At 55.2% G+C, this 40910-nt stretch carries 49 protein-coding genes and 4 tRNA genes; 51 read left to right on the top strand and 2 right to left on the bottom strand.

Features of this window, described 5'->3' with window-relative positions:
* Nucleotides 1-82: 82 nt before the first annotated feature.
* From birA to bfr, 49 genes are all read left to right on the top strand, one after another.
* Entirely contained in the window at nt 83-1042 is a 960-nt protein-coding gene (birA, locus tag A7D21_RS28360; RefSeq protein WP_069553227.1) for a bifunctional biotin--[acetyl-CoA-carboxylase] ligase/biotin operon repressor BirA, read from the top strand.
* Entirely contained in the window at nt 1032-1781 is a 750-nt protein-coding gene (locus tag A7D21_RS28355) for a pantothenate kinase (protein ID WP_053258277.1), read from the top strand. The genes birA and A7D21_RS28355 overlap by 11 nt, the downstream gene beginning before the upstream one ends.
* A gap of 7 nt (nt 1782-1788) precedes the next feature.
* Nucleotides 1789-2235 (top strand): hypothetical protein, encoded by a 447-nt coding sequence (locus A7D21_RS28350; RefSeq protein ID WP_053258276.1) that lies wholly within the window; start codon nt 1789-1791, stop codon nt 2233-2235.
* A 142-nt stretch (nt 2236-2377) separates the two neighbouring features.
* Nucleotides 2378-2462, top strand: a tRNA-Tyr gene (locus A7D21_RS28345).
* A gap of 24 nt (nt 2463-2486) precedes the next feature.
* A tRNA-Gly gene (locus A7D21_RS28340) sits at nt 2487-2560 on the top strand.
* A gap of 26 nt (nt 2561-2586) precedes the next feature.
* Nucleotides 2587-2662: transfer RNA gene (locus A7D21_RS28335), tRNA-Thr, on the top strand.
* 161 nt (nt 2663-2823) lie between these two features.
* Nucleotides 2824-2899: transfer RNA gene (locus A7D21_RS28330), tRNA-Trp, on the top strand.
* A gap of 45 nt (nt 2900-2944) precedes the next feature.
* Nucleotides 2945-3313, top strand: coding sequence for a preprotein translocase subunit SecE (gene secE / locus A7D21_RS28325; RefSeq protein ID WP_003194658.1), 369 nt, complete (start codon nt 2945-2947; stop codon nt 3311-3313).
* Between the two features lie 9 nt (nt 3314-3322).
* Nucleotides 3323-3856: a transcription termination/antitermination protein NusG gene (gene nusG, locus A7D21_RS28320; protein WP_069553226.1), complete on the top strand. Its 534-nt coding sequence runs from the start codon at nt 3323-3325 to the stop codon at nt 3854-3856.
* A gap of 117 nt (nt 3857-3973) precedes the next feature.
* Nucleotides 3974-4405 carry a 50S ribosomal protein L11 gene (gene rplK / locus A7D21_RS28315; protein ID WP_003176435.1) on the top strand — a complete coding sequence of 144 codons (432 nt, stop codon included), beginning with the start codon at nt 3974-3976 and terminating at the stop codon, nt 4403-4405.
* On the top strand, nt 4405-5100 hold the full coding sequence (gene rplA, locus A7D21_RS28310) for a 50S ribosomal protein L1 (RefSeq protein ID WP_003232403.1): 696 nt from the start codon (nt 4405-4407) through the stop codon (nt 5098-5100). Before rplK ends, rplA begins: the two co-directional genes overlap by 1 nt.
* Before the next feature lie 199 nt (nt 5101-5299).
* Nucleotides 5300-5800 carry a 50S ribosomal protein L10 gene (gene rplJ / locus A7D21_RS28305; RefSeq protein ID WP_010174464.1) on the top strand — a complete coding sequence of 167 codons (501 nt, stop codon included), beginning with the start codon at nt 5300-5302 and terminating at the stop codon, nt 5798-5800.
* Nucleotides 5801-5878: 78 nt separating this feature from the next.
* Nucleotides 5879-6244 carry a 50S ribosomal protein L7/L12 gene (gene rplL / locus A7D21_RS28300; protein WP_010566858.1) on the top strand — a complete coding sequence of 122 codons (366 nt, stop codon included), beginning with the start codon at nt 5879-5881 and terminating at the stop codon, nt 6242-6244.
* A 220-nt stretch (nt 6245-6464) separates the two neighbouring features.
* Nucleotides 6465-10538 carry a DNA-directed RNA polymerase subunit beta gene (gene rpoB, locus A7D21_RS28295; RefSeq protein ID WP_053258275.1) on the top strand — a complete coding sequence of 1358 codons (4074 nt, stop codon included), beginning with the start codon at nt 6465-6467 and terminating at the stop codon, nt 10536-10538.
* Nucleotides 10539-10602: 64 nt separating this feature from the next.
* Entirely contained in the window at nt 10603-14802 is a 4200-nt protein-coding gene (gene rpoC / locus A7D21_RS28290) for a DNA-directed RNA polymerase subunit beta' (protein WP_053258274.1), read from the top strand.
* 217 nt (nt 14803-15019) lie between these two features.
* Nucleotides 15020-15391: a 30S ribosomal protein S12 gene (rpsL, locus tag A7D21_RS28285; protein WP_002555494.1), complete on the top strand. Its 372-nt coding sequence runs from the start codon at nt 15020-15022 to the stop codon at nt 15389-15391.
* Nucleotides 15392-15509: 118 nt separating this feature from the next.
* Complete coding sequence (rpsG, locus tag A7D21_RS28280; protein WP_002555493.1) at nt 15510-15980, top strand: 30S ribosomal protein S7; 471 nt, start codon at nt 15510-15512, stop codon at nt 15978-15980.
* Between the two features lie 30 nt (nt 15981-16010).
* Nucleotides 16011-18116 carry an elongation factor G gene (gene fusA / locus A7D21_RS28275; RefSeq protein ID WP_010206921.1) on the top strand — a complete coding sequence of 702 codons (2106 nt, stop codon included), beginning with the start codon at nt 16011-16013 and terminating at the stop codon, nt 18114-18116.
* 30 nt (nt 18117-18146) lie between these two features.
* The gene (gene tuf, locus A7D21_RS28270) at nt 18147-19340 is read left to right on the top strand and encodes an elongation factor Tu (protein ID WP_003176426.1); all 1194 of its coding nucleotides are present in this window, start codon (nt 18147-18149) and stop codon (nt 19338-19340) included.
* A 159-nt stretch (nt 19341-19499) separates the two neighbouring features.
* Entirely contained in the window at nt 19500-19811 is a 312-nt protein-coding gene (rpsJ, locus tag A7D21_RS28265) for a 30S ribosomal protein S10 (RefSeq protein WP_003186070.1), read from the top strand.
* A gap of 81 nt (nt 19812-19892) precedes the next feature.
* Nucleotides 19893-20528: a 50S ribosomal protein L3 gene (rplC, locus tag A7D21_RS28260; protein ID WP_003194649.1), complete on the top strand. Its 636-nt coding sequence runs from the start codon at nt 19893-19895 to the stop codon at nt 20526-20528.
* Nucleotides 20529-20540: 12 nt separating this feature from the next.
* On the top strand, nt 20541-21143 hold the full coding sequence (gene rplD / locus A7D21_RS28255) for a 50S ribosomal protein L4 (protein WP_017135963.1): 603 nt from the start codon (nt 20541-20543) through the stop codon (nt 21141-21143).
* The gene (gene rplW / locus A7D21_RS28250) at nt 21140-21439 is read left to right on the top strand and encodes a 50S ribosomal protein L23 (protein ID WP_002555488.1); all 300 of its coding nucleotides are present in this window, start codon (nt 21140-21142) and stop codon (nt 21437-21439) included. The genes rplD and rplW overlap by 4 nt, the downstream gene beginning before the upstream one ends.
* Before the next feature lie 14 nt (nt 21440-21453).
* The gene (rplB, locus tag A7D21_RS28245) at nt 21454-22278 is read left to right on the top strand and encodes a 50S ribosomal protein L2 (RefSeq protein WP_003210080.1); all 825 of its coding nucleotides are present in this window, start codon (nt 21454-21456) and stop codon (nt 22276-22278) included.
* Nucleotides 22279-22294: 16 nt separating this feature from the next.
* On the top strand, nt 22295-22570 hold the full coding sequence (gene rpsS, locus A7D21_RS28240; protein ID WP_002555486.1) for a 30S ribosomal protein S19: 276 nt from the start codon (nt 22295-22297) through the stop codon (nt 22568-22570).
* An 11-nt stretch (nt 22571-22581) separates the two neighbouring features.
* Nucleotides 22582-22914, top strand: a complete 333-nt coding sequence (rplV, locus tag A7D21_RS28235) for a 50S ribosomal protein L22 (protein ID WP_003103908.1) — start codon at nt 22582-22584, stop codon at nt 22912-22914.
* A gap of 13 nt (nt 22915-22927) precedes the next feature.
* Nucleotides 22928-23614, top strand: coding sequence for a 30S ribosomal protein S3 (rpsC, locus tag A7D21_RS28230; RefSeq protein ID WP_003176422.1), 687 nt, complete (start codon nt 22928-22930; stop codon nt 23612-23614).
* A gap of 12 nt (nt 23615-23626) precedes the next feature.
* Nucleotides 23627-24040, top strand: coding sequence for a 50S ribosomal protein L16 (rplP, locus tag A7D21_RS28225; protein ID WP_003232424.1), 414 nt, complete (start codon nt 23627-23629; stop codon nt 24038-24040).
* Complete coding sequence (gene rpmC, locus A7D21_RS28220; RefSeq protein ID WP_002555481.1) at nt 24040-24231, top strand: 50S ribosomal protein L29; 192 nt, start codon at nt 24040-24042, stop codon at nt 24229-24231. The genes rplP and rpmC overlap by 1 nt, the downstream gene beginning before the upstream one ends.
* A gap of 2 nt (nt 24232-24233) precedes the next feature.
* Nucleotides 24234-24500: a 30S ribosomal protein S17 gene (gene rpsQ / locus A7D21_RS28215; protein WP_003176419.1), complete on the top strand. Its 267-nt coding sequence runs from the start codon at nt 24234-24236 to the stop codon at nt 24498-24500.
* A gap of 23 nt (nt 24501-24523) precedes the next feature.
* Nucleotides 24524-24892 (top strand): 50S ribosomal protein L14, encoded by a 369-nt coding sequence (rplN, locus tag A7D21_RS28210; protein ID WP_002555479.1) that lies wholly within the window; start codon nt 24524-24526, stop codon nt 24890-24892.
* An 11-nt stretch (nt 24893-24903) separates the two neighbouring features.
* Nucleotides 24904-25218 carry a 50S ribosomal protein L24 gene (rplX, locus tag A7D21_RS28205; RefSeq protein ID WP_003176416.1) on the top strand — a complete coding sequence of 105 codons (315 nt, stop codon included), beginning with the start codon at nt 24904-24906 and terminating at the stop codon, nt 25216-25218.
* Nucleotides 25219-25238: 20 nt separating this feature from the next.
* The gene (gene rplE, locus A7D21_RS28200) at nt 25239-25778 is read left to right on the top strand and encodes a 50S ribosomal protein L5 (RefSeq protein ID WP_003176415.1); all 540 of its coding nucleotides are present in this window, start codon (nt 25239-25241) and stop codon (nt 25776-25778) included.
* 13 nt (nt 25779-25791) lie between these two features.
* Nucleotides 25792-26097, top strand: a complete 306-nt coding sequence (gene rpsN, locus A7D21_RS28195) for a 30S ribosomal protein S14 (protein ID WP_003176414.1) — start codon at nt 25792-25794, stop codon at nt 26095-26097.
* Between the two features lie 207 nt (nt 26098-26304).
* Nucleotides 26305-26697 (top strand): 30S ribosomal protein S8, encoded by a 393-nt coding sequence (gene rpsH, locus A7D21_RS28190; protein ID WP_010566853.1) that lies wholly within the window; start codon nt 26305-26307, stop codon nt 26695-26697.
* Nucleotides 26698-26709: 12 nt separating this feature from the next.
* A complete protein-coding gene (rplF, locus tag A7D21_RS28185) occupies nt 26710-27243 on the top strand; it encodes a 50S ribosomal protein L6 (protein WP_003176412.1) in 534 nt (177 codons plus the stop codon).
* A 10-nt stretch (nt 27244-27253) separates the two neighbouring features.
* Complete coding sequence (gene rplR / locus A7D21_RS28180) at nt 27254-27604, top strand: 50S ribosomal protein L18 (protein ID WP_017135964.1); 351 nt, start codon at nt 27254-27256, stop codon at nt 27602-27604.
* Nucleotides 27605-27607: 3 nt separating this feature from the next.
* Nucleotides 27608-28108: a 30S ribosomal protein S5 gene (rpsE, locus tag A7D21_RS28175; protein WP_003176409.1), complete on the top strand. Its 501-nt coding sequence runs from the start codon at nt 27608-27610 to the stop codon at nt 28106-28108.
* 2 nt (nt 28109-28110) lie between these two features.
* A complete protein-coding gene (gene rpmD, locus A7D21_RS28170; protein WP_003176408.1) occupies nt 28111-28287 on the top strand; it encodes a 50S ribosomal protein L30 in 177 nt (58 codons plus the stop codon).
* 3 nt (nt 28288-28290) lie between these two features.
* On the top strand, nt 28291-28728 hold the full coding sequence (gene rplO, locus A7D21_RS28165; RefSeq protein WP_003176407.1) for a 50S ribosomal protein L15: 438 nt from the start codon (nt 28291-28293) through the stop codon (nt 28726-28728).
* A complete protein-coding gene (gene secY / locus A7D21_RS28160; protein WP_016969470.1) occupies nt 28729-30057 on the top strand; it encodes a preprotein translocase subunit SecY in 1329 nt (442 codons plus the stop codon).
* A 28-nt stretch (nt 30058-30085) separates the two neighbouring features.
* Nucleotides 30086-30202 (top strand): 50S ribosomal protein L36, encoded by a 117-nt coding sequence (gene rpmJ / locus A7D21_RS34790; RefSeq protein WP_002555468.1) that lies wholly within the window; start codon nt 30086-30088, stop codon nt 30200-30202.
* Nucleotides 30203-30331: 129 nt separating this feature from the next.
* The gene (gene rpsM, locus A7D21_RS28155) at nt 30332-30688 is read left to right on the top strand and encodes a 30S ribosomal protein S13 (protein WP_003210063.1); all 357 of its coding nucleotides are present in this window, start codon (nt 30332-30334) and stop codon (nt 30686-30688) included.
* A 30-nt stretch (nt 30689-30718) separates the two neighbouring features.
* Nucleotides 30719-31108: a 30S ribosomal protein S11 gene (rpsK, locus tag A7D21_RS28150; RefSeq protein WP_002555466.1), complete on the top strand. Its 390-nt coding sequence runs from the start codon at nt 30719-30721 to the stop codon at nt 31106-31108.
* An 18-nt stretch (nt 31109-31126) separates the two neighbouring features.
* Complete coding sequence (gene rpsD, locus A7D21_RS28145) at nt 31127-31747, top strand: 30S ribosomal protein S4 (RefSeq protein WP_003210056.1); 621 nt, start codon at nt 31127-31129, stop codon at nt 31745-31747.
* A gap of 22 nt (nt 31748-31769) precedes the next feature.
* On the top strand, nt 31770-32771 hold the full coding sequence (rpoA, locus tag A7D21_RS28140; protein WP_003176403.1) for a DNA-directed RNA polymerase subunit alpha: 1002 nt from the start codon (nt 31770-31772) through the stop codon (nt 32769-32771).
* A gap of 41 nt (nt 32772-32812) precedes the next feature.
* Entirely contained in the window at nt 32813-33199 is a 387-nt protein-coding gene (rplQ, locus tag A7D21_RS28135; protein ID WP_003176402.1) for a 50S ribosomal protein L17, read from the top strand.
* A gap of 249 nt (nt 33200-33448) precedes the next feature.
* Nucleotides 33449-34888 carry a catalase gene (locus tag A7D21_RS28130; protein WP_211264821.1) on the top strand — a complete coding sequence of 480 codons (1440 nt, stop codon included), beginning with the start codon at nt 33449-33451 and terminating at the stop codon, nt 34886-34888.
* Nucleotides 34889-35043: 155 nt separating this feature from the next.
* Nucleotides 35044-35508, top strand: coding sequence for a bacterioferritin (gene bfr, locus A7D21_RS28125; RefSeq protein WP_015886133.1), 465 nt, complete (start codon nt 35044-35046; stop codon nt 35506-35508).
* A gap of 64 nt (nt 35509-35572) precedes the next feature.
* On the opposite strand, the gene uvrA is transcribed toward bfr, so the two are convergent.
* Nucleotides 35573-38407 carry an excinuclease ABC subunit UvrA gene (gene uvrA / locus A7D21_RS28120; RefSeq protein WP_069553225.1) on the bottom strand — a complete coding sequence of 945 codons (2835 nt, stop codon included), beginning with the start codon at nt 38405-38407 and terminating at the stop codon, nt 35573-35575.
* Between the two features lie 178 nt (nt 38408-38585).
* On the opposite strand from uvrA, the gene A7D21_RS28115 reads away from it, so the two are divergent.
* Complete coding sequence (locus tag A7D21_RS28115) at nt 38586-39980, top strand: MFS transporter (protein ID WP_053258269.1); 1395 nt, start codon at nt 38586-38588, stop codon at nt 39978-39980.
* A 9-nt stretch (nt 39981-39989) separates the two neighbouring features.
* On the top strand, nt 39990-40517 hold the full coding sequence (locus A7D21_RS28110; protein WP_010467282.1) for a single-stranded DNA-binding protein: 528 nt from the start codon (nt 39990-39992) through the stop codon (nt 40515-40517).
* A gap of 179 nt (nt 40518-40696) precedes the next feature.
* On the opposite strand, the gene A7D21_RS28105 is transcribed toward A7D21_RS28110, so the two are convergent.
* Nucleotides 40697-40910: IS3 family transposase (locus A7D21_RS28105; RefSeq protein WP_141718280.1), on the bottom strand; the 214-nt coding region annotated here is incomplete at its 5' end.

Genomic DNA, 40910 nt, shown 5'->3' with positions numbered 1-40910 from the left:
TGACAGTGCTTAATCCCGTCCTTTCTATGCAATGGCCTTATGCATGGCTATCATGCGTGCCTCATTGTGAGGCGATACTTGCATGCTGACGTTGTTAGAACTTCTGAAAGATGGCCGATTCCACTCTGGAGAGGCGCTGGGGGCTGCCCTGGGCGTCAGTCGCAGTGCTGTTTGGAAGCAGCTCCAGCATCTTGAGTCTGAATTGAACCTGCCCATTCATAAAGTCCGTGGCAGGGGGTATCAGCTTGCGTCGCCGTTGGTTTTTCTGAACGCTAAAGAAATTGAAGCGAATGCTGCTTCTTTGGTGTGGCCCGTTTACATCTCGGATTCCATTGACTCCACCAATGCCGAAGCTTTGCGTCTTGTCGACGCTGGCCGTACCGCGCCATTTCTGGTACTTGCTGAGCAGCAAACCGCAGGAAGGGGTAGGCGAGGCCGTAAGTGGGTTAGCCCGTTTGCTCAGAATGTCTATTACAGCCTTGTCTTGCGCATTGACGGGGGCTTGCGACAGTTAGAGGGGCTTAGTCTTGTTGTCGGCTTGGCGGTCATGCGGTGCCTTCGCGAACTAGGTGTCCAGGGGGCGGCCTTGAAGTGGCCAAATGACGTCCTGGTTGGGCACAAGAAAATTGCCGGTATCTTGCTGGAGTTGGTGGGAGATCCCGCAGATATTTGCCACGTTGTGCTTGGTATAGGTATCAACGTAAACATGCAAAAGGCTGCAGAGGTCGATCAGGAGTGGACGTCAGTACAGCTGGAAACAGGATCTACTGTCGATCGCAATTACCTGGTTGCACGCCTGGGGCTTCAATTGCAAAGTCATCTGCAGCGACATGCAGCTTTCGGCTTTACTGCGCTCCAGGAGGAGTGGGAGCACAATCATTTGTGGCAGGGGCGGGCCGTATCGCTGATTGCGGGCGTTAACCAAATTGATGGGGTTGTGCTAGGGATCGACCACCAAGGCGCGTTGCGCTTGGATGTCGATGGTGTTGAGAAAATATACAGCGGTGGTGAGTTAAGCCTGAGGTTGCGTGATGATTCTTGAGCTCGACTGTGGGAATAGCTTTATCAAATGGCGTGTACTTGATTCGCACATGGCCCGGGTATCTGCCGAAGGTATTGTCGGTTCGGATCTCGCATTGATTGAGAGTCTGGTAGCAATACCCGAGCTTTCTCTGACGCGCTGCCGTTTGGTGAGTGTTCGTGCTTCGCAGGAAACTGGGCAGCTAGTTGAGGCGTTGCAGGGGGCTTTTGGTGTCGTAGTGTCCTGTGCGGCTCCAGCGCGAGAAATGGCGGGTGTTCGTAATGGCTACGAAGAGTATGAGCGCCTCGGGCTTGATCGTTGGTTGGCAATGCTGGGGGGGTTCAAATTAGCGGCAGGCGCTTGTCTGGTGCTCGATTTCGGTACGGCGGCGACTGCAGACTTTATTGCTGCTGACGGCGAGCACCTCGGCGGCTTCATATGTCCTGGGATGCCCCTTATGCGCAGTCAGCTGCGAACCCACACGCGTAAGATTCGCTACGACGACGTGGCGGCCGAGCAAGCTGTGGAGCGTCTCTCGCCGGGCCGGACGACTGTGGAGGCCGTTGAGCGGGGTTGTACGCTGATGCTCAGGGGGTTTGTATTGACCCAGCTCGAGTTGGCTCAGAGCTATTGGGGCGATAATTTTACGGTTTTTCTAACCGGAGGGGATGCTGACCTGGTCTCGGATGCTGTGCCGCAGGCTCGCCTGGTTCCTGATCTGGTTTTTGTTGGTCTGGCGATGGCGTGCCCCTTGTCCTGAGGTATTTATGCGTTGGCTGTTTTTGCTTTTGCTCGTTCTCAATGCCTTCTATTACATTTGGCATCAACAAGAAGCGCCGTTGCGCGCTAAGGATGTAACGCCCCTGAGTCTCTATAAGGGGTCTCAGCAGGATATTCGCCTGTTGAGTGAGTCTTCTGACCCTATGGTTCGGCGTGATCGAGCAAAAGCCCCTGACGCACAAAATACCTGCTTATACATAGGTGGCTTTGCTGATCAGAGGCAGGCCCAGTCAATGGAGCAGCGCCTCACCAGCCTGGATATAAAGGTCAAGGTGCAGTTGCTCAATACGGCTGAGGCCTCCGGCTATTGGCTTCGCGTAGCCCCGGAAAGCAGGCGCTTGGCTGACGATCTGCCGTTTGAAAACCTTGCTAAGGAATTCAATGAGTTAAAACATAAAATAATGTTGTGCGAAGGCGTTGCAACTGTCGAATAGTTTGCATAGAATGGCGCCCGCTTCGCAGTGAAGACCTTTACGGTCTACAGCGTGAAGCGAAGGTCAACGCAGCTAACCTCATATTTTTAATGAGAAAATGCTTGACAGAAGGCCGGCGTGATGTAGAATGCCGGCTCGCTTAGGAGGGGTTCCCGAGCGGCCAAAGGGATCAGACTGTAAATCTGACGTCTACGACTTCGAAGGTTCGAATCCTTCCCCCTCCACCATTTTTAGCGTGAGCTGCAAGCTCCGCGGGTATAGTTTAGTGGTAGAACCTCAGCCTTCCAAGCTGATGATGCGGGTTCGATTCCCGCTACCCGCTCCAAGTTTGCAGGTTGTGCACGGTGTTTTGCTCTTGTAGCTCAGTTGGTAGAGCACACCCTTGGTAAGGGTGAGGTCAGCGGTTCAAATCCGCTCAAGAGCTCCATATAACAAGGCAGATATGAAAATATCTGCCTTTGTTTTAACAGCTGCCTCGGCTTGATGGTGTTGTATCTGGTTTTGTCGCCAGGTGATTTCAAGTCTGTTGGGGTTGGTTGTTGTAATGTCTTTTTCAGGCCTGCATAATGGTCGGCCTGATTTTGTTTTAGGTCAGTAGCTCAATTGGCAGAGCGACGGTCTCCAAAACCGTAGGTTGGGGGTTCGATTCCCTCCTGACCTGCCAGATTCACGTGGTGTATCTGGCTTTCTTTTCACAGGATCTTCATAGATGACTCCTAAGGCTGAAGCTCAAAGCTCTCGTTTCGATCTCGTCAAGTGGCTCGCCGTAGTCGCGTTGGTGGTCGTAGGCGTTGTCGGCAATCAGTATTATTCTGCTTCGCCGATCCTGTACCGTGTCCTCGCTTTGCTGGCCCTTGCTGCTGTAGCTGCCTTTGTAGGCCTGCAGACTGCCAAAGGCAAGTCTTTCGCGGTCCTGGTAAAGGAAGCTCGCACCGAAATCCGTAAAGTCGTTTGGCCGACTCGCCAAGAAACCACGCAGACCACGTTGATCGTTGTGGCTGTTGTTCTGGTTATGGCGTTGCTGTTGTGGGGGCTTGATTCCCTGCTCGGCTGGCTTGTTTCCTTGATTGTTGGCTAAGGGTGTCCCGTGGCTAAGCGTTGGTACGTTGTGCATGCTTACTCGGGTTACGAGAAGCATGTTATGCGCTCTTTGCTGGAGCGCGTAAAGCTGGCAGGCATGGAAGATGGCTTCGGCGAAATTCTGGTTCCCACTGAAGAAGTGGTTGAAATGCGGAATGGTCAGAAGCGCAAGAGCGAACGCAAGTTCTTCCCTGGCTACGTGCTGGTTCAGATGGACATGAATGAAGGTACTTGGCACTTAGTCAAGGATACCCCTCGTGTCATGGGCTTCATTGGCGGTATTGCCGATAAGCCTGCTCCTATCACTGACAAAGAGGCGGAAGCAATTCTGCGTCGTGTTGCTGATGGTAGCGACAAGCCTAAGCCGAAGACGTTGTTCGAGCCAGGTGAGGTTGTTCGTGTCACAGATGGTCCGTTTGCTGATTTCAACGGTACCGTCGAAGAAGTTAACTACGAAAAGAGCCGGATCCAAGTGGCAGTGCTCATTTTCGGTCGCTCTACTCCGGTAGAGTTGGAGTTCAGCCAGGTCGAGAAGGTCTAGCTGAGCAAGCATCCCAACCCCGCAGCCTTAGGCTGTGGGGTTTTGTCGTCACTGGGATAAACGCGCAAGTAACCGGGGAGCCTTTCGAGGCGTTTGAACCCGTAATTGGAGTGCCTCATGGCCAAGAAGATTACCGCTTACATCAAGCTGCAAGTGAAGGCCGCTCAGGCCAACCCAAGTCCACCTGTCGGCCCGGCTCTGGGTCAGCACGGCGTGAACATCATGGAATTCTGCAAGGCCTTCAACGCCCGTACTCAGGGTCTTGAGCCAGGTCTGCCGACTCCAGTGATCATCACTGTATACAGCGACCGTAGCTTCACTTTCGAAACCAAGTCGACCCCGGCTTCGGTTTTGCTGAAGAAGGCTGCAGGTCTGACTAGCGGTTCCGCTCGTCCTAACACCGTTAAGGTTGGCACCGTAACTCGTGCTCAGCTGGAAGAAATCGCGAAAACCAAAAACGCGGATCTGACTGCAGCTGATATGGATGCAGCCGTGCGTACCATCGCCGGTTCTGCTCGTAGCATGGGCCTTAACGTGGAGGGTGTGTAATGGCTAAGCTGACCAAGCGCCAAAAGGCTATCGCTGGCAAAATCGAAGCAGGCAAGGCCTACAACTTTGTAGACGCTGCTGCCCTGCTGACCGAGCTGTCGACTGTCAAGTTCAGCGAGTCCGTTGACGTTGCTGTAAACCTGGGTGTTGACCCACGTAAATCCGACCAGGTCGTTCGTAGCGCTACTGTGCTGCCACACGGTACTGGCAAGACTGTACGTGTTGCTGTCTTCACCCAAGGCCCAGCAGCTGAAGCTGCTCTGGCCGCCGGCGCCGACCGCGTTGGTATGGACGACCTGGCTGCCGAAATGAAAGGCGGCGACCTGAACTATGACGTAGTTATTGCTTCCCCGGATGCAATGCGCGTTGTAGGTCAGTTGGGTCAGATCCTCGGTCCACGTGGTCTGATGCCTAACCCTAAAGTCGGCACCGTAACGCCAGACGTAGCTACCGCGGTTAAAAACGCCAAGGCTGGTCAGGTTCGTTATCGCACCGACAAAAACGGCATCATTCACACTTCCGTTGGCAAAGTCGGCTTCGACGCCGTCAAGCTGAAGGAAAACGTTGAAGCCCTGATCGCTGATCTGAAGCGTATCAAGCCAGCTTCCTCGAAAGGTATCTACGTCAAGCGCGTTACCCTGAGCACCACTATGGGCCCAGGTCTGGTCATCGACCAAGGCTCGCTGGACGTATAAGACACAAGTTGTCGCGAGAGATCGCGACAATTGAAAAAATTGGGGTCCCTGCCTGGCGGGGGCTATCCAAGACCGTAGGCGGCGCAAGTCTTAAACCACAAGCCTACGCAGATGGTGCTCCCGGTTCCTTACCGAATCAGACACCAAAACGACATCCGGCTTCGGCCAGATGAAACGGTAACAAGCAGGAGTTAAACCCGTGGCAATTAATCTCGAAGACAAGAAGGCCATCGTCGCTGAAGTCAACGAGGCTGCCAAAGCTGCTCTGTCCGCTGTCGTGGCTGATGCCCGTGGTGTGACAGTAGGCGCTATGACCGGACTCCGTAAAGAGGCTCGTGAAGCTGGCGTATACGTACGTGTAGTACGTAACACCCTGCTCAAGCGCGCTGTTGCTGACACTGAATACAGTGTCCTCAACGACGTGTTCACCGGCCCGACTCTGATCGCGTTCTCCAAAGAACATCCAGGCGCTGCTGCCCGTTTGTTCAAAGAATTCGCCAAGAGTCAGGATAAGTTCGAGATCAAGGCAGCTGCGTTCGAGGGCAAGTTCCTCGCAGCTAACCAAATCGACGTACTGGCAACACTGCCGACCCGTAACGAAGCTATTTCTCAGCTGATGAGCGTGATTCAAGGCGCTACCAGCAAGTTGGCTCGTACTCTGGCTGCAGTTCGCGAGCAAAAAGAAGCTGCCGCAGCCTAAGGCTGAGCATCTCCTTTCGCGTATTTTTGTTTATTTCGATGGCCGCGTAGGCCGTCCCCCAATTCAGGAAATACAGTAATGTCTATCTCCCAAGAAGATATCCTCAACGCCGTAGCTGAAATGTCGGTTCTGCAGGTTGTTGAGCTGATCAAAGCTTTCGAAGAAAAATTCGGCGTTTCCGCTGCTGCTGCTTCCGCTGGCCCAGCTGTTGCTGCTGTTGCTGCTGAAGAGCAAACCGAATTCAACGTCATGCTGCTGGAAGCTGGCGAGAAGAAAGTAAACGTGATCAAGGCAGTTCGTGAACTGACCGGTCTGGGCCTGAAAGAAGCCAAGGCTGTAGTTGACGGCGCTCCTGCCCAGGTTCTGGAAGCAGTGTCGAAAGACGCAGCTGACAAAGCCAAAGCAGTGCTGGAAGAAGCAGGCGCTAAAGTCGAGCTGAAGTAAGCATCGACCTTGCGTCTCCAGCCCAAGCGTTAAGCTGAAGGCTGATGGCTGGTGGCTCATGCCACCGGCCTTTTTCCGTTCTTGGCTGTCGACTCGGTCGCCGCCATTAACGCGCTGTAGCCACCCGATGCGGTGGTGCAAACCATGGGGTTTGCGAGATTTTCTGGCTGCTCCCGTCGGGAGGGGCCAAACAAGCAGGTGACCAAGCTGGGGAACGCTGATGGCTTACTCATATACTGAGAAAAAACGTATCCGCAAGGACTTTAGCAAGTTGCCGGACGTCATGGATGTCCCGTACCTTCTGGCTATCCAGCTGGATTCGTATCGTGAATTCTTGCAAGCGGGAGCGACTAAAGATCAGTTCCGCGACGTGGGCCTGCATGCGGCCTTCAAATCCGTTTTCCCGATCATCAGCTACTCCGGCAATGCTGCGCTGGAGTACGTGGGTTATCGCCTGGGCGAACCGGCATTTGATGTCAAAGAATGCGTGTTGCGCGGTGTTACGTACGCCGTACCTTTGCGGGTAAAAGTCCGTCTGATCATTTTCGACAAAGAATCGTCGAACAAAGCGATCAAGGACATCAAAGAGCAAGAAGTCTACATGGGCGAAATCCCATTGATGACTGAAAACGGTACCTTCGTTATCAACGGTACCGAGCGCGTTATCGTTTCCCAGCTGCACCGTTCCCCGGGCGTGTTCTTCGACCACGACCGCGGCAAGACGCACAGCTCCGGTAAGCTCCTGTACTCCGCGCGGATCATTCCGTACCGCGGCTCGTGGTTGGACTTCGAGTTCGACCCGAAAGACTGCGTGTTCGTGCGTATCGACCGTCGTCGTAAGCTGCCGGCCTCGGTACTGCTGCGCGCGCTCGGCTATACCACTGAGCAAGTGCTTGATGCTTTCTACACCACCAACGTATTCAGCCTGAAGGATGAAACCCTCAGCCTGGAACTGATTGCTTCGCGTCTGCGTGGTGAAATTGCCGTCCTGGATATCCAGGATGAAAACGGCAAGGTCATCGTTGAAGCTGGCCGCCGTATTACCGCGCGCCACATCAACCAGATCGAAAAAGCCGGTATCAAGTCGCTGGACGTGCCGCTGGACTACGTCCTGGGTCGCACCACTGCCAAGGTCATCGTTCACCCGGCTACAGGCGAAATCCTGGCTGAGTGCAACACCGAGCTGAACACCGAGATCCTGGCAAAAATCGCCAAGGCCCAGGTTGTTCGCATCGAGACCCTGTACACCAACGACATCGACTGCGGTCCGTTCATCTCCGACACGCTGAAGATCGACTCCACCAGCAACCAATTGGAAGCGCTGGTTGAGATCTATCGCATGATGCGTCCTGGTGAGCCACCGACCAAAGACGCTGCCGAGACCCTGTTCAACAACCTGTTCTTCAGCCCTGAGCGCTATGACCTGTCTGCGGTCGGCCGGATGAAGTTCAACCGTCGTATCGGTCGTACCGAGATCGAAGGTTCGGGCGTGCTGTGCAAGGAAGACATCGTCGCGGTACTGAAGACCTTGGTCGACATCCGTAACGGTAAAGGCATCGTCGATGACATCGACCACTTGGGTAACCGTCGTGTTCGCTGCGTAGGCGAAATGGCCGAGAACCAGTTCCGCGTTGGCCTGGTACGTGTTGAGCGTGCGGTCAAAGAGCGTCTGTCGATGGCTGAAAGCGAAGGCCTGATGCCGCAAGATCTGATCAACGCCAAGCCAGTGGCTGCGGCGGTGAAAGAGTTCTTCGGTTCCAGCCAGCTCTCGCAGTTCATGGACCAGAACAACCCGCTCTCCGAGATCACCCACAAGCGCCGTGTTTCCGCACTGGGCCCGGGCGGTCTGACCCGTGAGCGTGCAGGCTTTGAAGTTCGTGACGTACACCCAACGCACTACGGTCGTGTTTGCCCGATCGAAACGCCGGAAGGTCCGAACATCGGTCTGATCAACTCCCTGGCCGCTTATGCACGCACTAACCAGTACGGCTTCCTCGAGAGCCCGTACCGTGTAGTGAAAGATGCACTGGTCACCGACGAGATCGTGTTCCTGTCCGCCATCGAAGAAGCCGATCACGTGATCGCTCAGGCTTCGGCCACGATGAACGACAAGAAAGTCCTGATCGACGAGCTGGTAGCTGTTCGTCACTTGAACGAGTTCACCGTTAAGGCGCCGGAAGACGTCACCTTGATGGACGTTTCGCCGAAGCAGGTAGTTTCGGTTGCAGCGTCGCTGATCCCGTTCCTGGAGCACGATGACGCCAACCGTGCGTTGATGGGTTCCAACATGCAGCGTCAAGCTGTACCCACCCTGCGTGCCGACAAGCCGCTGGTAGGTACCGGCATGGAGCGTAACGTAGCCCGTGACTCCGGCGTTTGCGTCGTGGCTCGTCGTGGCGGCGTGATCGACTCTGTTGATGCCAGCCGTATCGTGGTTCGTGTTGCCGATGACGAAGTTGAGACTGGCGAAGCCGGTGTCGACATCTACAACCTGACCAAATACACCCGCTCGAACCAGAACACCTGCATCAACCAGCGCCCGCTGGTGAGCAAGGGTGATCGCGTTCAGCGTAGCGACATCATGGCCGACGGCCCGTCCACCGATATGGGTGAGCTGGCACTGGGTCAGAACATGCGCATCGCGTTCATGGCATGGAACGGCTTCAACTTCGAAGACTCCATCTGCCTGTCCGAGCGTGTTGTTCAAGAAGACCGCTTCACCACGATCCACATTCAGGAACTGACCTGTGTGGCGCGTGACACCAAGCTTGGGCCAGAGGAAATCACTGCAGACATCCCGAACGTGGGTGAAGCTGCACTGAACAAACTGGACGAAGCCGGTATCGTTTACGTAGGTGCTGAAGTTGGCGCAGGCGACATCCTGGTTGGTAAGGTCACTCCGAAAGGCGAGACCCAACTGACTCCGGAAGAGAAGCTGTTGCGTGCCATCTTCGGTGAGAAAGCCAGCGACGTTAAAGACACTTCCCTGCGCGTACCTACCGGTACCAAGGGTACTGTCATCGACGTACAGGTCTTCACCCGTGACGGCGTTGAGCGTGATGCTCGTGCACTGTCCATCGAGAAGACTCAACTCGACGAGATCCGCAAGGACCTGAACGAAGAGTTCCGTATCGTTGAAGGCGCGACCTTCGAACGTCTGCGTTCCGCTCTGGTAGGCCACAAGGCTGAAGGCGGCGCAGGTCTGAAGAAAGGTCAGGACATCACCGACGAAATCCTCGACGGTCTTGAGCACGGCCAGTGGTTCAAACTGCGCATGGCTGAAGACGCTCTGAACGAGCAGCTCGAGAAGGCCCAGGCCTATATCGTTGATCGCCGCCGTCTGCTGGACGACAAGTTCGAAGACAAGAAGCGCAAACTGCAGCAGGGCGATGACCTGGCTCCAGGCGTGCTGAAAATCGTCAAGGTTTACCTGGCAATCCGTCGCCGCATTCAGCCGGGCGACAAGATGGCCGGTCGTCACGGTAACAAGGGTGTGGTCTCTGTGATCATGCCGGTTGAAGACATGCCGCACGATGCTAATGGCACCCCGGTCGACGTCGTCCTCAACCCGTTGGGCGTACCTTCGCGTATGAACGTTGGTCAGATCCTTGAAACCCACCTGGGCCTCGCGGCCAAAGGTCTGGGCGAGAAGATCAACCGTATGATCGAAGAGCAGCGCAAGGTCGCAGACCTGCGTAAGTTCCTGCACGAGATCTACAACGAGATCGGCGGTCGCAACGAAGAGCTGGACACTTTCTCCGACCAGGAAATCCTGGATCTGGCGAAGAACCTGCGCGGCGGCGTTCCAATGGCTACCCCGGTATTCGACGGTGCCAAGGAAAGCGAAATCAAGGCCATGCTGAAACTGGCAGACCTGCCGGAAAGCGGCCAGATGCAGCTGTTCGACGGCCGTACCGGCAACAAGTTTGAGCGCCCGGTTACTGTTGGCTACATGTACATGCTGAAGCTGAACCACTTGGTAGACGACAAGATGCACGCTCGTTCTACCGGTTCGTACAGCCTGGTTACCCAGCAGCCGCTGGGTGGTAAGGCTCAGTTCGGTGGTCAGCGTTTCGGGGAGATGGAGGTCTGGGCACTGGAAGCATACGGTGCTGCTTACACTCTGCAAGAAATGCTCACAGTGAAGTCGGACGATGTGAACGGTCGGACCAAGATGTACAAAAACATCGTGGACGGCGATCACCGTATGGAGCCGGGCATGCCCGAGTCCTTCAACGTGTTGATCAAAGAAATTCGTTCCCTCGGCATCGATATCGATCTGGAAACCGAATAACACGTGACGCGAATCGAGAGCGGGGCTGTTTAGCCCGCTCTCTGCTCCGCCAGGAGGAAAGGCCTTGAAAGACCTACTGAATTTGCTGAAAAACCAGGGTCAAGTCGAAGAGTTCGACGCCATCCGTATTGGACTGGCATCGCCTGAGATGATCCGTTCGTGGTCGTTCGGTGAAGTTAAAAAGCCGGAAACCATCAACTACCGTACGTTCAAACCTGAGCGTGACGGCCTGTTCTGCGCCAAGATCTTTGGCCCTGTTAAGGATTACGAGTGCCTGTGCGGTAAGTACAAGCGCTTGAAGCACCGCGGTGTGATCTGCGAGAAGTGCGGCGTTGAAGTTGCACTGGCTAAAGTTCGTCGTGAGCGCATGGCGCACATCGAACTGGCTTCGCCGGTTGCCCACATCTGGTTCCTGAAATCGCTGCCGTCCCGTATCGGCTTGCTGATGGACATGACCCTGCGTGATATCGAACGCGTTCTCTACTTCGAGAGCTATGTCGTTATCGATCCAGGCATGACCACCCTTGAGAAAGGTCAGCTGCTGAACGACGAGCAGTACTTCGAAGCGCTGGAAGAGTTCGGCGACGATTTCGATGCCCGCATGGGTGCCGAAGCTGTCCGTGAACTGCTGCACGCTATCGACCTGGAACACGAGATTGGCCGTCTGCGTGAAGAAATTCCGCAAACCAACTCCGAAACCAAGATCAAGAAGCTGTCCAAGCGTCTGAAGTTGATGGAGGCCTTCCAGGGTTCCGGCAACTTGCCAGAGTGGATGGTGCTGACCGTTCTGCCGGTTCTGCCGCCAGATCTGCGTCCGCTGGTACCGTTGGATGGCGGTCGCTTCGCGACTTCCGACCTCAACGACCTGTACCGTCGCGTGATCAACCGTAACAACCGCTTGAAGCGTTTGCTCGATCTGTCCGCTCCGGACATCATCGTGCGCAACGAAAAGCGTATGTTGCAAGAAGCTGTCGATGCCTTGCTCGACAACGGTCGTCGTGGCCGCGCTATCACCGGTTCGAACAAGCGTCCTCTGAAATCCTTGGCTGACATGATCAAGGGTAAGCAAGGTCGTTTCCGTCAGAACTTGCTCGGTAAGCGTGTTGACTACTCCGGTCGTTCGGTAATTACCGTAGGCCCGACCCTGCGTCTGCACCAGTGCGGTCTGCCTAAGAAAATGGCGCTTGAGCTGTTCAAGCCGTTCATCTTCGGCAAGCTGGAAATGCGCGGTCTCGCGACCACCATCAAAGCGGCCAAGAAAATGGTCGAGCGCGAACTGCCAGAGGTTTGGGACGTTCTCGCTGAAGTGATTCGCGAACACCCGGTTCTCCTCAACCGTGCACCGACCCTTCACCGTCTGGGCATCCAGGCGTTTGAACCGGTACTGATCGAAGGTAAGGCTATCCAGCTGCACCCTCTGGTCTGTGCTGCGTACAACGCCGACTTCGACGGCGACCAAATGGCCGTGCACGTACCGCTGACACTGGAAGCCCAGTTGGAAGCGCGTGCGTTGATGATGTCGACCAACAACATTCTGTCGCCAGCCAACGGTGAGCCAATCATCGTTCCGTCGCAGGACGTTGTATTGGGTCTGTACTACATGACTCGTGAAGCGATCAACGCCAAGGGCGAAGGTCGTGTGTTCGCTGACCTGCAAGAAGTTGACCGTGTGTTCCGTGCCGGCGAAGCCGCACTGCATGCCAAGGTCAAAGTGCGGATCAACGAAACCGTCAACGACCGTGACGGCGGCAGCGTGACCGGTACCCGCATCGTCGACACCACTGTCGGCCGTGCGCTGCTGTATCAAGTTGTGCCAAAAGGTCTGTCGTACGATGTCGTCAACCTGCCGATGAAGAAAAAGGCGATCTCCAAGCTGATCAACCAGTGCTACCGCGTGGTTGGTTTGAAAGAGACCGTGATCTTCGCTGACCAGTTGATGTACACCGGTTTTGCTTACTCGACCATTTCTGGCGTTTCCATCGGTGTTAACGACTTCGTTATCCCGGATGAAAAAGCTCAGATCATCGGTGCTGCTACCGATGAAGTGAAAGAAATCGAGAGCCAGTACGCCTCCGGCCTGGTAACCCAGGGCGAGAAGTACAACAAAGTGATCGACCTTTGGTCCAAGGCCAACGACGAAGTATCGAAGGCGATGATGGCTAACCTCTCGAAAGAGAAGGTTATCGACCGTCACGGCGTAGAAGTCGATCAAGAGTCGTTCAACTCGATGTACATGATGGCCGACTCGGGCGCACGGGGTTCTGCTGCGCAGATCCGTCAGCTCGCCGGTATGCGTGGCCTGATGGCCAAGCCGGACGGTTCCATCATCGAAACGCCGATTACTGCGAACTTCCGTGAAGGTTTGAGCGTACTTCAGTACTTCATCTCCACTCACGGTGCTCGTAAGGGTCTTGCGGATACCGCGTTGAAAACCGCTAACTCCGGTTACCTGACTCGTCGTCTGGTAGACGTTGCGCAAGACTTGGTTGTGACTGAAGTCGACTGCGGCACCGAACACGGTCTGCTGATGACTCCGCACATCGAAGGCGGCGACGTTGTAGAGCCACTGGGTGAGCGCGTACTGGGTCGAGTAATCGCCCGCGACGTATTCAAACCAGGCACTGAGGAAATTATCGTTCCTGCCGGCACGCTGGTAGACGAGAAGTGGGTCGAGTTCATCGAACTCAACAGCATCGACGAAGTGATTGTTCGCTCGCCGATCAGCTGCGAAACCCGCTATGGCATTTGCGCCAAGTGCTACGGCCGTGACTTGGCTCGTGGTCACCAGGTGAACATCGGTGAAGCGGTTGGCGTTATCGCTGCCCAGTCCATCGGTGAGCCGGGTACCCAGCTGACCATGCGTACGTTCCACATTGGTGGTGCGGCAAGCCGGACCTCCGCAGCTGACAGCGTTCAGGTGAAGAATGGCGGTACCGTCCGTCTGCACAACCTGAAGCACGTTGAGCGAGTGGATGGTTGCCTGGTTGCTGTGTCCCGTTCCGGTGAGCTGGCAATCGCTGACGACTACGGTCGTGAGCGTGAGCGTTACAAGCTGCCGTACGGTGCTGTGATTTCGGTTAAAGAGGGTGACAAGGTCGACGCTGGCGCAATCGTGGCCAAGTGGGATCCGCACACTCACCCAATCGTTACTGAAATGAAAGGTACCGTGACCTACGTGGGCATGGAAGAAGGCATCACGATCAAGCGTCAGACTGACGAATTGACCGGTATGACCAACATTGAAGTACTCGACGCGAAAGATCGTCCAGCTGCCGGTAAAGACATCCGTCCTGCCGTTAAGATGGTCGATGACAACGGCAAGGACTTGTTGCTGCCAGGCACTGACGTAATCGCTCAGTACTTCCTGCCAGCCAACGCCCTGGTCGGTGTAGCGGATGGTGCGAAGATCGCGATCGGTGATGTTATCGCTCGTATCCCGCAAGAAACTTCGAAGACCCGCGACATCACCGGTGGTCTGCCGCGTGTTGCCGACTTGTTCGAAGCTCGTCGTCCGAAAGAAGCGTCGATTCTGGCTGAAGTCAGCGGCACCATCGCGTTCGGTAAAGAAACCAAAGGCAAGCGCCGTCTGGTCATTACCCCGAACGACGGTAGCGATCCGTACGAAGAGCTGATTCCGAAGTGGCGCCACCTGAACGTCTTCGAAGGCGAACAGGTAAATCGCGGCGAAGTTATCTCTGACGGTCCGAGCGATCCACACGACATCCTGCGTCTGCTGGGTGTGAGTGCGCTGGCCAAGTACATCGTTAACGAGATCCAGGACGTTTACCGTCTGCAAGGCGTGAAGATCAACGATAAGCACATCGAGACCATCCTGCGTCAGATGCTGCGTAAAGTTGAAATCGCTGAATCCGGCGATTCCAGTTTCATCAAGGGCGACCAGATGGAACTGACTCACGTACTGGTAGAAAACGAACGTCTGAGCGCGGATGACAAATTTGTCTCCAAGTTCACTCGTGTGTTGCTGGGTATCACCAAGGCGTCGTTGTCCACTGAGTCGTTCATCTCGGCGGCCTCCTTCCAGGAGACCACTCGCGTACTGACCGAAGCAGCGGTAACCGGCAAGCGCGATTACCTGCGCGGCCTGAAAGAAAACGTGGTCGTGGGTCGTCTGATCCCGGCTGGTACCGGTTTGGCTTACCACAGCGAGCGCAAGCGCCGCCGTGATGCTGACAAGCCGCTGCGCGTAAGCGCCAGTGAAGTGGAAGCTGCACTGACCGAAGCGCTGAACTCAAGCGGTAACTGAGTTCTGCGATAAATAAGTCTGGGCCCTGGCAGCCCCCATTCGTCGGATCGAGGCAAATTTGCCCCGGTTCGATGAGAGGGGAGGTCGGGGCCTTGCCTTGACTGGGGGCAAGATCCTCTTTAGACTCTTGTACCCCTAAATTTGGCGGGAATTCGTTCCTGCCATTTTGCTTTTCTTGCAAGACAATAGCGTCGCAAGACAACAGTGGAGCTAGTAGATGGCAACTATCAACCAGCTGGTACGTCAGCCGCGTAAGCGTATCGTCGAGAAATCCGACGTGCCTGCGCTGCAGAACTGCCCGCAACGTCGTGGCGTATGCACTCGCGTGTATACCACTACGCCGAAAAAACCTAACTCGGCACTGCGTAAAGTATGCCGTGTGCGTCTGACCAACGGTTTCGAGGTTTCCTCGTACATCGGCGGTGAAGGCCACAACCTGCAAGAGCACAGCGTGGTACTGATCCGCGGCGGTCGTGTAAAAGACTTGCCAGGTGTTCGTTACCACACCGTACGCGGCTCCTTGGATACTTCCGGCGTTAAAGGTCGTAACCAGGGTCGTTCGAAGTACGGTACCAAGAAGCCTAAGTAGTAGCGGCTTTTTGTAAAACTGAATCATCTTATTTTCTGAGTCGATAAGAGTAAGGTCGGAGGCGTCCCGAAAGGGCACTGATTCCGAGCGAACCTGAAGACCGTTTGAGGGCTTATCCATGCCAAGAAGACGCGTAGCAGCCAAGCGCGAAGTGCTTGACGATCCAAAATACGGAAGCCAAATTCTGGCCAAGTTCATGAACCACGTGATGGAAAGCGGCAAGAAAGCCGTTGCCGAGCGTATCGTTTATGGCGCGCTGGAAAAGGTTAAAGAACGCAAGAACAGCGACCCCCTGGAAATCTTCGAGAAAGCTCTCGACGCCATCGCTCCGCTGGTCGAAGTGAAGTCGCGCCGTGTAGGCGGTGCTACTTACCAGGTTCCGGTTGAAGTTCGTCCGTCCCGTCGTAACGCCCTGGCAATGCGCTGGTTGGTAGACTTCGCCCGTAAGCGTGGCGAGAAGTCTATGGCTCTGCGTTTGGCTGGCGAACTGTTGGACGCTGCTGAAGGTAAAGGTGCTGCTGTTAAGAAGCGTGAAGACGTGCACCGTATGGCTGAAGCTAACAAAGCTTTCTCGCACTACCGCTTCTAATCTTAGCTTCACTAATTTTGCGAGGGCTTTATGGCTCGTACTACTCCGATTAGCCGCTACCGTAACATCGGTATCGTTGCTCACGTGGATGCTGGTAAAACCACCACCACCGAGCGCGTACTGTTTTACACCGGCAAAAGTCACAAAATGGGCGAGGTGCATGATGGCGCCGCGACCACAGACTGGATGGTTCAGGAGCAGGAGCGTGGTATTACCATTACTTCTGCTGCTATTACCGCCTTCTGGAAAGGTTCCGAGAAGCAGTACAAAGACGAGCATCGCTTCAACGTAATCGATACCCCGGGCCACGTAGACTTCACCATTGAAGTTGAACGTTCCCTGCGCGTACTCGACGGCGCTGTCGTTGTGTTCTGCGGTACTTCGGGTGTTGAGCCTCAGTCGGAAACCGTATGGCGTCAAGCCAACAAATACGGCGTTCCACGTCTTGTTTACGTAAACAAGATGGACCGTGCTGGTGCCAACTTCCTGCGCGTGATCGGTCAGATCAAGCAGCGTCTGGGTCACACTCCGGTGCCAATCCAATTGGCAATCGGTTCCGAAGACAACTTCCAGGGTCAGATCGATCTGATCAACATGGAAGCGGTCTACTGGAATGATTCCGACAAAGGTATGGTTCCTGTTCGTAAGCCTATCCCTGCTGAACTGCAGGAGCTGGCTGACGAATGGCGCAACAACATGGTTGAGGCTGCTGCCGAAGCCAGCGAAGAGCTGATGAACAAGTACCTCGAAGGTGAAGAACTCACCAACGTGGAAATCAAGGCCGCTCTGCGTCAGCGTACTATCGCTGGTGAGATCGTCTTGGCTGTTTGCGGTTCCTCGTTCAAGAACAAGGGTGTTCCCCTGGTTCTCGATGCTGTGATCGACTACCTGCCTGCTCCAACCGACATTCCTGCTATCAAGGGTACCAACCCTGATAACGAGGAAGAGGAAATGGAGCGTCATGCAGACGACAGCGAGCCGTTCTCGGCCCTGGCGTTCAAGATCGCTACCGACCCATTCGTGGGTACCTTGACTTTCGTCCGCGTTTACTCGGGCGTGTTGGCATCCGGCGACGGCGTGATCAACTCGGTTAAAGGTAAGAAAGAGCGCGTGGGTCGTATGGTGCAAATGCACGCAAACGCCCGTGAAGAGATCAAGGAAGTACGCGCTGGTGACATCGCGGCCCTGATCGGCATGAAGGACGTCACCACTGGTGAGACTTTGTGCGACGCTGCTAAGCCAATCATCCTGGTTCGCATGGACTTCCCGGAGCCGGTTATTTCGGTTGCCGTAGAGCCTAAGACCAAGGATGACCAGGAAAAAATGGGTATCGCTCTGGGCAAACTTGCTCAGGAAGATCCATCTTTCCGCGTTAAGACTGATGAAGAGACTGGTCAAACGATCATCTCTGGCATGGGCGAGCTGCACCTGGACATCCTGGTTGACCGGATGCGCCGTGAGTTCAACGTCGAAGCCAACATCGGTAAGCCTCAGGTTTCCTATCGTGAGCGCATCACGAAGAACTGTGAAATCGAAGGCAAGTTCGTTCGTCAGTCCGGCGGTCGTGGTCAGTTCGGTCACTGCTGGATCCGTTTTGCTCCTGCTGACGAAGGTCAGGAAGGTCTGCAATTCGTGAACGAAGTAGTGGGTGGTGTTGTTCCTAAGGAATACATCCCTGCTATCCAGAAGGGTATCGAAGAGCAGATGAAGAACGGTGTTGTTGCCGGCTATCCGCTGATCGGCCTGAAAGCAACCGTTTTTGACGGTTCTTACCACGACGTCGACTCCAACGAGATGGCGTTTAAGGTGGCTGCTTCCATGGCAACCAAGCAACTGGCCCAAAAGGGCGGTGGTGAGTTGCTTGAGCCAATCATGGCGGTAGAAGTTGTTACACCTGAAGACTATATGGGTGATGTCATGGGCGACCTTAACCGTCGTCGCGGCATGATCTTGGGCATGGAAGACACGGTTTCCGGCAAAGTGATTCGCGCCGAGGTTCCGTTGGGTGAGATGTTCGGTTATGCGACCGACGTTCGCTCCATGTCTCAGGGTCGCGCAAGCTACTCTATGGAATTCAAAAAATACAACACAGCTCCGGCGCACATCGCTGAAACTGTATCCAAAAAACAAGGCTGATTCAGTCCTTTAGGCAAGGAGTTAATTGTCGTGGCTAAAGAAAAATTTGATCGTTCCCTACCGCACGTCAACGTTGGCACCATCGGTCACGTTGACCACGGTAAAACCACTCTGACTGCTGCTCTGACTCGCGTTTGCTCCGAAGTATTCGGTTCGGCAATCGTTGATTTCGATAAAATCGACAGCGCACCAGAAGAAAAAGCTCGTGGTATCACCATCAACACCGCGCACGTTGAATACAACTCGCTGATCCGTCACTACGCTCACGTTGACTGCCCAGGTCACGCTGACTATGTGAAGAACATGATCACCGGTGCTGCCCAGATGGACGGCGCAATCCTGGTTTGCTCGGCCGCTGATGGTCCGATGCCACAAACCCGTGAACACATCCTGCTGTCCCGTCAGGTTGGCGTTCCGTACATCGTGGTTTACCTGAACAAGGCTGACCTGGTAGACGACGCTGAGCTGCTGGAACTGGTTGAGATGGAAGTGCGCGATCTGCTGAGCACTTACGACTTCCCAGGCGACGACACTCCGATCATCATCGGTTCTGCTCGTATGGCTCTGGAAGGCAAAGACGACAACGAAATGGGCACCACGTCCGTTCGTAAACTGGTTGAAACTCTGGACAGCTACATCCCAGATCCAGTTCGTGTTATCGACAAGCCGTTCCTGATGCCAATCGAAGACGTGTTCTCGATCTCCGGTCGCGGTACTGTTGTGACTGGTCGTATCGAGCGCGGTATCGTTAAGGTTCAAGATCCACTGGAAATCGTTGGTCTGCGTGACACTACCGTCACCACCTGCACCGGTGTTGAAATGTTCCGTAAGCTGCTCGACGAAGGTCGTGCTGGCGAGAACTGCGGCGTTCTGCTGCGTGGTACCAAGCGTGACGACGTTGAGCGTGGCCAGGTTCTGGTTAAGCCAGGTTCGGTTAAGCCGCACACCAAGTTCGAAGCTGAAGTCTACGTACTGAGCAAAGAAGAAGGCGGTCGTCACACTCCGTTCTTCAAAGGCTACCGTCCACAGTTCTACTTCCGTACTACTGACGTGACTGGTAACTGCGAGCTGCCGGAAGGCGTTGAAATGGTTATGCCAGGCGACAACATCAAAATGGTTGTTACCCTGATCAAAACCATCGCAATGGAAGACGGTCTGCGTTTCGCTATTCGCGAAGGCGGCCGTACCGTTGGTGCTGGCGTTGTAGCTAAAATCATCGAGTAATTATCTCTTTTGAGATTGCCTTGATGTTTTGAAAAGGCCCCCGCTCAGCGGGGGCCTTTTTTATTGGGTTGACACCTATCTGGGCCGTCTATAGAATTGCGCCTCCTTTTAACGGGCGTATTGCGCTCGCTGGGAATAGCAGCCGGAGTCTGAAATCCAATGCAAAATCAGCAAATCCGTATCAGGTTGAAGGCTTTTGACCATCGCCTGATCGACCAATCCACCCAGGAAATCGTGGAAACCGCGAAACGTACTGGTGCACAAGTGCGTGGTCCAATTCCACTGCCTACCCGTAAAGAGCGGTTCACCGTTCTGGTCTCCCCGCACGTCAACAAAGACGCGCGTGACCAGTACGAGATCCGTACTCATAAGCGCGTACTGGACATCGTCCAGCCAACGGATAAAACCGTTGATGCACTTATGAAGCTTGATCTGGCGGCCGGTGTGGAAGTACAGATCAGCCTCGGCTAAGACTTGGGTCTTAGTCGTGTAACGCTCTGAAATGGGCGGCCATAGCGGGTGAAAGCCCCGTACACTCATGAGGTTTACAACATGACTATTGGTGTAGTCGGTCGTAAATGCGGTATGACCCGTATTTTCACCGAAGAAGGTGTCTCCATTCCGGTCACGGTCATTGAGATCGAACCGAATCGCGTCACCCAGTTCAAAACTGAAGAGACCGATGGCTATCGTGCAGTGCAAGTCACTGTCGGCGAGCGTCGTGCTTCGCGCGTGACTGCTGCTCAAGCAGGTCACTTCGCTAAAGCAAACGTTGCAGCTGGTCGCACTGTTATGGAGTTCCGTCTTGAAGATGGCGACTACCAGGCTGGCGATCTGATCAACGCTGAAATCTTCGCTGCTGGTCAACTGGTTGATGTAACCGGTCAGTCCAAAGGTAAAGGCTTCCAGGGTACGATCAAGCGTTGGAATTTCCGTGGCCAAGACAACACTCACGGTAACTCCGTTTCCCACCGCGTCCCGGGCTCTATTGGCCAGTGCCAGACTCCTGGTCGTGTATTCAAGGGCAAAAAAATGTCCGGTCATATGGGCGCTGAGCGCGTGACCGTGCAGTCCCTCGAAGTAGTGCGCGTCGACGCTGAACGCAATCTGTTGTTGGTCAAGGGTGCTGTTCCTGGCGCTACTGGCGGCAACCTGGTTGTACGTCCAGCGGCCAAGGCTCGCGGTTAAGGGGAAGCTGACATGCAATTAAATGTAAATGACGCTCAAGCGATCGAAGTTTCCGAACTGACGTTTGGCGGCGAGTTCAACGAGACGCTGGTTCACCAAGCAGTCGTGGCCTACATGGCCGGCGGCCGTCAAGGTAGCAAGCAGCAAAAGACCCGTTCCGACGTACGTGGTGGCGGTAAGCGCCCTTGGCGTCAGAAAGGTACTGGCCGTGCTCGTGCCGGTACTATCCGTAGCCCAATCTGGCGTGGCGGCGGTACCACTTTCGCAGCTCGTCCACAGGATCACACTCAGAAGCTCAACAAGAAGATGTATCGCGCAGCACTGCGCTCCATCCTTGCTGAACTCGTGCGTACTGATCGCCTGGTAGTGGTTCAGGACTTCGCTGTTGAAAGTCCAAAAACCAAAGATCTGCTGGGCAAACTGAACAACATGAGCCTGACCGATGTTTTGATCGTGTCTGAAGCTGTTGATCAGAACCTGTACCTGGCTGCTCGCAACCTGCCACACGTTGATGTACGTGACGTGCAAGGTTCCGATCCAGTTAGTCTGATCGCATACGACAAGGTGTTGATCACCGTGTCGGCCGTGAAGAAATTCGAGGAGCTGCTGGGATGAACCAGGAACGCGTATTTAAAGTTCTGCTTGGCCCGCACGTCTCCGAAAAGGCTACGGTTCTGGCTGACAAGAAAGGCCAGTTCGTTTTCAAGGTTGCAACTGACGCAACCAAGCTGGAAATCAAGAAGGCCGTCGAAAGCCTGTTCAGCGTGAAAGTTGAGCGTGTTACTACCCTGAATGTTCTGGGTAAGAGCAAGCGCACTGCTCGCGGTCTGGGCAAGCGTAATGACTGGAAGAAGGCAGTTATCTCCCTTCAGCCAGGCCAAGATCTCGATTTCAGCAGCAGTGCTGAGTAAGGAAGGGGTGCATCATGGCAATCGTTAAATGCAAACCGACTTCCCCTGGCCGCCGTTTTGTGGTCAAGGTGGTCAACCAGGAGCTGCATAAAGGCGCTCCTCACGCACCGCTGCTCGAGAAGAAATCGAAGACTGGTGGTCGTAACAACAATGGTCGTATTACCACTCGTCACATCGGTGGTGGCCATAAGCAGCATTATCGTCTGGTCGACTTCCGTCGCAACGACAAAGATGGCATCGCTGCCACTGTCGAGCGTATCGAATACGATCCAAACCGTACTGCTCACATCGCTCTGCTGCTGTACGCAGATGGCGAGCGTCGCTACATCATCGCCCCTAAAGGCGTGAGTGCTGGTGACCAGCTGATCGCAGGTGCTCTGGCACCGATCAAGCCGGGCAACGCTCTGCAACTGCGTAACATTCCAGTTGGTAGCACCGTACACGGCATCGAATTGAAGCCAGGTAAAGGCGCGCAAATCGCTCGTTCCGCTGGTGCTTCGGCTCAGCTGATCGCTCGTGAAGGTGTCTACGTGACCCTGCGTCTGCGTTCTGGTGAGATGCGTAAAGTGCTGGCTGAATGCCGCGCGACCCTGGGTGAAGTCTCGAACTCCGAGCACAGCCTGCGTTCGCTGGGTAAAGCTGGTGCCAAACGCTGGCGTGGCGTTCGCCCAACCGTTCGTGGTGTTGCCATGAACCCGGTTGACCACCCACACGGTGGTGGTGAAGGTCGTACCTCTGGTGGTCGTCATCCGGTATCGCCATGGGGCTTCCCGACTAAGGGCGCGAAGACTCGTGGTAATAAGCGTACCGACAAAATGATCGTCCGTCGTCGCAAGTAAATAGAGGGATACGACAGTGCCACGTTCTCTGAAAAAAGGTCCTTTTATTGATCTTCACCTACTGAAGAAGATCGAAGTGGCGGCGGAAAAGAACGATCGCAAACCAGTTAAGACCTGGTCGCGCCGTTCTATGATCCTGCCACAAATGGTCGGTTTGACCATCGCAGTACACAACGGTCGTCAACACGTCCCAGTTCTCGTTAACGAAGACATGGTCGGCCACAAACTGGGCGAGTTTGCCGGTACCCGCACATATCGTGGGCACGTGGCAGACAAGAAAGCCAAGCGTTAAGGGGTTAGGAAATGGAAGTAGCCGCTAAGTTGTCGGGCGCTCGAATCTCCGCCCAGAAAGCCCGCTTGGTCGCCGACCAGATCCGCGGGAAGAAGGTGGGCGAAGCGCTCAACCTGTTGGCTTTCAGCAGTAAGAAAGCCGCCGAGATCATGAAGAAAGTGCTGGAGTCGGCCGTAGCCAACGCCGAGCATAACGAAGGCGCAGACGTTGATGACCTGAAGGTCAGCACCGTTTTCGTCAACGAAGGGCGTTCGCTGAAGCGCATCATGCCACGTGCCAAAGGCCGTGCTGATCGCATCGTCAAGCGGTCTTGCCATATCACTGTCAAGGTTGCTGACAAGTAACGGAGTCGAAGAGATGGGTCAGAAAGTACATCCCATTGGCATTCGCCTGGGAATCGTCAAGGAGCACACCTCCGTCTGGTACGCAGACGGTCGGACTTATGCGGACTATTTGTTCGCTGATCTGAAGGTGCGTGAGTATCTCCAAGACAAACTAAAAAGCGCGTCCGTAAGCCGTATCGATATCCATCGTCCGGCGCAAACTGCACGTATCACCATCCACACCGCTCGTCCAGGTATCGTTATCGGGAAGAAAGGTGAAGATGTTGAGAAACTGCGTCAGGACCTGACCAAGCAAATGGGTGTGCCTGTGCACATCAATATCGAAGAGATCCGTAAGCCGGAGCTCGACGGTATGCTGGTTGCGCAGAGCGTAGCTCAGCAGCTGGAGCGTCGCGTAATGTTCCGTCGCGCTATGAAGCGCGCCGTACAGAACGCCATGCGCATTGGTGCCAAAGGCATCAAAATCCAAGTGAGCGGTCGTCTCGGCGGTGCTGAAATCGCACGTACTGAATGGTATCGCGAAGGTCGTGTGCCACTGCACACCCTGCGTGCCGACATCGACTATGCCAACTACGAAGCTCACACCACTTACGGTGTGATCGGTGTAAAGGTTTGGATCTTCAAAGGCGAAGTAATTGGTGGTCGCCAAGAAGAACTGAAACCACAAGCACCAGCGCCTCGTAAAAAAGCTGCTAAGTAAGGGGTACGCCAAATGTTGCAACCAAAGCGTACGAAGTTCCGCAAGCAGATGACAGGCCACAACCGTGGTCTGGCTCAGCGCGGTAGCAAAGTCAGCTTCGGCGAGTTCGCGCTGAAGTCTGTAGCTCGTGGTCGTCTCACCGCTCGTCAGATCGAGTCAGCGCGTCGTGCTCTGACCCGTCACGTAAAACGTGGCGGCAAGATCTGGATCCGTGTATTCCCGGACAAGCCGATCTCCAAAAAACCTCTCGAGGTTCGGATGGGTAAAGGTAAGGGTAACGTGGAATACTGGGTAGCCCAGATTCAGCCAGGCAAAGTCCTGTATGAAATCGAGGGTGTAACTGAAGAGCTGGCGCGTGAGGCTTTTGCCCTGGCTGCTGCAAAGCTGCCGCTCGCCACCGCCTTTGTTAAACGGACGGTGATGTGATGAAAGCGAATGAACTTCGTGAAAAATCCGCACAGCAGCTGAACGAGCAACTGCTCGGCCTGCTGCGCGACCAGTTCAATCTGCGTATGCAGAAAGCAACTGGCCAGTTGGGGCAGTCTCATCTGCTCTCGCAAGTTAAGCGTGACATCGCTCGCGTGAAGACTGTGCTCAACCAGCAGGCAGGTAAGTGATCATGGCTGAAGCCGAAAAGACTGTCCGTACGCTGACTGGCCGTGTTGTCAGCGACAAGATGGACAAAACCATCACCGTACTGATCGAGCGTCGCGTTAAGCACCCGATCTACGGTAAATATGTTAAGCGTTCGACTAAGCTGCACGCGCACGACGAAACCAATCAGTGCCACATCGGCGACAAAGTCACTATTCGTGAAACTCGTCCGCTGGCCAAGACCAAGTCTTGGGCACTGGTTGATGTTCTCGAACGCGCTGTGGAAGTCTAAGGACTAGGGGTCGGAGAAATTATATGATTCAGACTCAATCCATGCTCGATGTGGCCGATAACAGCGGCGCTCGCCGTGTTATGTGCATCAAGGTGCTGGGTGGCTCCCATCGTCGTTACGCTGGTATCGGTGACATCATCAAAGTTACCGTGAAGGAAGCAATTCCTCGCGGTAAAGTGAAAAAAGGCCAAGTGATGACTGCTGTTGTAGTCCGCACTCGTCACGGCGTACGTCGTGCTGATGGCTCCATTATCCGCTTTGATGGCAACGCTGCTGTTCTTCTGAACAACAAGCAAGAGCCGATCGGCACCCGTATCTTTGGGCCAGTGACCCGTGAACTTCGTACTGAGAAGTTCATGAAGATCGTCTCGCTCGCCCCAGAAGTGCTGTAAGGAGATCCGACATGCAAAAGATTCGTCGTGACGACGAGATCATCGTGATCGCCGGCAAAGACAAAGGTAAGCGCGGTAAGGTGCTTAAGGTTCTCGCTAATAACCGTCTGGTTATCGGTGGTCTGAACCTGGTTAAGCGTCATACCAAGCCTAACCCGATGTCGGGCGTACAAGGCGGTATCGTCGAAAAAGAAGCTCCACTGGACGCTTCTAACGTCGCCATTTTCAACGGCGAAACCAACAAGGCTGACCGCGTTGGTTTCAAAGTAGAAGACGGCAAGAAAATTCGTGTCTTCAAGTCGACCCAAAAAGCGGTTGATGCTTGAACACTGCTAGGTAGAAGACCATGGCACGACTAAAAGAGATTTACTGGAAAGAAATCGCACCGAAGCTTAAGGAAGAACTTAAGCTTTCGAACGTGATGGAAGTTCCACGCGTTACCAAAATCACCCTGAACATGGGTCTGGGCGAAGCAGTCGGTGACAAAAAAGTCATCGAGCACGCTGTTGCTGACCTGGAAAAGATCACCGGTCAAAAAGTCGTTGTGACTTACGCTCGGAAATCCATCGCTGGCTTTAAAGTCCGTGAAGGTTGGCCGATCGGCGTCAAAGTGACTCTGCGCCGTGAGCGTATGTATGAATTCCTGGATCGTCTGCTGTCGATCTCCCTGCCTCGGGTTCGCGACTTCCGCGGCCTGAATGCCAAGTCCTTCGATGGTCGTGGTAACTACAGCATGGGCGTGAAAGAGCAGATCATCTTCCCGGAAATCGACTACGACAAGATCGATGCTCTCCGCGGTCTGGACATCACCCTGACCACCACTGCCAAGAACGATGATGAAGGTCGCGCCCTGTTGCGTGCTTTCAAATTCCCGTTCCGCAACTGATTGGAGTAGGACCATGGCCAAGATGAGCATGAAAAACCGCGAGCTGAAGCGTCAGCTCACGGTTGCCAAGTACGCCAAGAAGCGTGCAGCACTGAAAGCAATCATCGTTGATCTGAACGCAAGTCCAGAAGCACGTTGGGAAGCGACAGTTGCTCTGCAGAAGCAGCCACGTGACGCAAGCGCTTCGCGCATGCGTAACCGCTGCCGCCTGACCGGTCGTCCACACGGCGTTTACCGCAAGTTCGGCCTCGGCCGTAACAAACTGCGTGAAGCGGCAATGCGTGGTGACGTACCAGGTCTGGTTAAAGCCAGCTGGTAAGTACTTCAACGTCCAGGTGGGCAGAATCGCAAGATACTGACCGCCGGTGACCTTGAATCTGGATCAAGCCCCTTTTGGGGCTTGTTTCATTTCCGGAGTATGTCTAAAATACGCGGCTCGCCTGAGCCCGTGTTTTTTATGCCCGGAGATTCTCGGCGACATATGTAGCCGCAAGGCTAATTTTTTTGTATTAGGAGCGTCTAGCCCATGAGTATGCAGGACCCGTTAGCGGACATGCTAACTCGTATCCGTAATGCCCAGATGGCTGAAAAGTCCGTCGTAAGCATGCCATCTTCCAAGTTGAAGGTAGCTGTTGCCAAAGTCCTGAAAGACGAAGGCTACATTGCGGGTTATCAGATCAGCAGCGAAACCAAGCCACTGCTGTCCATCGAGCTGAAGTACTTCGAAGGCCGTTCGGTCATCGAAGAAGTGAAGCGCGTTAGCCGTCCAGGCCTGCGTCAGTACAAGTCCGCTGAAGATCTGCCGAAAGTTCGTGGCGGTCTGGGCGTGTCTATCGTCTCCACCAACAAAGGTGTGATGACGGATCGTGCTGCGCGCGCTGCCGGTGTCGGCGGCGAAGTTCTTTGCACTGTGTTCTAAGGGGGGATAAGCATGTCTCGCGTCGCTAAGAACCCCGTTAAGCTGCCAGCCGGTGTCGAAGTAAAATTCGCAGGCCAACAGCTTTCGGTGAAGGGTGCCAAGGGCACTCTTGAACTGAACATCCATTCGTCCGTTGAGATCGTTGAAGAAGCTGGTGAGCTGCGTTTCGCTGCTCGCAATGGCGATCAACAAACTCGCGCAATGGCCGGTACCACGCGTGCGTTGGTAAACAACATGGTCCAAGGCGTAAGCCAAGGCTTCGAGCGCAAGCTCCAGCTGGTCGGTGTTGGTTACAAAGCGCAAGCAAAAGGCACGGTTTTGAACCTTGCCCTTGGCTTCTCGCACCCAGTGGATTACGAACTGCCGGAAGGCATCACCGCTGAGACCCCTAGCCAAACCGATATCCTGATCAAGGGTATTGATAAGCAGCTGGTAGGTCAGGTGGCCGCTGAGATCCGCGACTTCCGTCCACCAGAGCCGTACAAAGGCAAAGGTGTGCGCTACGCGGACGAAGTCGTCCGTCGTAAAGAAGCCAAGAAGAAGTAGGGCATAGCAAATGACCGACAAAAAAGTTACTCGACTGCGTCGCGCTCGCAAAGCACGCCTGAAAATGCACGAACTCGAAGTCGTGCGTCTCTGCGTGTACCGCTCGTCGCAGCACATCTACGCCCAGGTCATCTCGGCCGACGGCAACAAAGTCCTGGCAAGCGCCTCGACTTTGGATAAAGAACTGCGTGATGGTGCCACCGGCAACATCGACGCGGCCACAAAGGTTGGCCAGCTGGTCGCTACACGTGCTAAGGCCGTGGGCGTCTCGCAAGTGGCTTTCGACCGCTCTGGCTTCAAGTACCACGGTCGCGTGAAAGCGCTGGCTGATGCTGCTCGTGAAGCTGGGCTGGAGTTCTAAGTTATGTCAAATAACGACCAAAAGCGCGACGAAGGCTACATTGAGAAGCTGGTTCAAGTTAACCGCGTAGCCAAAACCGTTAAAGGCGGCCGTATCTTCACTTTCACCGCGTTGACCGTGGTTGGTGATGGTAAAGGGCGCGTTGGCTTCGGCCGTGGCAAGTCACGTGAAGTGCCTGCTGCGATCCAGAAGGCAATGGAAGCTGCTCGTCGCAACATGATCCAAGTTGATCTGAACGGCACCACGCTGCAGTACGCAATGAAGTCCGCCCATGGCGCTTCGAAGGTGTACATGCAGCCTGCTTCTGAAGGTACCGGTATCATCGCTGGCGGCGCTATGCGTGCTGTCCTCGAAGTTGCTGGCGTTCAGAACGTTCTGGCCAAGTGCTACGGCTCGACTAACCCGGTAAACGTGGTTCACGCCACTTTCAAAGGTTTGAAAGCTATGCAATCTCCTGAGTCCATCGCTGCGAAGCGTGGTCTGACTGTCAAGGAGATCTTCTGATCATGGCTACCGTTAAAGTAACGCTGATCAAAAGCATGACCGGCCGCATCCCTAACCACAAACTGTGTGTTAAAGGTTTGGGTCTGCGTCGCATCGGTCACACTGTAGAAGTCCAGGATACTCCCGAGAATCGCGGGATGATCAACAAGGCTTACTACATGCTGCGTGTAGAGGGTTAATCGATGAAACTCAATGATCTGAGTCCAGCGCCGGGTTCCCGTCGCGAAAAGCATCGTCCGGGCCGTGGTATCGGTAGCGGTTTGGGTAAGACTGGTGGCCGTGGCCACAAAGGTCAAACCTCCCGCTCCGGTGGCACCATCGCTCCAGGCTTTGAAGGCGGTCAACAGCCGCTGCATCGTCGCCTGCCTAAGTTCGGTTTCGTATCCCTGAAAGCCATGGACCGCGCAGAAGTGCGTCTGTCCGAGCTGGCTAAAGTGGAAGGCGACATCGTTACTGTGCAGACCCTGAAAGATGCCAACGTGATCAACGTCAACGTACAGCGTGTGAAAATCATGCTGTCCGGTGAAGTGACTCGCGCTGTCACTATCGGCAAGGGAATCGGCGCCACCAAAGGTGCGCGTTCGGCTATCGAAGCAGCTGGCGGCAAGTTCGAGGAATAAATGGCTAAGCAAGGTGCTCTCTCAGCGCTCGGCAAAGGCGGTATGTCTGAACTTTGGGCTCGTCTGCGTTTTCTGTTCCTGGCGATTATCGTCTACCGAATAGGCGCACACATCCCGGTTCCAGGTATCAACCCGGACCGACTCGCAGACCTGTTTCGACAGAATGAGGGGACCATTCTTAGCTTGTTCAACATGTTTTCCGGCGGCGCGCTGGAACGGATGAGCATCTTTGCACTGGGGATCATGCCGTACATTTCGGCATCGATCATCATGCAACTGATGACCGCCGTCAGCCCGCAGCTGGAGCAGTTGAAGAAGGAAGGTGAAGCTGGCCGTCGCAAGATTAGCCAGTACACCCGCTACGGCACTGTCGTCCTCGCCCTGGTTCAAGCTATCGGCATGTCCGTTGGTCTGGCGGGGCAGGGCGTTGCGTTCACTGGTGACTTTGGCTTCTATTTCGTCGCGGTATCCACGTTTGTGGCTGGTGCGATGTTCATGATGTGGCTGGGTGAGCAGATTACTGAGCGTGGTGTTGGTAACGGTATCTCGATGTTGATTTTCGCAGGTATCGTCGCCGGTCTTCCGAGAGCAATTGGGCAGTCTTTCGAGTCTGCACGTCAGGGTGATATCAACATCTTCGCTCTGGTTGCCATCGGTTTGCTGGCAGTAGCGATTATCGGTTTTGTGGTGTTCATTGAGCGTGGCCAGCGTCGTATTGCTGTTCACTACGCCAAGCGTCAGCAGGGCCGTAAGGTTTTTGCTGCGCAGACCAGCCACTTGCCGCTGAAAGTGAATATGGCCGGTGTTATTCCGGCAATTTTCGCGAGCAGCATTTTGCTGTTTCCGGCTTCGTTGGGTACCTGGTTTGGTCAGTCTGAAAATATGGGCTGGCTGCAGGACCTCTCTCAGTCGATCGCTCCTGGTCAGCCGTTGAATATTCTGCTGTTTAGTGCAGGGATTATTTTCTTCTGCTTCTTCTATACGGCGTTGATGTTCAATCCGAAAGACGTAGCGGAAAACCTGAAGAAGTCCGGTGCCTTTATTCCGGGCATCCGTCCAGGTGAGCAGTCTGCACGCTACATTGATGGCGTTTTGACTCGTTTGACCCTGTTCGGTGCTCTATATATGACGGCCGTGTGCTTGCTTCCCCAGTTCCTGGTGGTTGCAGCAAACGTTCCGTTCTACCTTGGCGGGACCTCGTTGCTGATCGTGGTCGTGGTTGTGATGGACTTCATGTCCCAAGTACAATCGCACCTCGTTTCGCACCAGTACGAATCCCTGATGAAGAAAGCCAACCTGAAGGGCTACGGCAGCGGCATGTTGCGCTGAGTACCCCATAAGGTTCGAGGAGTTGGTGATGAAAGTTCGTGCATCGGTGAAAAAGCTGTGCCGTAACTGCAAGATTATTCGCCGCGAAGGTGTTGTTCGAGTAATTTGCAGCGCGGAACCGCGTCACAAACAGCGCCAAGGCTGAGTGTGATCCGCTTGAAGCCCGGCAGCTAGTGCGCTGCCGGGTTGATTATTTGTTATTACAGCGATATTATCTCGCGCCCTATTTCTTGGCTTCCGGGGCGTAGGTAGCTGTCAATTGGAGTCCCACTGAATGGCCCGTATTGCAGGCGTTAACATTCCAGATAACAAGCACACTGTTATCTCGCTGACCTACATCTATGGTGTTGGTCGCACTACTGCGCAGAAAATTTGCGCAGACACTGGGGTAAACCCAGCCGCTAAGATCAAAGATCTGAGCGACGAGCAGATTGAGCTGTTGCGTGGCGAAGTGGCGAAGTTCACCACTGAAGGTGACCTGCGTCGCGAAATCAACATGAAAATCAAGCGTTTGATGGACCTCGGTTGCTACCGTGGTCTGCGTCATCGTCGTGGTCTTCCAGTACGCGGTCAGCGTACCAAGACTAACGCGCGTACCCGTAAAGGTCCGCGTAAGCCGATCCGCAAGTAATCGCCCACGCGAATCGACAGGAAAATTATCATGGCAAAACCTGCTGCTCGTCCTCGTAAAAAAGTTAAAAAGACAGTGGTTGATGGCATCGCCCACATCCATGCATCTTTTAACAACACCATCGTGACCATCACCGACCGTCAAGGTAACGCGCTGTCTTGGGCTACCTCTGGTGGTTCGGGTTTCCGCGGTTCCCGCAAGTCCACCCCGTTTGCTGCTCAAGTAGCTGCTGAACGTGCTGGTCAAGCTGCGCTGGAATACGGCCTGAAAAACCTCGACGTTAACGTCAAAGGTCCAGGTCCAGGTCGTGAGTCTGCTGTCCGTGCTTTGAACGGCTGTGGCTATAAGATCGCCAGCATCACCGACGTGACGCCAATCCCGCACAACGGGTGCCGTCCGCCGAAGAAGCGCCGCGTGTAATCCAGGAGATTGTAAAGAATGGCTCGTTACATTGGTCCAAAATGCAAACTCGCTCGTCGCGAAGGCACCGATCTCTTCTTGAAGAGCGGCGTGCGCGCGATCGAATCGAAGTGCAACATTGAAGCAGCACCTGGTATCCACGGCCAACGCCGCGGTCGCCAGTCCGATTACGGCACCCAACTGCGTGAAAAGCAGAAGGTCCGTCGTATTTACGGCGTTCTCGAGCGTCAGTTCAGCGGCTACTACAAAGAAGCTGCTGGCAAGAAAGGTGCAACCGGTGAAAACCTGCTGCAACTGCTCGAATGCCGTCTGGACAACGTTGTATACCGTATGGGCTTTGGTTCGACTCGTGCCGAATCCCGTCAGCTGGTATCGCACAAATCCGTCAGCGTAAACGGCCAAACCGTTAACGTTCCGTCGTACCAGGTTCGTGCTGGTGACGTTGTCGCGATTCGCGAGAAAGCAAAAAACCAACTTCGCATTGTCCAAGCTCTCGATCTGTGTGCCCAACGTGGCCGCGTAGAATGGGTAGAAGTAGACACTGAGAAGAAGTCGGGCGTTTTCAAGAACGTTCCTGCTCGCAGTGATCTGTCCGCCGACATCAACGAAAGCCTGATTGTCGAGCTCTACTCCAAGTAAGGGCTAGAAAATAGGTGCATCCATGCAGATTTCGGTAAATGAGTTCCTGACACCCCGCCACATTGATGTGCAGGTTGTCAGTCCAACCCGCGCCAAGATCACTCTCGAGCCTCTCGAGCGTGGTTTTGGCCACACCCTGGGCAACGCGCTGCGCCGCATCCTGTTGTCCTCAATGCCCGGCTGTGCAGTAGTCGAGGCCGAGATTGACGGTGTGCTCCACGAGTACAGCGCCATCGAAGGTGTACAGGAAGACGTAATTGAAATCCTGTTGAACCTTAAAGGTCTGGCTATCAAGCTGCACGGCCGTGACGAAGTTACGCTGACCTTGTCGAAGAAGGGTTCGGGGGTGGTTACCGCTGCCGATATTCAGCTGGATCATGATGTCGAGATCGTTAATCCCGATCACGTAATCGCTAACCTGGCGTCTAACGGCGCCCTGAACATGAAGCTCACTGTAGCTCGTGGTCGTGGTTATGAACCGGCCGACTCGCGTCAGAGCGATGAAGACGAAAGCCGCAGCATTGGTCGCTTGCAGCTTGACTCTTCGTTCAGCCCGGTTCGCCGCATCGCATACGTGGTGGAAAACGCCCGTGTCGAGCAGCGTACTAACCTGGACAAGCTGGTTATTGATCTGGAAACCAACGGTACTCTGGATCCTGAAGAGGCTATCCGCCGCGCTGCAACCATCCTGCAACAGCAGTTGGCTGCGTTCGTCGACCTCAAAGGTGACAGCGAACCAGTGGTAATCGAGCAGGAAGACGAGATCGATCCGATCCTGCTTCGCCCGGTTGACGATCTGGAACTGACTGTACGTTCGGCTAACTGCCTTAAGGCGGAAAACATTTACTACATCGGCGACCTGATTCAGCGTACCGAAGTAGAACTGTTGAAGACTCCGAACCTGGGCAAGAAATCCTTGACTGAAATCAAGGACGTTCTGGCCTCCCGCGGTCTGTCCCTCGGCATGCGCCTCGACAACTGGCCGCCTGCAAGTCTTAAGAAGGACGACAAGGCGACTGCCTGATCGTCGTAATCACCGAACGTGAGTTTGGTAAGGAATGAACCATGCGTCATCGTAAAAGTGGTCGTCACCTGAGCCGTACCAGCTCGCACCGCAAGGCCATGTTCCAAAACATGGCGGTGTCGCTGTTCGAGCACGAGCTGATCAAAACTACACTGCCGAAAGCTAAAGAACTGCGTCGCGTTGCTGAGCCGCTGATCACTTTGGCCAAGACAGACAGCCTGGCTAACCGCCGTCTGGCTTTCGACCGTACTCGTTCGAAAGCTATCGTTGGTAAGCTCTTCAACGACCTGGGCAAGCGTTACGCTACCCGTGAGGGTGGCTACCTGCGCATCCTCAAGTGCGGTTTCCGCGCTGGCGACAACGCGCCTATGGCGTACGTCGAGTTGGTTGATCGTGCTACTGCCGGCGAAGCTGTAAGCGCCGAGTAAGACGACAGTCTGCAACGAAAAACCGGGCCTAGTGCCCGGTTTTTTGTGGGCGGTAGAAAAGCCTTCTATATTCTTCAGGTCGCTACCGCGACGCTCTTACTAAACCAAAGCTATTTGCCAGGACGGTTCGTTAGTTATTTTCTATCAAAGTCCATGATTTAATGCATTTGATGGTGTCATCTTGATGGTCAATACTCCCTCCAAGCCGATTAGCCGGCAGTTCTTAGCCTGACCTGAGGAAGATTGAGCATGAGTAATATCCTTACTACCGCCAGCGGCGCACCCGTCGCGGATAACCAGAACTCCCGTACCGCCGGCCCGCGCGGTCCTTTGCTCCTTGATGATTTTCATCTGATCGAGAAGCTCGCGCATTTCAACCGTGAGAACATTCCTGAGCGCCGTGTACATGCCAAAGGTTCTGGCGCCCACGGTACGTTCACGGTTACCCGCGATATCACCCAGTACACCCGCGCCAAGCTGTTTGAAACCGTTGGCAAACAGACACCTACGTTCCTGCGTTTCTCCACCGTGGGTGGCGAGCGTGGTTCGGCGGATACCGCGCGTGATCCGCGTGGTTTCGCTTTGAAGTTCTATACCGAAGAAGGTAACTGGGACATCGTGGGCAACAACACGCCGGTGTTCTTTATTCGCGACCCGCTGAAGTTCCCGGACTTCATCCACACCCAAAAGCGTGTGCCGCAAACGAACCTGAAAAGTGCGCAGATGGTCTGGGACTTCTGGTCTCTCTCTCCCGAGGCATTGCACCAAATCACAATTTTGTTTTCGGACCGTGGCACTCCAGATGGCTATCGTCATATGCATGGCTTCGGTAGTCATACCTACAGCTTGATCAATGCCAAAGGCGAGCGCCACTGGGTCAAATGGCACTACAAAACCAAGCAAGGTATCAAGAACCTGACTCCCGAGGAGGCAACCCGCATTGCCGGCACTGACCCTGATTACGCTCAGCGTGACCTGTTTGACGCGATTCAGCGCGGTGATTTTCCGAAGTGGAGTGTCAATATCCAGATCATGACCGAAGCTCAGGCCGTTGCTCATTACGAAAACCCCTTCGATGTGACCAAAACCTGGTCCCAGCAGGAGTTTCCGTTGATCGAGGTTGGCGAGCTGGAGCTGAACCGTAATCCAGTGAATTACTTCGCTGAGGTTGAGCAGGCATGCTTTGGTCCAAGCAACATGGTCCCGGGTGTGGGGCTGTCACCAGACCGCATGCTTCAAGGCCGTGTTTTCGCTTATGCCGATGCTCACCGTTATCGTGTCGGTACCAACCACCAGCAGTTGCCTATCAATTCGCCATTGAGTCCCGTCAATACTAATCAGCGTGACGGTTCGATGTCCTTTGGTTACGGTGGTGCGGCGCCTAACTACGAGCCAAACAGCGTCGCGGGTACGCCCCAACAAGCGCCTCAGTATGCCGAGCCGCCTTTGGCATTGAATGGTGCGGCAGATCGTTATGATCAGCGTGAGGATACCGACTACTACAGCCATGCCGGTGCGCTGTACCGGTTGATGGACGATGGTCAGAAAACTCTCCTGATCAACAACATTGTCGGTGCCATGGCTGGAGTGACCAGTGATGTGGTCCAGCGGCAGCTGCAACACTTTGTAAAAGCTGATGCTGATTACGGCCAACGTATCGCAAGAGGATTGGGCGTAACCATTAACTGACTCTAAACGATAAGCAGAACCGCCCTCATTTGGGCGGTTTTTGCGTTATTTCAGCTACTTTTCACCACAAATCTTCACTTTTCTGCCGTTGATCCCGTGACCTCCGGGTCATCATGGTTCAAACTACAGACTTTCAAGCAGGGAGATGTAGGGCGATGCAAGGTCACCCCGACGTAATCGATTACCTCAACACGTTGCTGACGGGCGAACTGGCAGCTCGTGACCAATATTTCATCCATTCGCGCATGTACGAAGACTGGGGCTTTACCGAGCTCTATGAGCGTATCAACCATGAGATGGAAGAAGAGGCACAGCACGCCGACGCACTGATGCGCCGCATTCTGATGCTCGAAGGCACGCCGCGTATGCGTCCAGACGACCTGGATGTGGGCACCACAGTGCCTGACATGCTCGCCGCTGACCTTCGCCTGGAGTACAAGGTGCGTGCCGCACTCTGCAAGGGCATCGAGCTCTGCGAGCAACACAACGACTATGTCACCCGCGAAATTTTGCGTGTCCAGTTGAACGACACCGAAGAAGATCACACCTACTGGCTGGAAAAGCAGTTGGGCCTGATCAAGCTGGTTGGCCTGGAAAATTACCTGCAATCGCAGTTCTGATTCCGGTTACAAAAAAGCCCCTGTCACCGCAACGTGACAGGGGCTTTTTCATGCGCCCGACCAATCAGGCTTTGTCGCGCGCCAATAACGGCTTCAAGTAGTAGCCGGTATGTGACTGCGGCATCTCCGAGACCTGTTCCGGCGTACCCACCGCGATGATCTGGCCACCCTTGGAGCCGCCTTCCGGCCCGAGGTCCACCAGCCAGTCGGCGGTCTTGATCACATCAAGGTTGTGCTCGATCACCACCACTGTGTTGCCGTGGTCACGCAAGCGGTGCAGCACGTCCAGCAATTGCTGAATATCGGCAAAGTGCAAGCCCGTAGTCGGCTCATCGAGGATGTACAGCGTCTTGCCGGTATCGCGCTTGGACAGCTCGCGAGACAGCTTCACTCGCTGCGCCTCACCACCGGACAAGGTGGTCGCCGACTGCCCCAGCTTGATGTACGACAGGCCTACATCCATCAATGTCTGCAGCTTGCGCGCCAATGCAGGCACCGCGTCGAAGAACACCCGGGCTTCCTCGATGGTCATCTCCAGGGTTTCGTGGATGCTTTTGCCCTTGTACTTGATCTCCAGGGTTTCGCGGTTATAACGCTTGCTCTTGCACACATCGCACGGCACGTAGATGTCCGGCAGAAAGTGCATCTCAACCTTGATCAGGCCATCGCCCTGGCACGCTTCGCAGCGCCCGCCCTTCACGTTGAACGAGAACCGGCCAGGCCCGTAACCGCGTGAGCGAGACTCCGGCACACCCGCAAACAGTTCGCGTATCGGTGTGAACAACCCGGTATAGGTCGCCGGGTTGGAACGCGGTGTGCGGCCAATCGGGCTTTGGTCGATATCGACCACCTTGTCCAGGTGTTCCAGGCCTTTGATGCTGTCGTGTGCAGCGGCCTCCAGCGTGGTGGCACCATTCAGGGCGGTGGCACTCAGCGGAAACAGCGTGTTGTTGATCAGCGTCGACTTGCCAGAGCCGGAAACGCCGGTCACACAGGTCAGCAGGCCGAGAGGGATTTCCAGGTCCACATTGCGCAGGTTGTTGCCGCGCGCGCCCTTGAGGTGCAACGCCATCTTTTTGTTACGCGGCGTACGCTTGGCGGGCACTTCGATCTTCACCCGGCCGGACAGGTACTTGCCGGTCAGCGAATCCGGATGAGCCATCACTTCGGCAGGTGTGCCTTCGGCGACGATGTGCCCACCGTGCACACCTGCACCCGGGCCAATGTCGACCACATAATCCGCCAGGCGAATCGCGTCTTCATCATGCTCGACCACGATCACGGTGTTACCGATATCCCGCAGGTGTTTAAGCGTTCCCAGAAGGCGGTCATTGTCGCGTTGATGTAAGCCAATCGACGGTTCATCAAGGATGTACAAAACGCCCACCAGGCCGGCACCAATCTGGCTGGCCAACCGAATCCGCTGGGCTTCACCGCCAGACAGCGTGTCGGCGCTGCGATCCAGGGACAGATAATCCAGGCCAACGTTGACCAGGAACTGCAAGCGCTCGCGGATTTCCTTGAGGATCTTGTCGGCAATTTCCCCACGACGTCCGGTCAGCTTGAGCACACCAAAGTATTCGCAGGCATCGCCGATCGGCAGGTTGGTCACCGCCGGCAAGGTCTTCTCACCGACCCACACATGGCGCGCCTCGCGACGCAGGCGAGTGCCCCGGCAGTCCGGGCACGGTTGGGTACTGAGGAACTTGGCCAGCTCCTCGCGCACGCTCGCCGATTCGGTTTCGCGATAGCGCCGCTCCAGGTTCGGCACGATGCCCTCGAACGGGTGCGAGCGTTTGACGATATCGCCACGGTCGTTCAGGTATTTGAAGTCGACGTTCTGCGAACCACTGCCGTGCAGGATGACTTTCTGCTGTTCTGCCGGCAGTTGGTTGAATGGCACTTCCAGGCTGAACTTATAGTGGGACGCCAATGACCCGAGCATCTGGAAGTAATAGACGTTACGCCTGTCCCAGCCGCGTATGGCACCCTCCGCCAATGTCAGGTCACCATTGACCAGGCGCTTGATGTCGAAGAACTGTTTAACCCCCAGGCCATCACAGGTCGGGCAGGCGCCAGCCGGGTTGTTGAACGAAAACAGCTTGGGTTCGAGTTCGCTGATGGCGTGGCCGCAGATCGGGCAGGCGAAACGTGCGGAGAAGATGATCTCTTCACCCGGCTCGTCATCCATCGGCGCGACCAGCGCAATGCCATCCGCCAGCTTCAGTGCGGTTTCGAACGATTCCGCCAAACGCTGCTGCAAGTCGGCGCGCACTTTGAAGCGATCGACCACTACATCAATCGAATGCTTCTTCTGCTTGTCGAGCTTCGGCGCTTCGTCCAGCTCATAGAGCTTGCCGTTGATGCGCGCGCGCACGAAACCCTGGGCGCGCAGTTCCTCGAAGACCGAAAGGTGTTCGCCCTTGCGCTCGCGAATGACCGGCGCCAGCAGCATCAGCTTGGCGCCCTCGGGCTGGGCCAGCACCAGGTCAACCATTTGGCTGACAGTCTGGGCTTCCAGGGGAATGTCGTGGTCCGGGCAGCGCGGAATGCCTACGCGCGCATACAGCAGACGCAGGTAGTCGTAGATTTCGGTGATGGTGCCCACGGTGGAGCGTGGGTTATGGGAAGTCGACTTCTGCTCGATGGAAATCGCCGGCGACAAACCTTCGATGGTGTCGACGTCAGGTTTTTCCATCATCGACAGGAATTGCCGGGCATACGCCGACAGTGACTCTACATAGCGACGTTGACCTTCGGCATACAGCGTGTCGAACGCCAGGGACGATTTGCCGGACCCGGACAAGCCGGTGATGACGATCAGTTTGTCCCGGGGCAGGGTCAGGTCGATGTTCTTCAGGTTGTGGGTTCTAGCCCCACGAATCAGGATCTTGTCCAAGATGGCCTCGCACGGCGGGCGTAAATAATGCAGGAGTATACGGCTAAAGACTGGATGAATATACACTGTCAAAGTGCCGGGTGCAGCCTTACATGAAAGCTGCGCGGCAAAGCGCCGCATATACCCTCTCTATCGATGGGACTGGTAGAATCGCCGCCGGTTCACACGAGGTTTTTCCATGCACGATCCCCACAGCGAACGCATGAGTAGCGGCGAGACCCGAGCAGCAAGCGGTCTGGCCCTGGTGTTCGCCTTCCGTATGCTTGGCATGTTTATGGTGTTGCCGGTGCTGGCGACCTATGGAATGGATCTCGCAGGCGCGACCCCCGCCCTGATCGGCCTGGCGATTGGCGCCTATGGCCTGACCCAGGCACTTTTTCAGATTCCGTTCGGGATCATTTCCGATCGTATCGGCCGGCGGCCGGTGATTTACCTGGGGCTGATCGTGTTCGCCCTCGGCAGCGTGCTCGCGGCTCAGTCAGATTCGATCTGGGGCGTGATTGCCGGGCGCGTGCTGCAAGGCGCCGGCGCGATTTCCGCCGCCGTCATGGCGCTGCTTTCGGACCTGACCCGCGAACAACACCGTACCAAGGCCATGGCCATGATCGGCATGACCATCGGCTTGTCGTTCGCAGTGGCGATGGTTGTCGGCCCGTTGCTGACACGTGCCTTTGGTTTGCACGGGCTGTTCCTCGCCACCGGCGGTATGGCGCTGTTCGGGATCGTGATCGTTGCGTTCATGGTGCCGCGCTCCACCGGCACGCTGCAGCACCGCGAATCCGGCGTCGCACGCAAAGCATTGCTGCCGACCCTCAAGCACCCGGACCTGCTGCGCCTGGATTTAGGTATCTTCGTATTGCACGCGATGCTGATGTGCAGCTTCGTCGCGCTGCCCCTGGCACTGGTCGAAAAAGCCGGCCTGCCCAAGGAACAGCACTGGTGGGTCTATCTGACCGCGCTGTTGATCTCGTTCTTCGCCATGATCCCGTTCATCATCTACGGCGAGAAGAAACGCAAAATGAAACGAGTTCTCCTGGGCGCCGTCGCGACATTGATGCTCACTGAGCTATTCTTCTGGAAATTCGGCGACAGCCTGCGGGCGCTGGTAATCGGCACCGTGGTGTTCTTCACCGCGTTCAACCTGCTGGAGGCTTCGTTGCCTTCGCTGATCAGTAAAGTTTCACCGGCGGGCGGCAAGGGCACGGCCATGGGGGTGTATTCCACCAGCCAGTTCCTCGGTTCGGCGCTGGGCGGCATCATGGGTGGCTGGATGTTCCAGCATGGCGGTTTGTCGGTTGTGTTCCTCGGATGCGCCGGGCTGGCTGCACTTTGGCTGGCCTTTGCTGTTACCATGCGCGAACCTCCGTACGTCACAAGTCTGCGCCTGCCGTTGTCGCCCGAAGCAATTCGTGAAGCTGGCCTGGTAGAGCGCCTGAAGGCCGTCGTCGGGGTAACAGATGCAGTAGTGGTCGCTGAAGAGGCGGCCATTTACATCAAATTGGACACCGAATTATTGGATCGCGCGACGCTCGAGCAACTGGTCAACCCAGTGCCGACAGCGCGCCCAGCTTAGGAGAACGTTATGGCCCGTGGGGTTAACAAAGTCATATTGGTCGGTACATGCGGCCAGGATCCCGAAGTTCGCTACTTGCCTAACGGTAACGCCGTGACCAACCTGAGTCTGGCGACCAGCGAACAGTGGACTGACAAGCAGACCGGCCAGAAGGTCGAGAAGACCGAATGGCACCGCGTGTCGATGTTCGGCAAGGTTGCAGAGATCGCCGGTGAATACCTGCGCAAAGGTTCGCAGGTCTACATCGAAGGCAAACTGCAAACCCGCGAGTGGGAAAAAGACGGCATCAAGCGTTACACCACTGAAATCGTGGTCGACATGCAAGGCACCATGCAACTGCTGGGCGGCCGTCCACAGCAGGGCGATCAACAAGGCGGGGGCAATAACTACCAGCAGTCCGCTCCGGCCCCACGCCAGCAGGCTCCGCGCCCGCAGCAGTCGGCACCGCAACAATCGCGTCAGGCGCCGCCTCCACAACAGGCCGCTCCACAGCCTGCTCCGGATTTCGACAGCTTTGATGACGATATCCCGTTCTGAAGTGTAGTTTTTTAAGAGCGGTGAACATTAAAAGCGAAGCCATTGATTTGGCTTCGCTTTTTATTGTTTACAGATTTTTGCGGAGTAAGAGCTACATTTGTTAAGTGTTTACCTCTCGAAGGTGTAAACAAATGACTCTGAACCTGGACTACCCCCGCTCCCGTAGACATTTTCCAGCCTCAAAGTGAGGCACTTTCAAAGGCCTCAGGACTGACGCCGCCCAGGTGACTGTGACGACGCGTTCGGTTGTAAAACGCCTCAATGTAATCGAATACGTCGGCACGGGCCATGTCCCGGGTTTTGTAGATCCTCTTGCGGATGCGTTCTTTTTTCAGGCTACTGAAAAAAGACTCAGCCACGGCATTGTCCCAGCAGTTTCCTCGGCGGCTCATG

Origin of the sequence: Pseudomonas sp. AP19 (assembly GCF_001728855.1) — a bacterium.
GTDB classification, from domain to species: Bacteria; Pseudomonadota; Gammaproteobacteria; order Pseudomonadales; family Pseudomonadaceae; genus Aquipseudomonas; species Aquipseudomonas fluorescens.
This window is presented reverse-complemented; position numbering and strand designations above follow the sequence as displayed.

Coding starts and splice junctions, on each gene's coding strand:
- birA (WP_069553227.1), top strand. CDS start 83: ATGCTGACGTTGTTAGAACTTCTGAAAGATGGCCGATTCCACTCTGGA.
- A7D21_RS28355 (WP_053258277.1), top strand. CDS start 1,032: ATGATTCTTGAGCTCGACTGTGGGAATAGCTTTATCAAATGGCGTGTA.
- A7D21_RS28350 (WP_053258276.1), top strand. CDS start 1,789: ATGCGTTGGCTGTTTTTGCTTTTGCTCGTTCTCAATGCCTTCTATTAC.
- secE (WP_003194658.1), top strand. CDS start 2,945: ATGACTCCTAAGGCTGAAGCTCAAAGCTCTCGTTTCGATCTCGTCAAG.
- rplK (WP_003176435.1), top strand. CDS start 3,974: ATGGCCAAGAAGATTACCGCTTACATCAAGCTGCAAGTGAAGGCCGCT.
- rplA (WP_003232403.1), top strand. CDS start 4,405: ATGGCTAAGCTGACCAAGCGCCAAAAGGCTATCGCTGGCAAAATCGAA.
- rplL (WP_010566858.1), top strand. CDS start 5,879: ATGTCTATCTCCCAAGAAGATATCCTCAACGCCGTAGCTGAAATGTCG.
- rpoB (WP_053258275.1), top strand. CDS start 6,465: ATGGCTTACTCATATACTGAGAAAAAACGTATCCGCAAGGACTTTAGC.
- rpsL (WP_002555494.1), top strand. CDS start 15,020: ATGGCAACTATCAACCAGCTGGTACGTCAGCCGCGTAAGCGTATCGTC.
- rpsG (WP_002555493.1), top strand. CDS start 15,510: ATGCCAAGAAGACGCGTAGCAGCCAAGCGCGAAGTGCTTGACGATCCA.
- fusA (WP_010206921.1), top strand. CDS start 16,011: ATGGCTCGTACTACTCCGATTAGCCGCTACCGTAACATCGGTATCGTT.
- rpsJ (WP_003186070.1), top strand. CDS start 19,500: ATGCAAAATCAGCAAATCCGTATCAGGTTGAAGGCTTTTGACCATCGC.
- rplC (WP_003194649.1), top strand. CDS start 19,893: ATGACTATTGGTGTAGTCGGTCGTAAATGCGGTATGACCCGTATTTTC.
- rplD (WP_017135963.1), top strand. CDS start 20,541: ATGCAATTAAATGTAAATGACGCTCAAGCGATCGAAGTTTCCGAACTG.
- rplW (WP_002555488.1), top strand. CDS start 21,140: ATGAACCAGGAACGCGTATTTAAAGTTCTGCTTGGCCCGCACGTCTCC.
- rplB (WP_003210080.1), top strand. CDS start 21,454: ATGGCAATCGTTAAATGCAAACCGACTTCCCCTGGCCGCCGTTTTGTG.
- rplV (WP_003103908.1), top strand. CDS start 22,582: ATGGAAGTAGCCGCTAAGTTGTCGGGCGCTCGAATCTCCGCCCAGAAA.
- rpsC (WP_003176422.1), top strand. CDS start 22,928: ATGGGTCAGAAAGTACATCCCATTGGCATTCGCCTGGGAATCGTCAAG.
- rplP (WP_003232424.1), top strand. CDS start 23,627: ATGTTGCAACCAAAGCGTACGAAGTTCCGCAAGCAGATGACAGGCCAC.
- rpmC (WP_002555481.1), top strand. CDS start 24,040: ATGAAAGCGAATGAACTTCGTGAAAAATCCGCACAGCAGCTGAACGAG.
- rpsQ (WP_003176419.1), top strand. CDS start 24,234: ATGGCTGAAGCCGAAAAGACTGTCCGTACGCTGACTGGCCGTGTTGTC.
- rplN (WP_002555479.1), top strand. CDS start 24,524: ATGATTCAGACTCAATCCATGCTCGATGTGGCCGATAACAGCGGCGCT.
- rplX (WP_003176416.1), top strand. CDS start 24,904: ATGCAAAAGATTCGTCGTGACGACGAGATCATCGTGATCGCCGGCAAA.
- rplE (WP_003176415.1), top strand. CDS start 25,239: ATGGCACGACTAAAAGAGATTTACTGGAAAGAAATCGCACCGAAGCTT.
- rpsN (WP_003176414.1), top strand. CDS start 25,792: ATGGCCAAGATGAGCATGAAAAACCGCGAGCTGAAGCGTCAGCTCACG.
- rpsH (WP_010566853.1), top strand. CDS start 26,305: ATGAGTATGCAGGACCCGTTAGCGGACATGCTAACTCGTATCCGTAAT.
- rplF (WP_003176412.1), top strand. CDS start 26,710: ATGTCTCGCGTCGCTAAGAACCCCGTTAAGCTGCCAGCCGGTGTCGAA.
- rplR (WP_017135964.1), top strand. CDS start 27,254: ATGACCGACAAAAAAGTTACTCGACTGCGTCGCGCTCGCAAAGCACGC.
- rpsE (WP_003176409.1), top strand. CDS start 27,608: ATGTCAAATAACGACCAAAAGCGCGACGAAGGCTACATTGAGAAGCTG.
- rpmD (WP_003176408.1), top strand. CDS start 28,111: ATGGCTACCGTTAAAGTAACGCTGATCAAAAGCATGACCGGCCGCATC.
- rplO (WP_003176407.1), top strand. CDS start 28,291: ATGAAACTCAATGATCTGAGTCCAGCGCCGGGTTCCCGTCGCGAAAAG.
- secY (WP_016969470.1), top strand. CDS start 28,729: ATGGCTAAGCAAGGTGCTCTCTCAGCGCTCGGCAAAGGCGGTATGTCT.
- rpmJ (WP_002555468.1), top strand. CDS start 30,086: ATGAAAGTTCGTGCATCGGTGAAAAAGCTGTGCCGTAACTGCAAGATT.
- rpsM (WP_003210063.1), top strand. CDS start 30,332: ATGGCCCGTATTGCAGGCGTTAACATTCCAGATAACAAGCACACTGTT.
- rpsK (WP_002555466.1), top strand. CDS start 30,719: ATGGCAAAACCTGCTGCTCGTCCTCGTAAAAAAGTTAAAAAGACAGTG.
- rpsD (WP_003210056.1), top strand. CDS start 31,127: ATGGCTCGTTACATTGGTCCAAAATGCAAACTCGCTCGTCGCGAAGGC.
- rpoA (WP_003176403.1), top strand. CDS start 31,770: ATGCAGATTTCGGTAAATGAGTTCCTGACACCCCGCCACATTGATGTG.
- rplQ (WP_003176402.1), top strand. CDS start 32,813: ATGCGTCATCGTAAAAGTGGTCGTCACCTGAGCCGTACCAGCTCGCAC.
- A7D21_RS28130 (WP_211264821.1), top strand. CDS start 33,449: ATGAGTAATATCCTTACTACCGCCAGCGGCGCACCCGTCGCGGATAAC.
- bfr (WP_015886133.1), top strand. CDS start 35,044: ATGCAAGGTCACCCCGACGTAATCGATTACCTCAACACGTTGCTGACG.
- A7D21_RS28115 (WP_053258269.1), top strand. CDS start 38,586: ATGCACGATCCCCACAGCGAACGCATGAGTAGCGGCGAGACCCGAGCA.
- A7D21_RS28110 (WP_010467282.1), top strand. CDS start 39,990: ATGGCCCGTGGGGTTAACAAAGTCATATTGGTCGGTACATGCGGCCAG.